Origin of the sequence: Kitasatospora sp. NPDC004723 (genome assembly GCF_040609255.1) — a bacterium.
Taxonomy (GTDB): domain Bacteria; phylum Actinomycetota; class Actinomycetes; order Streptomycetales; family Streptomycetaceae; genus Kitasatospora.
Genome location: NZ_JBEXJT010000006.1, coordinates 224,626 through 282,296, shown reverse-complemented (window position 1 = coordinate 282,296; position 57,671 = coordinate 224,626). Strand labels below are relative to the sequence as shown.

Sequence of the window (57,671 nt, the reverse complement as noted above, 5' to 3'; positions counted from 1 at the left end):
TCGACAGCTCCGTGCTCGCCCGCGAGCTGCGCCGCCGGGCCCGTGATCACCAGCCGCACGGCGAGCTGGACGTCCTGGTCGAACGCCGGCTGACCGAACGGCTGGAGCTGCTCACCGAGCACGCCCACCGCCGTCCGCTCCCGCAGGCCGCCCCGCCCACCGGCTGGACCCACGGCGACTTCCACGGGCTCAACCTGCTGCACCACGACGAGCGGATCACCGCCGTCCTGGACTGGGACAAGCTCGGGCCGCAGCCGCGCGCCGAGGAGGCCGTCCGGGCGGCCACCCTGCTCTTCAACGACCGCGTCACCGGGGTGCTCGACCTCGTCCGGGTCCGGCACTGGTCGCAGTCCTACCGGGCCACCGGCGCCGCCACCGCCGAGCACCTGGCCGCCGCGGCGCACCGGGTCTGGTGGGAGCGGCTGAACGACTTCTGGATGCTCCAGTGGCGCTACCAGCGGGCCGACCACCGGGCCGACCCGCTCTACCCCGCCTCGGCGGGCCAGTTGGCGTGGTGGTGCCAGGAGTACGAGCAGGTCCTGGACGCCTTCGCCAACTGACCCGTCGGGTCAGTTGGCGGCGGCCGGGGGCTGGGTGGTGGGCTGCACCGGCGGCTTCGGCGTGCTGCCACCGCCCGCCGGCGGCGTCGTGCCCCCGCCCCCGCCGCTGCCCCCGGTCTGCGGCGGGTTGGTCGCCGGAGACGTGGCCGGGGCCGTCGTCCCGCCGCCGCCCGTCCCCGTGGTCGGGGCGGTGGTCGGCGGGGCGGTGGCCGCCCCGGTCGGCGTCGTGGGCTCGGTCGTCGGCTTGCCGCCGGTCATGGTCGGCGTCGGCGTCGGGCTCGGCGTGTTGTGCTTGCCGCCCGACTGGGTCGGCTGCTGGTTCTGGTTGCCGCCGCCGTTGTTGTTGCCGTTGTTGTTGTTCGTATCCGCCGGCTGCTGCGGACGCTTGCTGTTCTGGCCGCCCTGGGCGGGGGGCGTGGTCGAACCGGAGCTGGGCGTGGTGGCCTCCGGCGCCGTCGAGACCACCCCGGCGGACGGGCTGGTCCCGCCCGGCGTCCCCTTCGGGGTGTCGTCGCCGCCGCTGAGCGCCAGCGCGATGCCGGCACCGGCCGCGACCACCACCGCCACGATCCCGGCCACCCAGCGCCACGGCCCGCGCCTGCCGGAGCCGTGCCCATGCCCGTGGCCGCCGCCCTCGTGCCCGTCGCCGGAATCGCCGCCGTACGGCCCGCCGGCCGCCGGGTAGGGCGAGGCCGGCGTGTGCGGGCCGCCCGGCACCTGGTAGGGCAGCACCGTCGTCGAATCACCCGGGACGCCGGCTCCGAGCACCGCCGTCTCGTCCGTGCCGACCGGCGGCAGCCCACCGCCGTGGACCGGCCCGCCGAGCGGCCCGGCACCGACGGCCCAGCCGCCGGTGCCGCCGGTCAGCTCGCGCAGCGCGTGCTCGATGTGCGCGCGGAACTCGTCGGCGTCCTGGAAGCGGTCGTCCGGGTTCTTGGCCAGCGAGCGCAGCACCAGCGGGTCCAGCCCGGCCGGCACCCGCGGGTTGGCCTGCGAGGGCGGCACCGGCTGGTCCTGCACGTGCTGGTAGACCACCGACAGCGGGGTGTCACCGGTGAACGGCGGGCGCAGCGCCAGCAGTTCGTAGAGCATGCAGCCGGCCGCGTACAGGTCGGAGCGGTGGTCGACCGGCTTGCCCAGCGCCTGCTCCGGCGAGAGGTACTGCGGGGTGCCCATGACCATGCCGGTCTGGGTCATCGTCGAGGCCGTGCCGGTGAGCGCCCGGGCGATGCCGAAGTCCATCACCTTGACCGCGCCGTTGGTCGTGATGATGACGTTGGCCGGCTTGATGTCGCGGTGCACGATGCCGTGCCGGTGGCTGTAGGACAGCGCCTCCAGCACCCCGGCGATGATGATCAGCGCCTGGTCGACCGGCGGCGCCGTCTCGTCCACCAGCAGCTCGCGGACGGTCCGGCCCTCGACCAGCTCCATCACGATGTACGGCGTCGACTCCTCGCCGACGTACTCCTCGCCGGTGTCGTACACCGAGACGATCGCGTGGTGGTTGAGCGCCGCGACGGCGTGCGCCTCCCTGGTGAAGCGCAGCCGGGCGATCTCGTCCTGCGCCAGTTCGCCGCGGAGCAGCTTCACCGCGACGGTCCGGCCGAGCCGGACGTCCTGGGCGGCCAGCACCTCGGCCATGCCGCCCCGGCCGAGCCGGTGGGTCAGCCGGTAGCGGCCGTCCCCGACCGTGCCCAGCGGGGCCGCGGTGCCCCGGCCGGGCGTCTGCGGGCCGCCGTACGGCGGAAGTGCGGTGGTGGCGGCGTCGCTACCGGGCTCGGGCCTCGCGGCCCCGCCGGCCGGACCGGTCGCCCAGGCCCCGTCGTCGTCGCCCGGATGCTGCGTCTGTGCCATCGCTCCTCGCCCCGGGCCTTCGCTCGGATCGCGGTGCCCTGTCGCTCGTATCCCCGAACGCTACCGTCTCCGACCGGCCCCTGTGGCACGCGCGATCCGGACGGAACGCGTCAGAGCAGGCCATTCCGGTCGGCCGGACCGTCGAGGCGCAGCACCGTGGCGCTCTGGCCCGAGACCCGCGAGTTGGGACCGGTCGTGGTGTCCCGCTCGGCCCGGTTGACCACGATCGCGATGATGATCACCGCCAGCACGATCACGCCGACGATGATGCCGATGATGACCAGCGCGGTCGAGCAGCCGCCGCTGCTGGACGCCGGGGCCGGCTGGAACGGCGGCGCCGGCATCGGGTGCGGCGGCGGGGTGTGCGCCTGCTGCGGGAACGGCTGCGGGGTGTGCGGGGTCTGGAAGGCCGGCGGCGGGGTCTGGAACGGCTGCGGCTGCTGCGCCGCGAACGGCTGCGGGGTCTGCGGGGTCTGGAAGGCCGGCGGCGGCGTCTGGAACGGCTGCGGCTGCGGCTGCGGGAACGGCGTCGGCGTCTGCGGGGCCTGCGGCGCCGCGTGCACCGACCGCGGACCGTCGGTGATCACCAGCGGGTTGCTGGCCGCCAGCGGGCTGCCGCCGCCCTTGGCCGCGCCGATCAGCCGCTCCGCGTCGTCGCGCATCGCCGCCGCGCTCGGGAAGCGGTGCGCCGGGTCCTTGCGCAGCGCCCTGGCCACGAACTCGTCGACCGCCGGGGTGATCCGCGGGTTGAGCGTGGACGGCGCCGGCGGCGCCTCCTGCACGTGCTTGTAGGCGATCGAGAACGCCGAGTCGCCGTCGAAGACCAGCTGGCCGGTGAGCATCTCGAAGAGCATCACGCCGACCGAGTAGAGGTCGGAGCGGGCGTCCACCGGCTTGCCGAGCGCCTGCTCGGGCGAGAGGTACTGCGGGGTGCCGACCACCATGCCGGTCTGGGTCATCGAGGTGACCCCGCTCTCCAGCGCGCGGGCGATGCCGAAGTCCATGACCTTGACGTTGCCCTTGCGGTCGAACATGACGTTGCCGGGCTTGATGTCGCGGTGCACCAGGCCCATGTCGTGCGAGGCCTCCAGCGCGTTCAGCACGCCGACGGTGACCCGCAGCGCCTCCTCGGCCGGGATCGCGCCCTGCTGGGCGACCGCCTCGTTGATGGCGTCCCGCAGGCCCTTGCCGTCGATCAGCTGCATGACGATGTACGGGGTGCTGGACCCGTCCGGGGCGATGTCCTCGCCGCTGTCGTACACCGTGACGATGTTGGGGTGCTCCAGCCGGGCCACCGCCTGCGCCTCGCGGCGGAACCGCTCCTTGAACGAGTCGTCCCGGCCCAGCTCGGCGTGCATGCTCTTGAGCGCGACCTGACGGTCCAGCACGCTGTCGTACGCGAGGTGCACCGAGGCCATGCCGCCCTCACCCAGCACCCGCTGCAGCACGTACCGCCCGTTGCCCAGGGAGTAGCCCTCGACCGCCGCGTTGCCGTGCTCGCCCATGGTCCTCTGCTCCCCCTCGGTGCGGCACTGCCGCCGCGACCGTGACGTTCGGTCTCGTCCGTGCGTGTGCGGGTCCGGCCCGCTGGCCCGCCCGACCCCTGTCGCGGCGCTCGCCCGGCCTGCGACAGGGGCCCAGGGTATCGGCTCACGACGAGGCCGACCGGCCCAGGGCCGACACTGTGTCCAGGTCGCGACCGGGTACCGGCCGGTGGTGCGTCCGGCACCGGGACGCCGTGCGGCCCCCGGTGCCCCACGGCCCCCGACTCGGGGGCCGTGGCGGTACGGGTACGGCCTACAGGTACGGACCGGAGCGGATGCCGCGGCCCTCGCCCGGCTCGTCGCCCTCCGGCTCCCCGCCGTGCAGGCCCGGCGGCAGCGCCCGGCGCATCTGCTCCAGCTGCGCCCGGGCCGCCATCTGCTGGGCGAACAGCGCGGTCTGGATGCCGTGGAACAGCCCCTCCAGCCAGCCCACCAGCTGCGCCTGCGCGATCCGCAGCTCGGCCTCGGTCGGGATCGAGTCCTCGGTGAACGGCAGCGACAGCCGCTCCAGCTCGGCGACCAGCTCGGGGGCCAGGCCGAGCTCCAGCTCCTTGATCGAGCTGGCGTGGATGTCCTTCAGCCGGGCCCGGCTGGCCTCGTCGAGAGGAGCCGCCCGGACCTCCTCCAGCAGCTGCTTGATCATGCTGCCGATCCGCATGACCTTGGCGGGCTGCTCGACCATCTCGGTCACCGGCAGCTCACGCGGGCCGTCCCCCTCGTCACCGCCCGCCATGCCGATCGCCCCCTGGCCCACCGGCAGCCCGTCCGGTCCGACGATCAGCACCTTCTGGCCGTCCTGCGACTGCCCGCCCATGGCCTGGTGGAACTCGTGGGACGAGCGCTCGTTCATCGGATTCGTCATGAACCACATTCTCCCTCACTGGGATTGCCCGGGTGGAGGGCCCCGGCCACCCGGGAACGACGCTACGCCCCGGACGCGGGGGCCGGTATCCGTACGGATACTCAGTCCGCCCGGGTACCGGGGCGGGGCGCGCGGCGGGATGCGCGGCGGGATGCGCGGCGGCGCGCGGGTCAGCCGCGCCGCAGCCGCAGGCCGATCAGGCCCAGTCCGCAGCCGATCAGGCCGAGGCCGGCGCCGAGCGGGAACTGCCGGGTGGAGGCGTCGTCCCAGCGGGTGGGCAGCACGACCGGTCCGGCCGCGACCGTCTGCGGCCCGGGCAGGCCGAGTGCCAGCGCCTCGCTCCCGGAGCCGTCGGCGGGCCCGGCCGGGGCCGGGGCATCCGCGGCGGGGTCGGCCGCGGTGGGGTCGGCCGCGGTGGCCGCGGGCTGCTCCGGCACCTGCTCGACGGGCTGGTCCGGACTCTGCTCGACGGCCTGCTCGGGCACCTGCTCGGGCACCTGCCCGGCCCGCTCGGGCGCCGATCCGGGGTGGGGCCGCTGCCGGCGCTGCTGCCATCCGGCCTGGGAGGTGCCGGAGCGCGGATGCCCGGTCCGCTGCCACCCGGGCGCACCGGCCGGCACGATCGCGGACGAGGACGCGGATGCGGCGGCCGTGCCGGCGGTGGCGGTGGCGGTCACCGACGCGTCGGCGGCCTCGGGCACCGGGGCGACGGCGGGGGAGGGCTCGGCGGAGGGCTCCTCGGCGGGCTCCGCCTCGGACCCCGCTCCGGGCTCCGTTTCGGGCTCCGCGGCGACGGCGGACGCCTCGGGCGTCACGGACGCCGCCGGGGACGGCCGGTCGCCCGGCAGGGCCACCGCCGCCGGGCCGACCGCCAGCGGCACGGCCAGACCGAGCACCGCCACCAGCAGCAGCCGCCGGGCCCGCCGCCCGGCACGGCGGGCACCCGGACGGACCCGGCCCCGGAGATACCCGGGCGACCGGCGGGAGGGGGACGACGGTGATGCTGCGGGCAGCGGCCCGAGGAACGCGGACGAAGGTGCGGGCACGGTCGAGGTCCTTCCGCGACGGCCGACCGCGCGGGGCGGGATCGGCGGCGGGACAGCTCCCGTCCAGACTCACACAGACCCGCATTCCGGGCATGTCGGACGGCCCGGACCGGCGGAGCACGGATCCCCCGGACCCGCCACCCCGCCGGCCGGGCCCGGGCTCAGACCCGCAGCACCACCTTGCCGACCTGCGCACCGGCCTCCAGCACCCGGTGCGCCTCGGCGGCCTCCGTCAGCGGCAGCACCCGGTCGACCACCGGCTTCACCACCCCGGAGGCGACCAGCGGCCAGACGTGCTCGCGCACCGCCGCCACGATCGCCGACTTCTCGGCCAGCGGCCGCCCGCGCAGATTGGTCGCGATCACCGCGCCGCGCTTGCGCAGCAGGGTGTTGAGGTTCAGCTCGCCGTTCACCCCGCCCTGCAGCCCGATGATCACCAGCCGCCCGTTGACGGCCAGCGCGTCCACGTTCCGCTGCAGGTACTTGGCGCCCATGATGTCGAGGATCACGTCCGCCCCGGCGCCGCCGGTGGCCTCCCGGAGCACCTCGACGAAGTCCTGCGTGCGGTAGTCGATCAGCACGTCGGCGCCCAGCTCCGCGCAGCGGGCCAGCTTCTCCGGGCCGCCCGCCGTCACCGCCACCCGGGCGCCGACCGCCTTGGCCAGCTGGATCGCCATCGTCCCGATGCCGCTGGCGCCGCCGTGCACCAGCAGCGTCTCGCCCGGCCGCAGGTGCGCGGTGAGGAAGACGTTGGACCACACCGTGCAGACCACCTCCGGCAGCGCGGCGGCCTGCTCCGGGGTCAGCCCGGGCGGCACCGGCAGCAGTTGGCCGACCGGTACCGCGACCCGCTCCGCGTAGCCGCCGCCGACCAGCAGCGCGCAGACCTCGTCGCCGACCGCCCAGCCGGACACCCCGGGGCCCAGCGCGGTGATCCGGCCCGCGCACTCCAGGCCGGGGTGGCGCGGGCTGCCGGGCGGCGGGTCGTAGAAGCCCTGCCGCTGGAGCAGGTCGGCGCGGTTGACGGCGGTGGCGGCCACCTCGACCAGGACCTCGCCCTCCCCGGGCACCGGGTCCGGCACCTCCGCCCAGACCAGCGCCTCGGGCCCGCCGGGTTCAGGAATCGTCATCGCATGCATGGCCCGACGCTACTGCGCGCCGGCCGCCCCGCGGGCGGGCGACCCGCGCCGTCAGCCGGCCAGGTCGGGCAGCAGCACGGCGCCGGGCAGCGCGGCCAGCGCCGGTCCGGGCAGGATCAGCTTGCCGCGCCGCCGCCCGCTGCCGACCAGGACGAAGGGGCTGGCCGCCACCGCGGCGTCGACCAGCAGCGGCCAGCCGGCCGGCAGGCCGACCGCGGTGATGCCGCCGTACTCCATGCCGGTCGCCTCGACGGCGGTGTCCATCGGCGCGAACGAGGCCTTGCGCGCCTCCAGGTGCTTGCGGACCGTGCGGTTGACGTCGACCCGGGTGGTGGCCAGCGCCAGGCAGGCCGCCAGGGTGGTCTCCCCGCCGCGCTTGGCGGCGACCACCACGCAGTTGGCCGAGGCGTCGAGCGGCACGCCGTAGGTCTCGCAGAAGACCGCGGTGTCGGCCTTCTCCGGATCGGTCTCGACGTACAGCACCGACCGGGCGGCCTCCCGGTCGTCCCAGTCCGCCAGCGCCCCGGCCACCGGGGCGACCAGCCGGTCGGCCACCTCCAGCGCGGGGGCGAAGAAGTCGAAACTGCCGAACGGGAGCTGCGGTTGACCGGTCATGGCGGCAACCCTACGCGCCGTCCGCCGACTTGATGACGATCACCCGGTCGGTGATCTGCAGCGTCCGCGCCTCCGGCTCGGTGTAGTTGATCACCCGCCGGCCGCGCACCACCGCCACCACCAGGTCGTCGAGTTCGCGCGGGCTGTGCCCGGCCTCGGCCCGGGTGACCGGGCGCTCGACCACGTCCAGGCCGTTGCCGTAGGTGAGCAGGTCCTCCATCACCGCGCCCGCGTGCGGGCTGAGCATCGACATGCCGAGCAGCCGGCCCGCCGAACTGGAGCTGGTGACCACCACGTCGGCACCGCTCTGCCGCAGCAGCGGGGCGTTCTCGTCCTCCCGCACCGCCGCGACGATGGTCGCCGAGCGGGTCAGCTGGCGGGCGGTCAGGGTGATCAGCGCGGCGGTGTCGTCCCGTTCGGGGGCGACCACCACCCGGGCGGCGGTGGGCAGTCCGGCGCGCAGCAAGGTGTCGGTCCGGGTGGCGTCGCCGACCACGCCCACCAGGCCCTGCTGGGCGGCCTGGTCGACCACCCGGCGCTGCGGGTCGACCACCACGATCTCGTCCTTGCGCGCGCCCTGCCCGAGCAGGGTGTCGATGGCGCTGCGGCCCTTGGTGCCGAAGCCGATCACGACGGTGTGCTCGCGCACGGTGGACCTCCAGCGGTTCAACCGCCACTGCTGACGGGTACGTTCGGTGAGCACTTCGAGGGTGGTGCCGACCAGGATGATCAGGAAGAGCACCCGCAGCGGAGTGATCACGAAGATGTTGGTGAGCCGGGCGCTGTCGCTGAACGGGGTGATGTCGCCGTACCCGGTCGTGGAGAGCGTCACCGTGGCGTAGTACGCCGAGTCCAGGAAGCTCAGCCCGCCGCCGGCGTTGTCGTTGTAGCCCTCGCGGTCCAGCCAGACGATCAACGTGGTGGCCACCAGGACGCCCAGCGCCAGCAGCAGCCGGGAGCCGACCTGCCGCACCGCCGGGGCGGAGCGCCGGGCGGGCAGCACGATCCCGGAGTCGGCCCAGGGCTCGGTACCGGGAGTGGTCGGTCCGGCCAGTCGCTCGCGGACGCGTCGGACACTCATGGCACCTCCAGCAGTTCGATCTCGTCACCGGCCGCCGCGCCGCCCGGCGGCACCACCGCCAGCGCCTCGGCCCGGGCCAGGCCGCGGAGCATCGCCGGGCCGTCGTGGCGGAGTTGGACCACCCCGCGGGCGGTCCGGCGGACCGGCAGCAGCCGGGTGTCCACCGGGTGGCCGGGCAGCGGGTCGACGGCGGCGGCCAGGACCGGCTCGCCGACGCTCCGCCCGGCCAGCGCGCGCAGCAGCGGCAGGGCGAGCGTCACCGTGCCCGCGACGGCGGCCAGCGGATTGCCGGGCAGGCCCACCAGGTGCCGGCCGCCGGGGAGTTCGGCCAGCACCATCGGGTGGCCGGGGCGGACGGCGACCCCGTCCACCAGCAGCCGGGCGCCGCACTCGGCGAGCGCCCGGTGCAGGAAGTCCACCGGGCCGGCCGCCGTCCCGCCGGTGGTGACCACCACATCGGCGACGGAGTGCCGCAGGGCGTCCCGGAGCAGGCCGAAGTCGTCGCGGACGGCGCGCGGTTCACCGGTCTCGGCGCCGGCCGCGCGCAGCCACGGCGGCAGCAGCGGGCCGAGCGCGTCCCGGACCAGGCCGGGCCGGGGCAGGCCGGAACCGAGCAGTTCGTCGCCGAGCACCAGCAGTTCCACCACCGGGCGGCGGTGGACGGCCAGCCGGTCGTGGCCGCAGGCGGCGGCCAGGCCGAGCACCGCCGGGCCGGCCTCGGTCCCGGCCGGCAGCAGCACCTCGCCGCGCCGGCACTCCTGGCCGCGCGGCCGCACGTCCTGGCCTGTGGTCAGCGCACCGGGGGTCCGCTCGGACAGCAGCATCCCGTCCGGCTCACCGTGCTCACGGCGGAGCACGGCGGTGGCACCGGGCGGCAGTTGGGCGCCGGTGGCGATCTCCACGGCGGCGCCGTCGGCCAGCGGACCGTCGGCGGGACGCCCGGCGAGCAGCCGGCCGGACACCTTCCAGGGGCCGGGGCCGGCGACCGCCCAGCCGTCCATCGCCGAGGTGTCGAAGGCCGGCAGGTCGCTGAGCGCGATCAGCGGCTCGGCCAGGGTGCGGCCGAGCACGCCGTCCAGCGGCAGGCTCAGCGACGGCAGCACGGGGCGGCCGGCCCGGCGGGCGGTCTCCCGGGCCGCCGCCCAGCCGGCCGGGCGGGCCGGGGCGAAGGCGGTGCGCTCCTCCATCACGCTCACGGCTGTCCCGGGTCGTCCGTCCGGGCCGCCGCCCAGCGCTCGGCGAGCACCTCGGTGCGCCGGGACGCCTCGGCGACCGCCTCCGGGCCGCCACCGCGACGCGCGGCCGCGTAGCCGATCAGAAAGGCGGTCAGCGGGGCCGCGGGCCGGTCCACCCCGTGCGCGACCACCCGGGCCAGGTCGAGCAGGCCGCGGACGTCGACCTCCAGGTCGACGTCCAGCTCGGCACGGACCTCGGCGATCCAGTCATCCAGCGTGCGCTCCATGCGAACATGCTGCCCGATCGGTGGTGCACCCGGGATGTTTGTCCGGTGAGCGGCGCGCGTCGTTTCGCTCACGTCCGGGCCCCGGCCCCGTGAGCCGGCCGGTCCGGACCGGGATCAGCCCGGGCCGCCGCCGCGTTCGCGGGCCTGCTCCAGGTCCTCCCAGGTGTCGCAGTCGTAGGTGACGTCGTCGGTGTCGGCCAGCCGCAGGGTGGGCAGGGCGCCGGTCAGCCGGCGCAGCGGGAGCCCGGCGGGGTCGCCGGCGGCGGCCAGCGCGGCGCGCAGGGCGGCGGTGCGGTAGGCGGCGGCGAGCGGCTGGTCACGGCCGCCGGCGTCGACCAGCACGGCCGCCGCGGTGTCCGGCCCGGCCCCGTCGAGAGCGGCGACCAGCCGGTGGACGGTGCGCCGGTCGAGGAACGGCAGGTCGGCGGCGAACAGCAGCACCAGATCCGCGCTCACCTCGGCGAGACCGGCCGCGACGGCGGCCACCGGCCCGCCGCCGGGCGGGCGCTCGCGGGTCCAGCGGACCCCGGGCCGGGCGGTGGGCCGGACCGGGCCGACCACCACGGTGGTCCGGGCCTCCGCGCAGGCGGCGAGCACCCGGTCCAGCAGGGTGGTCCCACCGACGGTCAGACCGGGCTTGTCCGCCCCGCCCAGCCGCCGGGCGGCGCCACCGGCCGGGACGATCACGTCGTACGGCGTCATGCCGCCAGTATCCGCCGGACGCTCAGGCGGTGGACCCGCCGTCCTCGGGCTCCCGCTCGGCGGGCGCTCCGGTGTCCGGTCCGGCCCCGGCCCCGGCCCCGGCCCCGGCGTCCGGTCCGGCCTCCGCCTCGGGCTCGCCCTCGACCTCGGGCTCGGCCTCGACCTCGGGCTCGGCCGCGGCGCCGGTCCCGGCGGCAGCCGTGTTGGCGGCGGCGCTCAGCTCCAGCACGACCGGCAGGGTCAGCTCCCCGTACCGCCGGTTCACCGCCGCGACCAGCGCCTCCGGGTCGTCCGGGTGCTCGGCCAGCAGCCGGTCGAAGTCCTGCAGGTACTCCCCGGTGAAGGCCAGCACCCGGGCCGCGTCGTCGCCCTGTTCCGGCGCCCGGTGCCCGGCGATCACCCGGTCCACGCCCAGCTCGGCGATCCGGCCCAGGTTGCGGACCCAGTCGGCGCGCTGCTCCGGCGTGGTGTCGGCGGTCCAGACGTGGGTGCCGTTGTACACGAAGTCGCCGGCCACCACGGTGCGGACGCTCGGCACGTGCACCACCGTGGAACCGTCGCAGTCGGCCTGTCCGAGCAGCAGCACCGGGATCACCTGCCGGTCGATCATCAGCGGCTGGGGCAGCAGCGGGGCCGGGACCAGCGGATGGTCCGGGATGTCGTCGCCGAACACCGGCTTCCACTGGGCGACCTTCGCCGCGGCGGTGCGCAGGATGCCGTCGACCACCGGCGGCGCGGCCAGCAGCTGCGCCTCGGGGAAGAGCCGCAGCACCTCCTCGGCGCCGAAGTAGTGGTCGGGGTGCTGGTGGGTGATCACGATGGCGAGCAGCCGCCGGCCCTTGCCCGCCACCCACTCGGCCAGCTCGCGACCGGCGCTGCGGGTGAGCTGGGCGTCGACCAGGATCGCCGTGTGCTCGCCGAGGATCAGGGTGGAGGTGGCGAAGAAGGCCGACTCGGGGCCGGTGAAGACCTCGACCTCCAGCGGCCGGACCGGCGCCCCGGCGGCGGGCGCCCCGTCGACCGGGTCCGCGCCGGCGTTCTCCTCGGACGGGGACGACGTCACTGGCTGCTCCCTCTGCTTCGGCGGTCCCGGTCCCGTTCCGGCTCGGTGTCGGTGGTGCGCACGGCCGTGACGGCGGGAGCCGCCCGGCCGGGGACCGTACCGGGCGGCCGGACCTCGCGCCCTACAGCATGGGAGCACGGCGCACGGAAAACGCGGAAGGCGCGCCCGGCGGGGGCGCGCCTTCCCGGTCGCGTGTCGGGGCGGTGACTCTTCGCCGCGGTGGTCAGCGCTGGCGGCCGGTGAGCTTGGCGACGCGGTCGGCGACGCCCCAGGAGGTGACCCGCCAGAGCGCCTCGACCACGATCTGCCGGCTCATCTTGGACGCGCCCAGCTCCCGCTCGACGAAGGTGATCGGCACCTCGGCGACCTTGAAGCCGGCCTTCACCGTGCGCCAGGCCAGGTCGACCTGGAAGCAGTAGCCGGCCGAGGCGACCTGGTCCATGCCCAGGCCGAGCAGGGTCTCCTTGCGGAACGCCCGGTAGCCGCCGGTGACGTCCCGGATCGGCACGCCCAGCATCAGCCGCGAGTAGGTCGAGCCGCCGCGCGAGAGCAGCAGCCGGGACTTCGGCCAGTTCACCACCCGGCCGCCGGGGACCCAGCGCGAACCCAGCACCAGGTCGGCGCCGCGCAGCGCGGTGAGCAGCCGGTCCAGTTCCTCGGGCCGGTGGGAGCCGTCGGCGTCCATCTCGACGAGCACGTCGTAGCCCTCGTCGATGCCCCAGCGGAACCCGGCCAGGTAGGCGGCGCCCAGCCCCTCCTTGCCCCGGCGGTGCAGGACGTGCACCTGGGGGTCCTCGGCGGCCAGCTTGTCGGCCAGCTCACCGGTGCCGTCGGGGCTGTTGTCGTCGGCGACGAGGACGTGCACCTCGGGCACCGCGGCACGCACCCGGCCGACGATGAGCTCGACGTTCTCCGCCTCGTTGTAGGTGGGGATGATCACCAGCACCCGGCCGAGATCGGCGAAGCCCTGCTGGTTGACGGTCACGTACTAACCTCTCGGCCGGTGGCGGGACGTGCCGGTCACCATTGCCCGCACTCATCGGAAGACACAGTCCCGGCCGACACCCCGCCGGCCCGGACGACACCGTGGAAAACACTGGGTCCTGGCATCCTACTACCGCGTCCTCGGGCCGACCTTCCTCCTGAGGCACTCCCGACCGGCGCCCGCCGTTTCACCGGCGGAGGTGCAGGTCGGCTAGGGTCGATGCCCGGCCTTTGCCCGGATGCCCGAACCCGTCCGCCCCCGCCCGCAGCCGCCTGACGGCGGCGAGGCCCACCAGCCACTGCAGCAAGGAGCAGGACCGCGCCCATGGACAAGCTCGTCAACACCGTCCGCCCGTACGCCTGGGGTTCGGTCACCGCGCTCCCCGAGCTGCTCGGGCAGGAGCCGACCGGCGAACCGCAGGCCGAGCTGTGGATGGGCGCCCACCCCGGGGACCCGTCGCGGGCGGACCGGGGCGAGGGGCCGCGCCGACTCGACGAGTTGATCGCCGCCGATCCTCGGGGCGAGCTGGGCGCCGCCTCGGTCGCCCGGTTCGGGCCCACCCTGCCGTTCCTGCTCAAGATCCTCGCCCCGGGCATCCCGATCTCCATCCAGGCCCACCCCTCGCTCGACCAGGCCCGCGCCGGGTACGCCGCCGAGAACGCCCTGGGGATCCCGCTGGACGCCCCGCACCGCAACTACCGGGACGCCAACCACAAGCCCGAACTCATCTGCGCGCTCGGCGACTTCGAAGGTCTCTGCGGCTTCCGCCGGCCCGCCGACGCGGCCGCGCTGCTGGCCGGCCTCGGGGTGCCCGCGCTGGCTCCGGTGATCGCCCTGCTGGGCGCCGAGGACGAGTCCGAGGCGCTCAGCACCGCGCTGGCCGCCGTGCTCACCCTGTCCGGGCCCGAGGCCGCGGAGGCGGTCCGGGACACCGCCGAGGCGCTCGGCAAGGCCGCCGCCGAGGACCCGCAGGGCCCGTACGCGCCGTACACCCGGATCGCCCGGGACTTCCCCGGGGACGTCGGGCTGATCGCCGGACTGCTGCTCAACCACGTCCTGCTGCGCGCCGGTCAGGCGCTCTACCTGGGCGCCGGCGTCCCGCACGCGTACCTGCACGGCCTGTGCGTGGAGCTCCAGGCCAACTCCGACAACGTGCTGCGGGCCGGGCTCACCCCCAAGCACATCGACGTTCCGGAGCTGCTCCGGGTGGTCGAGTTCGCCGCCTGCTCGCCGGAGCCGCTGCTGCCGGTCACCGTCGACGGGACGCCCGGCGAGGAGCTGTACCCCGTGCCGATCGACGAGTTCCGGCTCTCCCGCTTCGTGCTGGACGGCCGGGAGCGGACGGTCGGCGGCGACGCCCCGCAGATCCTGCTCTGCACCGCCGGCGCCGCCCGGCTGACCGCGGCGGACGGCGCCGTCCTGGAGCTGGCCCGGGGCGAGTCCGCCTTCCTCCCGGCCGACGGCACCGCCACCCGGCTCGACGGCGCCGGCGCCACCGTCTTCCGCGCGACCGTCACCCTCTGACCCCGGCCGCACGCGGCGGCGCCGGTCAGTCCGTCTTCGCCGGGCCCCCGGCGCCGGCGGTGCCCGCGCCCACCAGGGCCGGCTCCGCCGTTCCTACGGCCGGCACCGGGACCGCGGCCACCGCCGCGGGGGCCTCCAGGGACTGCGGGGGCCACCGCCGGTTCATCGCCTTCGTCAGCTTGCGGCCGAGGTTCTGGAAGGGCATCTCCACCAGCCGGTACACCACCCAGCAGACCACCAGCAGCACCGCCAGGTACATGGCCACCCACGCCCACCGCTCGGCGAACGGCAGCTCCTGCAGCTTGGCCCAGTAGTACTTGGGGTCCCAGCCGAACCGCCACAGCAGGAACCTCTTCACCGGCCAGTGCAGCAGGTAGAGCGAGAAGCTCACCGCGCCCAGCCAGACCATCGCGCGCGGCATCCGCCGCTTGCGCAGCAGGAAGAAGAGGCCGAACGACGCCCACGCCCCCAGGTAGGCGTAGGTCCACGCCTGCCAGGTGAAGGTCGAGGTCGCGTCGGCCATCGGGCCCCGGTTGAACATCCACCCCACCAGGGCGCCCGCCGCCGCCACGAAGCCGATGGCCAGCCAGGCCTCGATGCGCTCGATCTGCCCGTGCTGCGCCCGGTAGATCACCGTGCCCGCGAACATCGTCGCGAGGATGGTGAAGGTCTCGAACGCGGGCACCCGGCCGTTGGTGCACACCAGGTACAGGCTGAGCCCGCCCAGCAGCAGACCGCCGGTCCGGGCCAGGGACGCGTTGCCGCTGAGCATGCAGAGCACGCCCATGACCACGACGGCCAGGGCGGCGGTCACGAGGTTGTAGATCTCCTGGTTGCTGTTCTGCAGGCTGTGCGACGGGATCCAGACGCCCATCACCAGCGCGACCGCCCCCGCCCCGACCGCGATCGGCGTGCTGCGCCGGTGCCAGCCGAACGCGAAGAGGCTGCTGACGAGGAAGTAGAAGATCATCTCGTACGTGAGCGTCCAGCTCACGCCGAAACCGTTCCACACGCCCAGCATGTCCGTCAGCATCAGGCCGTTGCCCACCAGCCAGAGCTTGTCGTGGTGGTAGCTGTCGAAGGTCAGGACCTGGTAGGCGGGCGGCAGGATGAACTCGGACAGCAGCATCGCCACGATCAGCGCCGGGTAGATCCGGAAGATCCGGCCGATCCAGAACGCCCGGACGTCACCACGGCGCTCCAGCGAGGCCGGGATGATGTAGCCGCTGACGATGAAGAACACGATGACCCCGTAGAAGCCGAGGTCGAAGTGGCTGGCGATCTCGCCGCCGAACGGGACGATCCTCAGGATCTCGAAGTGATGGGCCGCGACGGCCAGCGCCGCGATGCCGCGCAGCGCGTCCAGCCAGCCGAGCCGGTTCGACGAGGGGCGTGCGGATCCGGCGCCGGTTGCTCCGGTGGCCTCTCGCCGAGAGCGGGATTTGAGTGTCATCACGCGCCGGAGGCTAGTCCATGTCCGGGTCGGGCTCCGCACCACCCCTTCGTGAACGGCCTTTGCGGGAGTTCCGCACCCCCTCCGGACCGGGCGCCGTCCCCTGCACCGGAGGTCAGTCGCGGGTCATGTCGACGAAGCGGGAGTAGTGGCCCTGGAAGGCCACGGTGATGGTGGCGGTCGGGCCGTTTCGGTGCTTGGCGACGATGAGGTCGGCCTCGCCCGCGCGCGGGGACTCCTTCTCGTAGGCGTCCTCGCGGTGCAGCAGGATGACCATGTCGGCGTCCTGCTCGATGGAGCCGGACTCACGCAGGTCGGAGACCATCGGACGCTTGTCGGTGCGCTGTTCGGGACCACGGTTCAGCTGGGAGAGCGCGATCACCGGCACCTCCAGCTCCTTGGCCAGCAGCTTCAGGTTTCGCGACATGTCGGAGACCTCCTGCTGGCGGTTCTCGGCCCGGCGGGAGCCGCCGGACTGCATCAGCTGGAGGTAGTCGATGACGATCAGCTTGATGTCGTTGCGCTGCTTGAGCCGGCGGCACTTGGCGCGGATCTCCATCATCGACAGGTTCGGGGAGTCGTCGATGAACAGCGGGGCCTCGCTGACGTCCGGCATCCGCCGGGCCACCCTGGTCCAGTCGTCGTCCGTCATGGAGCCGGAGCGCATGTGGTGCAGCGCCACCCGGGCCTCGGCGGAGAGCAGGCGCATGGCGATCTCGTTGCGGCCCATTTCGAGCGAGAAGATCACGCTCGGCAGCTTGTTGTGGATCGAGCAGGCCCGGGCGAAGTCCAGCGCCAGGGTGGACTTGCCCATCGCGGGGCGGGCCGCGATGACGATCATCTGGCCGGGGTGCAGCCCGTTGGTGAGCGCGTCGAAGTCGGCGAAGCCGGTCGGGACGCCGGACATCTGGCCGTTGCGGGAGCCGATCGACTCGATCTCGTCGAGGGCGCCCTCCATGATGTCGGCGAGCGGGGCGTAGTCCTCGTTGGTGCGCTGCTCGGTGACGGCGTAGATCTCGGCCTGCGCCGCGTTGACGATCTCGTCGACGTCGCCCTCGGCCGCGTAGCCCATGCCGGCGATCCGGGTGCCGGCCTCGACCAGCCGGCGCAGCACCGCGCGCTCGTGCACGATCTGCGCGTAGTACTCGGCGTTGGCGGCGGTCGGGACGGAGTTGACCAGGGTGTGCAGGTAGCCCGGTCCGCCGACCCGCTGGAGCTCGCCGCGCTTGGTCAGCTCGCCGGCCACGGTGATCGGGTCGGCCGGCTCGCCGCGCGCGTACAGGTCGAGGATCGCGCCGTGGATCAGCTCGTGCGCGGGCCGGTAGTAGTCGGCCGGCTTGAGCACCTCGACCACGTCGGCGATGGCGTCCTTGGAGAGCAGCATGCCGCCGAGGACGGACTGCTCGGCCGCGAGGTCCTGCGGGGGGACGCGCTCGAAGCCGTCCAGGCCGCCCTCGCCGCGCTCGTCCTCGCCGCCCTGGCGCCGCTTGCCGCCGTCCCGCTGGAAACCGCCGGACCCGCCCTTGCCGCCCTTCTGGAAGCCGCCGCCCTGGCCCTGGCCGCGGCCGCGCGAGACCGGCAGGCGGTCGCCGGGGCCGTCCGGGAAGGGGGCGTCGGCGAAGGCGCCGACCGGGAAGGGGTCGTCGGCGCCCTGCCAGTCGTCCTCCGGCGGCGGGGCGTCGTGGTCGTCGTACTGGGGGCCGGTCACGCGTGTTCCCCGTTCAGCGAGTGGTGCGAGTTGGAGCGGGCCTTGCCGGTGGCTGGGATGGTGCGGAACCCGACTCCGCGCCACCGCATTTTCTACGCCACCGCACCGACAAATCGGACGCCGGGGCGGGTGGGAGTGTCGGGCGGACGGCCCACGCTAAGGCGCCGGACGGCCTTCAGCCAAGGCGGTTATCCACAGGGGGTGTGGACGAGTGGCCGATGACTGTGGAGAAGTGCCGCAAACCTGTGGACGCCCCTGTGGAAAGCCCTGTGGATAACCAGACGATCGATCCACCGTCAACCCGCTGACCTGCGATTCCCCCGTCCCGGGCCTGTGCATGAGAAATTCTTCACACACAGCCGGGTGGCGGTGGACACACATCCGGACGACCCGGTCGCTCGCTCGTGCGAGTAAGTGTCCGGATGGCGTTTTGTCACTTACCTGTGGATGAGTAGCCTGGTTCCCATGACCCTCACCACCGACCGCCGCCGGCACGACCGCGAGATCCTCGCCCTCGCCGTCCCCGCCTTCGGCGCCCTGGTCGCCGAGCCGCTGTTCCTGATGGCCGACTCGGCGATCGTCGGCCACCTCGGCACCGCGCAGCTGGCCGGCGTCGGCGTCGCCTCGGCCGCGCTCACCACGGCCACCGGGGTGTTCGTCTTCCTCGCCTACGCCACCACCGCGGCGGTCGCCCGCCGGATCGGCGCCGGGGACCGCCGGGCCGCCGTCCAGCAGGGCATCGACGGCATCTGGCTGGCGCTGGCCCTCTCCGTGGGAGTGGTCGCGCTGACCCTGCTGCTGGCCCCGCAGCTGGCGGACGCGCTCGGCGCCTCGCCGACGGCCGCCCCGTACGCCGTGACGTACCTGCGGATCAGCGCGCTCGGCATCCCGGCGGTCCTGATGGTGATGGCCGCCACCGGCGTGCTGCGCGGCCTCCAGGACACCCGGACGCCGCTGTACGTGGCCGTCGCCGGCTTCGCCGCCAACCTCGGGCTGAACGCCGCCCTGGTGTACGGCGCCGGACTCGGGGTGGCCGGTTCGGCCTGGGGCACGGTCGTCGCCCAGACCGGCATGGCCGCCGTCTACGTCTTCGTGGTGGTCCGCGGCGCCCGCCGGGAGCGGGCCTCGCTGCGGCCGGACCCGGCCGGGATACGGGCGAGCGCCCGGGCCGGCGGCCCGCTGATGGTCCGCACCCTGAGCCTGCGCGCCGTCCTGATGATCGCCACCGCGGTGGCCGCCGGCCTCGGCGACGACGAGATCGCCGCGCACCAGATCGCCATGACGGTCTTCCTGTTCATCGCCTTCGCGCTGGACGCCATCGCGATCGCCGGCCAGGCGATCATCGGCCGCCACCTGGGCGCCGGGGACGTCCCGGGCACCAGGGCCGCCACCCGGCGGATGATCGAGTGGGGCATCGGCTCCGGCGTGCTGCTGGGCCTGCTGGTGGTGCTCGCCCGGCCGCTGTACGTCCCGCTGTTCACCCCCGACCCGGCGGTGCAGCACCAGCTGAACACCGTCCTGCTGCTGCTCGCGCTCTGCCAGCCGGTCTCCGGCCTGGTCTACGTCCTGGACGGCGTCCTGATGGGCGCCGGGGACGGCCCGTTCCTGGCCCGGGCGATGCTCGCCACGCTGGCGGTCTTCGCGCCCGCCGCGCTCGCGGTACCGGCCAGCGGCACCGGGCTCGCCGGGCTCTGGTGGGCGATGAACCTCTTCATGCTGGTCCGCGGCGGCTTCCTGGCCTGGCGGGCCCGCGGCGGCCGGTGGCTGGTCACCGGCGCGGTGCGGAGCTGAGCGGCCCCGCCCGGCGAACGACCGAGGGCCGGTCCCCCGCGAAGGGGGACCGGCCCTCGGGCCACTGCTGCGGAGCTGACGCTACCGAGGCGTGGTCGTGGCTCAGGCGGCGACGACGGCGATGTCCAGGTTGGCCTGGACGTCCGAGTGCAGCTTGACCGAGACCTTGTGGGTGCCCACGGTCTTGATCGGCGAGGCGATCGCGACGGCGCGCTTGTCGACCGACGGGCCGCCGGCGGCCTTGATGGCCTCGACGACGTCGGCCTGGGTCACCGAGCCGAACAGACGGCCGGCCTCGCCGGAACGAACGGCCAGCTTGACCTGGACGCCCTCCAGCTTGCCCTTGACCTCGTTGGCGGCCTCGAGGGTCTGGATCTCGTGGATCTTGCGGGCGCGACGGATGGCGTCGACGTCCTTCTGACCGCCCTTGGTCCAGCGGATGGCGTAGCCACGCGGAACCAGGTAGTTGCGGGCGTAGCCGTCCTTGACCTCGACGACCTCGCCGGCCGAGCCCAGGCCCGGCACCTCGTGGGTGAGGATGATCTTCATTGTTCGGTCACCCTCTCTTAGCGCGCGGTGCTGGTGTAGGGCAGCAGCGCCATCTCACGGCTGTTCTTCACGGCCGTGGCGACGTCACGCTGGTGCTGGGTGCAGTTGCCGGTGACCCGGCGGGCACGGATCTTGCCGCGGTCGGAGATGAACTTCCGCAGCAGGTTCGTGTCCTTGTAGTCAACGTAGTTGACCTTGTCCTTGCAGAAGACGCAAACCTTCTTCTTCGGCTTGCGAGCAGGCGGCTTCGCCATTGTGTGCTCCATTGGGGTTCACGGCCGCGCGGGCGTCTCGCGACGCCCGCGGCCAGGCCGCACGAAATCTGTCAGCTCTTAGAACGGGGGCTCTTCCGAGAAGCCGCCACCGGACGGGGCGCCCCAGCTGCCGCCACCCTGGTTGCCACCAGAGGGAGCGCTGGACGCCCAGGGGTCGTCGGAGGGGCCGGACTGGCCGCCGGAGTTGCCACCCCAGCCGCCGCCCTGCTGGCCGCCACCGCCGCCGCCCCAGCCGCCGCCCTGGCCGCCGCCCTGCTGGCCGCCGCCGAAGCCGCCGCCCTGCGGGCCGCCGGACCGGTTGGCCCGGGTGACCTTCGCGGTCGCCGAGCGCAGGCTCGGACCGACCTCGTCGACCTCGACCTCGAAGACCGTCCGCTTCTCGCCTTCCTTGGTCTCGTAAGACCGCTGGCGCAGCCGGCCCTGCACGATGACGCGCATGCCGCGCTGGAGCGACTCGGCCACGTTCTCCGCCGGCTGCCGCCAGACGTTGCACGTGAGGAAGAGGCTCTCGCCGTCCTTCCACTCGTTCGTCTGACGGTCGAAGGTGCGGGGGGTGGACGCGATGCGGAACTTCGCGACCGCCGCACCCGACGGGGTGAAGCGCAGCTCGGGGTCGTCGACGAGATTGCCGACGAGGGTGATGACGGTCTCGCCTGCCATGGTGGTGATGACCTCTCGGGAAGATGTCCGTTCACCGCTGTTTCACGTGAAACAGCGGTCGCGAGCTACCCGAGACCCGAAGGCCTCAGAGGTGGCTCAGTGGGTGTCCGGGCGCAGGACCTTGGTCCGCAGAACCGACTCGCTCAGGCCCAGCTGGCGGTCGAGCTCCTTGACGACCTCAGGCGTGGCCTGCAGGTCGATGACCGAGTAGATGCCCTCGGACTGCTTGTTGATCTCGTAGGCCAGACGGCGGCGACCCCAGGTGTCGATCTTCTCGACCTTGCCACCCGCGTTGCGGACGACAGCCATGAAGCTCTCGATCAGGGGGGAAACGGCGCGCTCCTCGACCGAGGGGTCGAGGATCACCATCACCTCGTAGTGACGCATGAGTAACCCACCTCCTTTGGACTCAGCGGCCACGGTCTCTCCGTGGCAGGAGGGTTGTGCAGCGTCGGCACCGGAGCAGTGACGACACGGCCACCGTAGCGGCCGGGTCGGACAGCCCGTCCCCGTTCACTCGGAAGAGGGCAGAGGAGGGCACAACTACACCAGTGCAGACGACACACCCTACCCGCACCCGGACGGACGAACAAAACGCATAGGGGTTGTGAGACCCGTCCAACCGCCGCAATCTGGACGGAACGGGTTTCCCGCCCGTTCGTCTCCACGCCAGGAGGTGGGACTCATGGCCCAGACCGTCCACCGCATGCCCGCCCTCACCCTGAACACCGACGGACACCCGCACCCGCGGGAGAACACCCTGGTCGGCCTCACCGCCGTCCTGGGCGCGATCGCCTTCATCACGTCGTTCTTCCACAACCTGCACCTGCTGACCTCGTGGACCGGCCTGTTCGGGATCGTCACCGGCCTGCTGGGGATGTACGTCTCCGTCACCACGGCCGAGCGCTTCGTCCTGATGATCACGCTCGGCGCCTCGGCGATCGGCTTCTACCTCGGCATCGCACGCGGCGGTCTGTGGGGTTAGCCCCACCACCCCGAGGAACCCCGGGCGCCCCCGCGGCGTACTTGTCTTCAGGCGGACGGGTACGCGGCGGGGGCGCCGCCGTGCCCGAAGCCGACGGGACCCCGGACGATAGGGTCACCCCGAGAAGACGGGGCCCACCGCAGCCCGACCGACGAGGAGCACCGAGCATGAGCCTGCGCCTGAGGACGATCACCCGCGAGGAGCACCTCGCCTTCATCAGGAGCCGCGCCTCGGCGAGCCACATGCAGGTGCCGTCCTGGGGCGACGTGAAGGCCGAGTGGCGCTCCGAGTCGATCGGCTGGTTCGACGGGACCAACCAGCTCGTCGGCGCCGGCCTGGTGCTCTACCGGCAGCTGCCCAAGCTCAAGCGCTACCTCGCCTACCTGCCCGAGGGCCCGGTGATCGACTGGTTCGACCGCGACCTCGACCGCTGGCTGCAGCCGATGCTGGCGCACCTGAAGTCCCAGGGCGCCTTCTCGGTGAAGATGGGCCCGCCGGTGGTCATCCGCCGCTGGAACGCCCCGACCATCAAGGAGGCCATCGCCGCCAAGCAGGCCAAGCGCCTGCGCGACGTCGAGGCCGACTGGTACGAGCCGCGCGCCTTCGAGGTCGCCGACCGGCTGCGCAAGGCCGGCTGGCTGCAGGGCGAGGACGGCGGCGCCGGCTTCGGCGACGTCCAGCCGCGCTACGTCTTCCAGGTGCCGCTGGCCAACCGCTCGCTGGACGACATCCAGAAGGGCTTCAACCAGCTCTGGCGCCGCAACATCAAGAAGGCCGAGAAGAGCGGCGTCGAGGTGGTCCAGGGAGGCTACGACGAGCTGCCGATCTTCCACCAGCTCTACCTGGTGACCGCCGAGCGCGACAAGTTCACCCCGCGCCCGCTGGCCTACTTCCAGCGCATGTGGAAGGCCCTCGTCACCGAGGACCCCAACCGGATGCGGCTGTACATCGCCTACCACGAGGGCGAGCCGCTGGCCGCGACCACGATGCTGGTCGTCGGCGAGCACGTCTGGTACTCCTACGGCGCCTCGGCCAACCACAAGCGCGAGGTCAAGCCGTCGAACGCGATCCAGTGGCGGATGATGCGCGACTCCTACGCCCTCGGCGGCGGGGTGTACGACCTGCGCGGCATCTCCGACACCCTGGACGAGAACGACCACCTGTTCGGCCTGATCCAGTTCAAGGTCGGCACCGGCGGCCAGGCCGCCGAGTACCTCGGCGAGTGGGACTTCCCGCTCAACAAGCTGCTGCACAAGGCCCTCGACCTCTACATGTCGCGCCGCTGAGCAGCGCTCGCCGAGCCACCGAGCAGCCGTGCCCAACACCCTCTGGGAGATGACCCGATGACGCTGTCGCTCTACCTCGACACCGAACGCTGGCGTACCCACCAGCGCTCCGTGCTGGCCGAGTTCCCCGGTCTGGTGCCGGTGGCGAAGGGCAACGGCTACGGCTTGGGCAACCACCGGCTGGCCGAGGAGGCGACCCTCCTCGGCACCGGCGTGCTGGCGGTCGGCACCGCCTACGAGGCCGCCGACGCGGCCGACTGGTACGGCGGCGAGCTGCTGGTGCTCACCCCCTACCGGGTGGGCGAGGAGGCGCTGCCGCTGCCGCACGCCCGGGTGATCCGGACGGTGGCGAGCGTGGACGGGCTGCGGGCGCTGCACGGCGCCCGGGTGGTGGTGGAGTGCATGACCACCATGCGCCGGCACGGCGTCTCGGCGGCCGACCTCACCACGGTCGCCGCCGAGCTGGAGGGCGTCCACTTCGAGGGCCTGGCGCTGCACCTGCCGATGGACCGGCCGGACGGCTCCAGCCCGGTCGACGAGGTCGCGTACTGGGTGGAGACCGCCCGGGCCGCCGGCGTCCCGGTGCACACCGTGTTCGTCAGCCACCTCGGCGCGGCGGGCATGGAGCAGCTGGCCCAGCGCTTCCCGGACACCGTCTTCCGGGCCCGGATCGGCACCCGGCTCTGGCTGGGCGACCACGGCGCGCTGGAGGTCCGGGCGACGGTGCTGGACGTCACCCCGGTCCAGAAGGGCGACCGCTACGGCTACCGCCAGCACCCGGCGCCCTCCGACGGCCACCTGCTGGTGGTCGCCGGCGGCACCGCGCACGGCATCGGCCTGGAGGCGCCCAAGTACGTGCAGGGCATGTCCTCCCGGGCCAAGGGCATCGCCCGGGCCGGCCTGGCGACGGTCAACAAGACGAAGTCGCCGTACCACTGGGCCGGCAAGCAGCTCTGGTTCGCCGAGCCGCCGCACATGCAGGTCTCGCTGCTCTTCCTGGACAACGAGGCCAAGCCGCCGGCGGTCGGCGACGAGCTCGGCCTGCAGGTGCGGCACACCACCACGCACTTCGACCGCGTGGTGGACCGCTGAGTCCGGCCGGTCAGTCCTTCGCGGCCGGTTCCGCGGCGGGCGGCTCCGTCGCCGCGGCCGGTTCCGCGCCGACCGCTTCCGTGCCGGGCCGCTCCACAGCGGCCGGTTCCGCGGCGGCCGGCTCGTCGAGCCACGCCTCGGGGCCGGCCGGCGCGAACCCGGCGTAGCTCTCCTCCTCGCGCAGCCGGCGGGCGGTGCCGAGCACGAAGACGTCCGGCGCCCCGTCGAGCACCCCGCCGGACGGGTCGTCACTGCCGTCCCAGCGCACCGGGTCGCGGTCCGGCAGCAGGATGTCCCGGACCACCATGCCGACCAGGTAGAGCGTGCCGAGCAGGTGCAGCACGATCGCGAAGTGGTACCAGGACTCGCCGATGCCGTGCTGCTTGGACCCGGTGACGAAGCCCAGGTGGGACCAGATGCCCAGGGTGTAGAGCACCTCGCAGGCCTGCCAGATCAGGATGTCCCGCCAGCGCGGCCGGGCCAGCACCGCGAGCGGCAGCAGCCAGAGCACGTACTGCGGCGAGTAGACCTTGTTGAACACCACGAAGGCGGCCACCACCAGGAAGGCCAGCTGGACCACCCGCGGCCGGCGGGGCGCCGCGAGGCCGAGCCACGCTATCCCCGCGCAGCTCAGCAGCATCAGGATGGCGATGAAGGTGTCGAGGTTCGCCAGCCCCACGCCCCGGTTCTGCATGAGGATCAGCCACAGCGAGCCGTAGTCCTCGGTGCGGTGCTTGCTGAAGACGTAGAAGGTCGACCAGCCCTGCCAGTTGGCCATCATGATCGGCAGGTTGACCAGCAGCCAGGTCCCGACGGCGCCGCCGAGCAGTGCCCGCAGGTCGCGGGTGCGGCCGGCCCGCCAGCAGAGCACCACCAGCGGGCCGAGCAGCAGCACCGGGTAGAGCTTGGCCGCGGTGGCCAGTCCGATGAACACCCCGGCCCAGACCGGCCGCGAGCCGGACCACCAGGCCAGCGCGACGGCGGCCAGCGCGACGGCCAGCAGGTCCCAGTTGACGGTGGCGTTGAGCAGCAGGGTCGGCGCCAGGGCGAACATCAGCGCGTCCCAGGGGCGGCGCCGGTGGGTGCGGGAGAGCGCGACCACGGCGACCACCGCGCAGGCCATCAGCAGACCGGCGTTGATCGTCCAGAACCACCGCTCCTGGTCGTGCAGGGACCCGCCGCCGGGCGTCAGCCAGGCCGCGATCTGCATGAACAGGCCGGTCAGCACCGGGTACTCCAGGAACTGGAGGTCACCGCTGGTGCCCGGGATCCGGTCCACGTACGGGTGCAGGCCGGCCGCGAAGCCGCGCCCGGAGAACAGGTGCGGGATGTCGCTGTAGCAGGCGTGCACGTACTGCGGCGAGCCGGGCTGGAACCAGGCGGCGTCGTAGCAGGGCAGCTTCTGCGCCATGCCCAGCACCGAGACCACGATCACCACCAGCGCCAGGAAGCGCGCCGGGACCCACCAGGAGACGCCGAGCAGCGCGCGCCGTCCGGGCGGGCCGCCGATCACCTCGCTGCCGGCCGCCGCGACCGGATCCTCGTCCGCCGGCACCACCACGGTGTTGGCCTGCGGACCGACCGGCGGCGCGGCCGGGGCCTCTTCGTCACGAACGCTGGACGTCATGGCGGACATCCTGCCGCACCCCGCCCGCCCGTACGAGGATGCCCCTGCCCCTTTTCCGCGGGCGGGCGGCGGTGACCGGGCCACCGGCCGCCGGGGTACCGGCACGAATCGCTCCCAATGCGGCGAAACGGCGGTGGGAGGCTCCGGAGAGCCTCCCACCGCCGTTTCCGGTCACCGTCCGACGGCGTCCTACTGTGCCGCCGCGTTGCCGTTGGGGGGTGCCGTGGCCGATCCGCTGGGCCTGGGCGGCCTGGTGGTCGGACCGCCGGTCGCCCCGCCGGCGCCGCCCGGGTCGGTGGTCGGCGGCGTGGTCGGCGAGGAGCAGCCGATGACGGGCAGGCAGCTCGGCGACGGGTTGGTGCCGCCCGTGCCACCGGTACCGCCGGTGCCCGCACCACCGGTGCCACCGTTGGTTCCGCCGGTACCTCCGGTGCCGCCACCGGTGCCGCCACCGGTCCCGGTGCCGCCGCCGGTGCCCCCGGCTCCGCCGGTGGTGCCGCTACCGTTGGTACCGCCGTTGTTGCCACCGCCGCCCGGGTTCGGGTTGGTCTTGGTCGGCACCGGCTGGGTGGGCACGGTGCCGGGGCAGTCCACACCGGGGACGCAGACCGGCTCCTGGGTGGCCGGCGGCTGGACCGGCTGGCCGGCGTTCGGGTCCGTCGGGGCGGTGGGCCCGGTCTCGGTCGTGGTCGGCGTCGGCATGGCGCTGGCGGTGCTGGGCGCACCGGAGGAGTCGACCTGCGAGCCGACCGGCTGCGGGGTCGGGAAGTCCAGCTTCTTCTCGTTGGCCAGCGCGGCCTTCATGTACCGGGTGAAGACGTCCGCCGGGACGTCACCACCGTGCACCGAGTCCTTGCCGCCGGTGCCGTTCAGCGAGAGCCGCCCGGGGTGGGCCGCGTCCTCGCGCCACATCGCCACGCTGGTGGTCAGCTGCGGGGTGTAGCCGACCCACCAGGCCGACTTGTTCTCGTCGGTGGTACCGGTCTTGCCGGCCACCGGTCGGCCCAGGGTGTTGGTCTTCTTACCGGTACCGTTCTTCGCCACGTTCACCAGCACGTCGGTGACGTTGTCGGCGACGGCCGGCTCCAGTGCCTGCTTGGTCTCGTGCTTGCCGAAGCCGGGCCGCTCCTTGCCGTCCATCAGCACCTTGGTGACCGAGTACGGGTCGGCCTGCTTTCCGCTGGCGGCGAAGGTCGCGTAGGCGTCGGCCATCCGGATCGGGCTGATGGTGGAGACACCGAGTGGGAAGGTCGTGGTCTTCGACTCCTTCTCGATGTTCTCCTTGCGGATGCCCATCGCCTCGGCGATCTGCATGACGTTCTGGCCGCCGACGTCCTGGTTCAGCTGGACGAAGGGAACGTTGTAGGAGTACTGCATGGCCATCCGCAGCGAGACGTAGCCGCGCCGGCCCTTCTCCTCGTTCTTCTGGTGGTAGGGCTTGCCGTCGTCCCCCATCACCAGCGAGCCGTCCGGCTTGCGGATCTCCGACATGTCGTCGGAGAGGTAGCGGCTGTCGGCGTTGATCCGCTTCGGCTTCCCCTTGTCGTCGGTCGCGGTCATCACGCCGGTCTGCATGGCGGTGGCCAGCACGAACGGCTTGAAGGTCGAGCCGACCTGGACGCCCTGGGCGTCGGCGTTGTTGTCGTGGTGGCCGTTCTCCACGCCGTCACCGCCGTAGAGGGCGACGATCGCACCGTCGTTGGGGACGATGCTGGCCGCGCCGAACTGGACGAAGTTGTCGTTGTCCGGGCGCTTCTGCGGGTTGAGGGTCTCACCCTTGACCTCGTCGACGGCCTTCTTCAGGGCGTCGACCTTGTCCTTCTGGAAGGTCGTGTAGATCTTGAAGCCGCCCTTGTCGATCGCCCGCTGGTCGATCGACGTGTCCTTGGCCATGACGTACTTGTTGGCGGTCTCGACCAGGTAGCTGATCTGGCCGTTCATGTTGGCCGGCGGGACCTGCTTGATCGGCTCGGGGAAGGTGGTGCACTTCGCCCGTTCCTCGGCGGTGGCGTTCTTGGTCTCCACCATCCGGTCGAGGATCCACGCCCAGCGCTCCTGCGCGCGGTCGTGGTTGCCCTTGATGGTCGGGTCGTAGAACGACGCGCCCTTGAGCAGGCCGGCCAGCATGGCGCTCTGGCACAGGTCCAGGTCCTTGGCGTTGACGCCGTAGTACGCCTGGGCGGCGGCCTGGGCGCCGGTCGCGCCGCGGCCGAACCAGCTGGTGTTCAGGTAGCCCTTGAGGATCTCGTTCTTCTCGAACTCCTGATTGACCTTCAGGGTGATGAAGAACTCCTTCAGCTTGCGGGAGAGCGTCTGCTCCTGCGTCAGGTAGGCGTTCTTCACGTACTGCTGGGTGATCGTCGAGGCGCCCTGGGTCTGTCCGCCCTTGGCCATGTTGATCACGGCGCGCATCATGCCCTTGGGGTCGATGCCGCTGTCGGTGCGGAAGGTCGCGTTCTCCGCCGAGATGACCGCGTTCTGCAGGTTGGGCGAGATGTCGGCGAGTTCGACGATCTGCCGGTTGGTCTCGCCCTTGCGGACCATCTCGGTGCCGTCGGCCCAGAAGTAGATGTTGTTCTGGTCGTCCACCAGGGCGTTGAGCTTGGGGATCTCGGTCGTCTGGTAGACGTAGAAGACCCCGCCCACGCAGGCCCCGACGAAGAGCAGGACGCCGCTCAGCCACTGCCGCCAGGACGGCAGCCAGCGGCGGAAGCCCTGCTTGCCGAAGCGCGGGTAGTCGATGAACCGCTTCTTGCCGGGATCTCCGCCCCGTCCGGCCGCGGCCGCGGCAGCGCCGCCGGCCTCCGCGCCGCCGCGCCGGCCGCCCTTCTGAGCCGCCTTGCGCATCTCGGCGCGGGTCATCCGGGGCTGCTGGGCGGTGTCCCGCCCGCCCTGGGGTCTGCGCCGGCCGAGGCCCTCCGAACCGAGCTCGTCGGGCCCGGCGCCCGCCGCTCGCCCGTTGTCTCCGCCCGGGGGACGACCGTCGCCACCTGGCGACCTGCGCCGTCGTTCGCTCATGTTCCAGCTACTCCTCGCCAGGCCGGTCGAGCCTGAAGGCAGGGTCCACGTCCGATGCCCGCAACCGACCTAACCCCGGAGGTGGTCCTCGTGCACACGCGACAGCGTACGCAGCCTGGAATCCGAACCAATCGGGCATCAATCGCCAATAGCCGCAAAACGGCAGCAGATCATTACACGCCCGTTGCCAAGCACACCCGCGCGTCGCCTTGTGATCACATTCACGCGCGTCCCCCTTGCCGGTTCGGAGGGCCAGGTTTACTGTTCTCGATATATCGAGCCGATACATCGGAGCGACATACCGCCGAGCCAGGCGGGTCGCGGACCGGCCGGGGAAGGGAGGACGACAGCAGTGGGCAGGCGCTCAGGAGTGCTGGAGTTCGCCGTTCTCGGACTGCTCCACGACGCTCCGATGCACGGGTACGAGCTGCGCAAGCGGCTCAACGTCCTGCTCGGCTCGTTCCGCGCGTTCTCCTACGGGACGCTCTATCCCTGTCTGAAGAGCCTGGTGGCCCAGGGTTTCCTGGCCGAGGACAACCCGGACGTCGAGTACGTTCCGGCCACCGCGCTCAACGGCAAGCGGTCCAAGATCGTCTACCGGCTCTCCGCCGAGGGCAAGCAGCGGTTCGAGGAACTGCTCGCCGACTCCGGCCCCGACGCCTGGGAGGACGAGCACTTCGGCGTGCACTTCGCCTTCTTCGGCCAGACCGACCGGGCCGTACGGATGCGCGTGCTGGAGGGCCGCCGCAGCCGGCTGGAGGAGCGCCTGGAGCGGATGCGCAACTCGCTCGCCCGCGCCCGCGAGCGGTTCGACGACTACACCGTCGAACTGCAGCGGCACGGACTGGAGTCGGTGGAACGCGAGGTCCGCTGGCTCAACGAGCTGATCGAGACCGAGCGGGCCAACCGCACCGGCCGCACCGGCCCGTCGGCCGGCACGACCGGCCCCTCAGTACCCAGGACTTCGGACGGCCGAGGCGAGGAGGACGGGTCCGTGGACCCGCCCGGGCCACCGTACGACCGCCCGGGGCGCTCCGACCAGGAGCGCTGACACCGCGCCAGCCCTGTGCCGCGCGGCAGGAGCGGGCGCGTCACGCGCCCGTCAGCAGTCATCGAAGAAGCAGGACGAGTCCCGCCGACCCCCGGCGGCGCTCATGAGATCACAGGGAGCAACCGGAATGGGTTCGGTTCGCGTAGCCATCGTGGGTGTGGGCAACTGCGCCACGTCGCTGGTGCAGGGTGTCGAGTACTACAAGGACGCCGACCCGGCCGGCAAGGTCCCCGGGCTGATGCACGTCCAGTTCGGTGACTACCACGTCCGTGACGTGGAGTTCGTCGCCGCCTTCGACGTCGACGCCAAGAAGGTCGGCCAGGACCTCGCGCACGCCATCACGGCGTCCGAGAACAACACCATCAAGATCTGCGACGTGCCGCCGACCGGCATCACCGTCCAGCGCGGCCACACCCTCGACGGCCTGGGTAAGTACTACCGGGAGACCATCGAGGAGTCGGACGAGGCCCCGGTCGACGTCGTCCAGGCCCTGAAGGACGCCCAGGTCGACGTCCTGGTCTGCTACCTGCCGGTCGGTTCCGAGCAGGCCGCCAAGTTCTACGCCCAGTGCGCCATCGACGCCAAGGTCGCCTTCGTGAACGCCCTCCCGGTGTTCATCGCCGGCACCAAGGAGTGGGCGGACAAGTTCACCGAGGCCGGCGTGCCGATCGTCGGTGACGACATCAAGTCCCAGGTCGGCGCCACCATCACGCACCGCGTGATGGCCAAGCTGTTCGAGGACCGCGGTGTCATCCTCGAGCGCACCATGCAGCTGAACGTCGGCGGCAACATGGACTTCAAGAACATGCTCGAGCGCGAGCGCCTGGAGTCCAAGAAGATCTCCAAGACCCAGGCCGTCACCTCGCAGATCCGCGACCGCGAGCTGGGCGCCAACAACGTCCACATCGGCCCCTCGGACTACGTGGCCTGGCTGGACGACCGCAAGTGGGCCTACGTCCGCCTGGAGGGCCGCGCGTTCGGCGACGTCCCGCTGAACCTGGAGTACAAGCTCGAGGTCTGGGACTCCCCGAACTCCGCCGGTGTCATCATCGACGCCGTGCGCGCCGCGAAGATCGCCAAGGACCGCGGCATCGGCGGCCCGATCCTCTCCGCCTCCTCGTACTTCATGAAGTCCCCGCCGGTCCAGTACTTCGACGACGAGGCCCGCGAGAACGTGGAGAAGTTCATCCGCGGCGAGGTCGAGCGCTGAATCTGAGCCCCTCCGGGCACTGAGCCCGGTCCGCTCGGACACCGAACGGGCCCACGGTCGACAGCCGTGGGCCCGTTCATCTTTTCCCGGCGAATGTTTCACGTGAAACACCGGCCCCTTCCATGGCACTCTGGGCACGTGGCGATCACCGAGAACGGCAGTACCCACCGGGCCGCGCACCGCGCCACGCTCCTCGACCTGCTGCGCGGCCGTGACTTCCGCCGGCTGCTGACGGCCCGGGTGCTGTCCCAGCTCTCCGACGGCGTCTTCCAGGTCTCCCTCGCCGCCTATGTGGTCTTCTCCCCGGAGAAGCAGTCCTCGCCGGCCGACATCGCCTCGGTGCTGGCCGTGATGCTGCTGCCGTTCTCCGTGATCGGCCCCTTCGCCGGTGTGCTGCTGGACCGCTGGCGCCGCCGCCAGGTGCTCTACCTGGGCAACCTGGCCCGCTTCGGGCTCGGCCTGGTCACCGGCGGACTGCTCCTGGTCCAGGCCCCGACCTGGCTCTTCTTCGCCTCCGCGCTGCTGGTCACCGCGCTCAACCGGTTCATCCTGGCCGGCCTGTCGGCGGCGCTGCCCCGGGTGGTGCGCGGCGAGCAGCTGGTCACCGCCAACGCCCTCTCCCCCACCCTGGGCACCGTCGCGGCGGCCTGCGGCGGCGGGCTGGGTTTCCTGCTGCACCAGGTGATGCCCCCCGGGCCGAAGGCCGACGCCGCCCTGGTCTGCCTCGCCGCCGTCCTCTACCTGACCGCCGCGCTGGCGGCGCTGCGGATGGACCGCGACCTGCTCGGTCCCGCCCACCACCCGGACCGCCCCGCGCTCGGCCAGGCGCTGGCCCAGGCCGCCCGGGAGCTGCAGGCCGCCGTCACCCACCTGGTGCGCGACCGCCGTCCGGCGGCGCACGCGCTGGCCGCCGTCACCGCGGCGCGGTTCTGCTACGGCGTGCTGATCGTGGTGGTGGTGATGCTCGCCCGCTACACCTTCAACGACCCCACCGACAGCGCGGCCGGCCTGGCCACCCTGGGCCAGGCGGTCGGGCTCTCCGCGGCCGGCTTCTTCGTCGCCGCGGTGATCAGCCCCTGGTGCAGCCGGCGGCTCGGGCTGGCCGGCTGGATGACGCTCTGCCTGGCCGCGCCGGTGCTCTTCGTGCCCGTGCTCGGGCTGGGCTTCCGCCTGGTGCCCTGCCTGATCGCGGCGCTGCTGCTCGGCGTGGTCACCCAGGGCACCAAGATCTGTGCCGACACCGTGGTGCAGGAGTCGGTCGAGGACGACTACCGGGGCCGGGTCTTCGCCATCTATGACGTGCTCTTCAACGTCGCCTTCGTGGCCGCCGCCCTGGTGACCGCCCTGGTGCTGCCGCTCTCCGGCCGTTCGGTGCCGGTCGTGCTGGGCGTGGCCCTGGTCTACGCGGTCGCGGCCGTGCTCTACCTGCGCGCCGCCCGTCGCACCGGCCCGCTCCCCGGGGACGTCGGCGCGAGTCGCTAAGGTACGTCAGATCTGTCGGAGCGACAGCAGTCTGTCTCGGGGGACAATCTGATGAGCACACCGCCACATCCGTACGGGCCACCACAGCCGTACGGCCCCGCGCCGGTCCCGCAGCCCTACGGCGCACCCGTGCCCCAGCCGTACGGACCGCCCCAGGCGGCTCCCCCGTACCCGGCCCAGCCCCAGTCGTACCCGCCCCAGCCGTACCCGGCCCCGTACCCGGCCCAGCCGTACCCCCAGGCCCCCGCCCCCTACGGCCACCCCTCCCCGCACGGCTACCCGCCGGCCGCCCCGCTCCCGGCCGGCGCACCGGCCGCGAAGGGCCACGGCAAGGCCCGGCTGAAGGCGGCCGGCCTGGTCCTGGGCGTGATCACCCTGATCGTCGGCTACTTCGTCAGCGGTCCGAGCGTCAGCGGTGCCAAGGCCGGCGACTGCGTCCGGGCCGCCGGCTCGCGCGACGTCTCGGTGGTCAAGTGCACCGACAGCAAGGCGAACTACAGGGTGCTGGCCGCGTTCGAGTCCACCACCGACACCACCAAGTGCCGGAGCACCGCCGGCACCACCAGCACCGTCTCGGGCAAGAGCGGCCGCCGGTGGAACAAGAAGCGGTACGTGCTCTGCCTCGGCCCGCTCACCGGCGTCCCGCCGCTCAAGAAGTCCTGACCGCCCGCCACCCGACCTTCCTTCCGGGGGATCCCCTTGTCCGTTCCGCCGCCGCCCCAGATGCCGTACGGCTCGACGCCGCCCGCCGACGGCGCCAACCCGTACGCCACCGGGAACCCGTACGCCGGCGCCCCGGCCCCGCAGCCGCCGCCCGCCCCCGCGCCGGCCGGCTACGGCTACCCCGCCGCCCCGCCGCCGGCCGCGCCGCCCGGGTACGGCGTGCCCCACCAGGCCCCGCCCGGCGGCTACGCCTATCCGCCGCAGGCCGCGGGCTACCCCCCTCAGGCCGGGGGCTATCCGGCACCGGCCGGCTACGCCCACCCGGGCGGACCGGTCTGCCGGTTCTGCGGCGGCTTCCCGGCCGTCGACACCACCGTCCGGGGGCACCAGGGCATCATCATCATCATGCGGTTCCTGAAGCAGCCGGGACCGTACTGCCGCACCTGCGGCACCGCGATGGTCCGCGACATGTCGGCCCGCACCCTGGTCCAGGGCTGGTGGGGCTACCTCTCCGGGATCTTCACCGTGGTCACCCTGCTGCGGAACCTCGCCGCCCACAACCGGATCAAGGAGCTGCCGCCGCCCGCGCCCGGCACCCACGGACCGCAGCTCGACCCGGGCGTGCCGCTCACCCGGCGCCCGCACATCTTCATGCTGCTGCTGCCGGTGCTCGGAATCGGCTCGATGATCATCCTGATCGCGACCGGCGCGCTCCTCGGCGCCCGGCACGACGACGACCCGTACCGCCCGCTGGTGCTGCCCACGCCGACCACGGTGACCATCCCGGCGCCGACCTTCTCGCCGACCCACTCGCCGAGCCTCTCGCTGCCGCCGGTACCGGTGCCGACGATCACCCTGCCGACCCCGTCGGTCGGCTCCAAGGTGCCCAGCGACATCGACGTCGCCAAGGCCGGCGACTGCCTGCGCAACGAGAACGGCACCGCGGCCACCCACGACGCCAACCCGCGGATCACCATGCTGCCGTGCTCCGACAGCCGGGCCCAGTACAAGGTGCTCAAGAAGGTCTACGCGACCAGCGACAACGAGAAGGCCTGCGACGACGTCACCGGCACCGAGAGCACCTACACCCGTGAGTCCAGCACCGAGGCACTCAGCTTCGTCCTCTGCCTGAAGAAGCTCTGAGCCCCTCGCAAGCGGCGGGGGCGGCCCCGGGAGGAACCCGGAACCGCCCCCGTCGACCGCTCCGCGGCCCGGGACAGGGCCTACTGCTGGGCGTCCCACCAGGAGCGCAGCGCGGCCACCGCGGCGTCGTGCTCCAGCGGGCCGTGCTCCAGCCGCAGCTCCAGCATGTGCTTGTACGCCTTGCCGACCATCGGGCCGGGCTTGAGGCCGAGCAGCTCCATGATCTGGTTGCCGTCCAGCGCCGGGCGGACGGCGTCCAGCTCCTCCTGCGCCTTGAGCTCGCCGATCCGCACCTCCAGTCCGTCGTAGGTGCGGGAGAGCGCGGCGGCCTTCTTCTTGTTCCGGGTGGTGCAGTCCGAGCGGGTCAGCTTGTGCAGCCGCTCCAGCAGCGGTCCGGCGTCGGTGACGTAGCGGCGCACCGCCGAGTCGGTCCACTCGCCGCCGCCGTAGCCGTGGAAGCGCAGGTGCAGCTCCACCAGGCGCGAGACGTCCTCGGTGAGCTCCTTCGAGTACTTCAGCTCACGCATCCGCTTGCGGGTCATCTTGGCGCCGACCACCTCGTGGTGGTGGAAGGAGACCCGGCCGTCCGACTCGAAGCGGCGGGTGCGCGGCTTGCCGATGTCGTGCAGCAGCGCGGCCAGCCGCAGGGTGAGGTCCGGGCCGTCCTGCTCCAGGTCGACGGCCTGCTCCAGGACGGTCAGCGAGTGCTCGTAGACGTCCTTGTGCCGGTGGTGCTCGTCGCGCTCCAGCTGCAGCGCGGGCAGCTCGGGCAGCACGTGGCCGGCCAGGCCGGTGTCGACCAGCAGCCGCAGGCCCTTGACCGGGTGCTTGGCCAGCAGCAGCTTGTTGAGCTCGGCCTGGACCCGCTCGGCGGAGACGATGGCGATCCGGTCGGCCATCGCGGTCATCGCCGCGACCACGTCGGGGGCCGGATCGAAGTCCAGCTGGGCGGCGAACCGGGCGGCCCGCATCATCCGCAGCGGGTCGTCGGAGAAGGACTCCTCGGGCGTGGCGGGGGTGCGCAGCACCCGGGCCTCCAGGTCGTCCAGGCCGTGGTGCGGGTCGACGAAGCCGCGGCCGGGCAGGTCGACGGCCATCGCGTTGACCGTGAAGTCGCGGCGGACCAGGTCCTCCCCGATGGTGTCGCCGTAGGTCACCTCGGGCTTGCGGGAGGTGCGGTCGTACGCCTCGGAGCGGTAGGTGGTGATCTCGATCAGGAAGGAGCCCTGCGGGGTGTCCTTGCGCGCGCCGACCGTGCCGAAGGCGATGCCGACGTCCCAGACCGCGTCGGCCCAGCCACGGACGAGCTTGAGCACCTGCTCCGGGCGGGCGTCGGTGGTGAAGTCCAGGTCGTTGCCGAGCCGGCCCAGCAGGGCGTCCCGGACCGAGCCGCCGACCAGCGCGAGCCGGTGACCGGCCGCCTGGAACCGGCGGGCGATCTCGTCGGCGACCGGGGACACCCGCAGCAGTTCCTGCAGGCCCAGGGTCTGGGCCTCGCTCAGGCCGGGGACGACCTGGACGGCGGAACTGGAATGATGGGCGTCGGTCGGGTGGGCGGTGGGCTCATTGGCAGTGGACACGGCTCACAAGGGTACGTGGCCCGGCGGCCCGGCCGCCCGCGCGTTTCCACCCGCTCACTCCCCGGCCCGCAACACCGCCCCCCTCACCACATCGTTACCATGCCGGTGGAACGAGTCCGGGGCACCGACGGCGGGCCGCGGTGCCGTGCGCCGTCATGGCCGCCCGGGCGACGGGCGACCACATGTTCTTCACGGCTGATCCTCACGGCATCCACCACCGCCGGCGGAACATCCGCAGCAGCACGGCACCAGCAGCAGCGATCGAGAACGGCGAGGGCGAACCCGTGAGCGAGGGCGGACCGCGTGAGTGAGCCGGCACGGCACCCGGGACAGCGGGTGGACGACCGCCCCCGGCGGATCCTGCGACGGGCCGCCCGGCGGCTGGCCGGTGCGTTCGGCGCCGCGCTGGTGCTCGGCACGGCGCTGCCCGGCCTCCCGGCCGCCACGGCGGCCCCGGTCGCCGCGGCCGGCGGATCGGCCCAGGTGTCCGAGTCGACGGTCAGCGCCGAGTACCCGGTGACGATGACCATCGAGTCGGTGAACAAGCCGGTGGCCGTCCCGAACGGCATCGTGACCATCTCCGGGCACGTCACCAACGGCGGGAAGTCCGTCCTCAAGTCCGCGCACGCGACGGTCCGCAAGCCCTGGGCGGGCAAGCCGCTCACCACCCGCAGCGAGCTCGCCGGGGTGGTGAGCCGGACCACCCCGCAGGGATCGGACGGCATCTCACTGGACAGCCCGCAGTACGCGCTGAACGAGCTCGGCCCCGGCCAAAGCCAGCCGTACACGCTGAGCGTGGCCGTCGCCGACCTGCAGCTCACCACCGAGGGCGTGTACGAGCTGGCGGTGGACGTCTGGGGCTCGACCACCGACAACCCGCGCGACCGCCCGCTGGGCATCAGCCGCACCTTCCTGCCCTACAACCCGACCCCGGGCGAGGCGCAGCCGTCCAAGGTCACCACCATCTGGCCGCTGGTGCACGCCCCCGTGCTGGCCGCGCAGACCCTCTCCGACAACGACCAGACCGTCCCGGTCCTGCGGGACGACAGCCTGGCCGCCGAGTTCGCGCCCGGCGGCCGGCTGAACGCGCTGGTCGAGACGGGCTCCACGATGACCGGGCTGACCTGGGTGGTCGACCCGGACCTGCTGGACACCGCGTTCGCGATGACCAGGGACTACCGGGTGCAGAAGCCCGGTACCGAGGGCAACGCGGCCAAGGACGACAACACCGTCCGCGGCACCGGCACCGCCGCCGCCACGGCCTGGCTGGAGAAGCTGCGGGCCGCCGTCGCCAAGCCCGGCAGCCAGGTGGTGGCGCTGCCCTACGCCGATCCGGACCTCGCCTCGATCGCGCACAACGCCGCCGAGCTGGAGGGCATCGACGCCGCGCTCGGCAAGGCCGCCACCGCCGGTCGGCTGACCGTCGAGGGCCGGCTCTCGGTGGACACCCGGGCCGACGTCGCCTGGCCCTACCGGGGCTACCTGGACCAGCGGATCGCCTCGGTCGCCCAGCGCGCCGGCGCCGGCCTGGTGCTGGTGAACGGTGCGAGCATGCCCGAGTCGGACGCGCTGAAGTACACCCCCTCGGCCACCCGGCCGATCGGCAACGGGCAGACCGCGGTGGTCGCCGACCAGCTGGTCTCCTCGCTGTTCGAGGAGGACCTGGCGACCCCGCAGAACCAGACCCTGGCGACGCAGCGGTTCCTCGCCGAGACCTTCGTGATCTCCCGGCAGGAGCCGCAGAACCCGCGCGGCCTGCTCGTCATGCCGCCGCGCGAGCTCACCGCCGGCACCGCCAAGGTGCTGGCCAACGCCCTCCAGGCGGCCCAGGACGGCAAGTGGCTGGAGCCGACGAAGCTGGACGCGCTCGCCCAGGCGACGCCCGACTCCAAGGCCAACACCAACGTCCCGACGCCCGCCGACTACCCGGCCCGGGTCCGCGACTCCGAGCTGTCCGCCGCCGACCTGACCACCACCACCGGGATCCAGTCGGACCTGGACACGCTGATGCGGGTGCTGACCCTGCCGCAGCGGGTGCGCGGGCCGTTCAGCGCGGCCATGGTCCGCTCGCTGTCGACCGAGTGGCGCGCCGACGCCCCGGCCGGCACCGTCTACCGCGCCGGCGTGAAGCACTACCTCAAGGAACTCACCGAAGCGGTGAAGGTGCCGCCGAAGCGGGTCATCACCTTCGCCGGGGACACCGGTGTGCTCCAGGTCAGCGTCCGCAACGACCTCACCCAGACGGTCACCAACCTCAAGCTGGTGCTGACCCCGGGCCAGCCCAACCGGCTCCGGGTCGAGATGCCGGCGGAGGAACTGGTGCTGCCCGCCTCGCAGAGCGTCACCCTGCGGTTCCCGGCCGAGGCGAAGAACAACGGGCCGGTGAGCATGACCGCCCAGCTGTACACCACCGGGCCCGACCCGAAGCCGTACGGCGAGCCGGTGGTCTTCCGGGTCGACGTCACCTCGGTCACCAACGGCGTGCTGTACGTCTTCGGCGGCGGCGCGGTGCTGCTCCTGCTCGCGGCCGTGCGGTTCCTGCGCCAGCGCAAGCGCCGGGTGGCGCACGACGACGAGGGCGACGCGCCGCTCGCCCCGGCGGACGGACCGGACGGCGGATCGGGCGAAGGACCGGCCGAAGCACCGGGCGACGGCCCCGGGAACGGACCGGACGAGGACCCGGCGGACGGGCCGGAGGGCGGACCGGAGCGCGACGACGGCACCGGCGCCGCCACGGGCCGGGCCGGCCCGGCCGCCCGGACACCGCACCACGGCAGCGCGGATGGCCGGGATCGGGCCACCAGTGATGAGAAGGTTGGTCCTTGACACCGCCGATACCGCCCGACCCCGGGGCGGCCTCCCCCACGACAGCGAAGAGGTGACATGACCGGGCGCAGCGAGGAGCGGCCTCCGGGCCGCGGAGAGGTCCGTCCGGGCGCCGAGTCGCCGTCCGGCGACTGGTACGTGGCCGACACCTACGCCCAGGACCCGTACGCGGCCGACGCGTACCAGGGCGGTCCTGGCGAGCAGGACCCGTACGGCCTGCGGGCCGCCCGGCCCGCGGCGCCGCAGCAGCCGGCGGCGGCGTACGACGTGCCGCCGCAGCTGCCGCCGCACGGCGGTGACTACCCGGCGCCGGTGCCGCCAACGCCGTTCTCCCCGCCGGTGCCGCCGGTGCAGCCCGGCTGGGACACCCCGGCGCCGGTCGGCCGGCACGACGGGCGTCCGCAGGACGCCGCCCCGGCGGCTCCGGCCGCTCCCCCGGATCCGGGTGCTCCGGCCGCCGGCTGGGGCGGTCAGCCGCAGTGGCAGCCCGGACCGGCGCACTCCGCCTGGGACTCCGAGTCGACCGAGTACGTCGGCGTGGACGCGCTGTTCGGCGGGAACCAGGTGACCGCCGAGGTGCCCCGCCCGCCGGCCCAGCAGTCCCCCGCCCAGCAGCCGGCGGCCCCCCGGCCGCCCGCCGCGCCGGTCCCGCCCGCCCCGCCCGCGCCGTTCCCCCCGACCGGCGCGTACCCGGGGCAGCACGGACCGCAGGCCCCGTACGGGCCCGGCCCCGGCGGCCACCCCGGCGGCCACGGTCCGGACGGGCACCGCCCCTTCGTCCCGCCGATCGAGTTCGACCCGCCGCTCGCCGAGGACGAGGCCACCATGCAGGTGGCCGCGGTGCAGCTGCCGCCCGCGGTGGAGCCGCTCGCCGACCTCGCGGCCGAGCAGCAGTCCGCCCCCGCAGCCCCCCTGGACGACGCCGGGCAGACCTCCGGCGGCGGCAAGGTCGCCTCGCTGCTGAACTCCAGTGCGATCATGGCGGCCGGCACCCTGGTCTCCCGGGGCACCGGCTTCCTGCGCACCATGGTGATCGCCGGCGCGATCGGCATCGCCGTGATGGGTGACTCCTACAACGCGGCCAACACCCTGCCGACCCTGCTCTACATCCTGATCGGCGGCGGCGCGCTGAACGCCGTCTTCGTGCCGCAGCTGGTCCGCAGCATGAAGAACGACGCGGACGGCGGCACCGCCTACGCCAACCGGCTGCTCACCCTGGTGATGGTCGGCCTGGCCGGCGTGGTCTTCCTGGCCGTGCTCGGGGCACCGGTGCTCGTCCAGCTGATCGCCCACTCGATGATGGAGGACCCGGCCCGCGCGGACACCACCGTGGCCCTGGCCCGGTACTGCCTGCCGACCATCTTCTTCATGGGCATCCATGTGGTGATGGGCCAGATCCTCAACGCCCGCGGCCGGTTCGGCGCGATGATGTGGACGCCGGTCCTCAACAACATCGTGGTGATCTTCACCTTCAGTGCCTACATCTGGGTCTACGGCGGCTTCGACGGCACCCACGTCACCCCGGAGACCATCACCCCCGAGGGGGTCCGGCTGCTCGGCATCGGCACCCTGGTGGGCCTCGCGGTGCAGTCGCTGGCGATGATCCCCTACCTGCGGGCGGCCGGCTTCTCCTTCCGGCCGCGCTTCGACTGGCGCGGCCACGGCCTGGGCAAGGCGGCCCGGCTGGCCAAGTGGACGTTCTTCTTCGTGCTCGCCAACCAGGCCGGCTTCCTGGTCATCACCCAGCTGGCCACCGCCGCCGGCAGTGACGCCGAGGCGGGCGGCCACGGCGGCGTCGGCCTCGCGGCCTTCTCCAACGCCCTGCTGATCTGGCAGCTCCCGCAGGCCGTCATCACCGTCTCGATCATGAGCGCGGTGCTGCCCCGGCTGTCCCGCGCGGCCGCCGACGAGGACGCCGGCGCCGTGCGCGACGACCTCTCCTACGGGCTGCGCACCACGGCCGTCGCGGTCGTCCCGGCGGCGTTCCTCTTCCTCTCGCTCGGCCCGGCCATCGGCCAGGCCATCTACGCGGTGGGCGGCGGCGACACCGCCCTGGACAACGCCCGCAACGTGGGCCTGATGCTCTCCGCCTTCGCCCTGGGCCTGATCCCCTACTCGGCGCAGTACGTGATGCTCCGCGGCTTCTACGCCTACGAGGACACCCGCACGCCGTTCTCCAACACCGTCTGGGTGGCGGCCTGCCAGGCCGGCTTCTCGCTGCTCTGCTGGGTGCTGCTGCCCGCCGAGTGGACGGTCACCGGAATGGCGCTCGGCTACGGCCTCGCCTACGCCGTCGGGGTGACGGTCGCGGTGCCCAAGCTGAAGAAGAAGATCGGCGGCCTGGACACCAAGCGGATCGGCAAGACCTACTCCCGGCTCGCCACGGCCTCCGTCCCGGCGGCCCTGGTGGGCCTGGGCGCCGGCCTCGCGATCACCCGGGTGGTCGGTGGCTGGGCCGGGGCCGTGCTGACCGTCGTGCTGGCCGGCGGCCTCCAGCTCGCCGTCTTCGTACTCATCGCCAAGCGGCTGCGGATCGAGGAGCTGAACGCCATGCTGGGTATGGTGCGCGGCCGACTGGGCCGCTGACCCGGCATCGGGCCGCCGCGCTCCCCGGACCGTTCCCGGGCCGGGGCCGGCGGCCCGATGCCGATCTGCATCACATCTCTCCACCAACAGGCAACCGCGCAGACCTTTCGGCGGTCGTACCCGGTGGAGAACAGTGGGCACAATTGTCCTGGAGCACCGGGGCCACCGGCCGAAGCGCTCCGCACGACTCTCTCTCAGGCCCGGGGCGACACAAGGGGAGGCTGGACCACGGTGGCTGATGGCACCAAGGCGGTCGTCGACACGTCAGCAGCTGACGGCGCGGCGGACGAGGCCGCGCTGGCCGCGGCGATCGACGAACTCGCCGACGGCACGGCCCGGGCCACCGCGGCCGGCTCCTCGACCGACGAGCGCTCCGCCAAGGGCGCCGGGAAGGCCTCCACGGGCGCCGGGAAGGCAGCGTCCACCGGGAAGGCACCGGCCTCCGGGAAGGGCGTGTCCGAGGACGAACCCACCGGCGAGGACGACACGGGCGCCGACACCGGTACCGCCACCGACGAGGAGCCCGACGAGGACGGCGGACCGTCCTCCGACGCCCCGGCCGTCGCCGAGGAGACCTCGGAGATCACCGCCCCGCTCTCGGCCACCGAGATCGCCGCCGAACTGGCCGCCGGCGACGCCGCCCGCCGGGCCGCCGCCGCGTCCGCCGACCGCCCCGCCGCCAAGCGCCCGCCCCGGGACCCGCAGCCCACCCACGACCCCCGGGACACCGCCACCCTCCCGCAGACCCTGCCCGCCCCGCTGCGGCACAGCGGCGACCTCATCGGCCACCGCTACCGGCTGGAGGAGTGCATCTCCTCCACCGAGACCTTCAGCAGCTGGCGCGCGGTCGACGAGAAGCTGCGCCGCGCCGTCGGCGTCCACCTGATGGCCGCCGGCCACCAGCGCGCCCGCAAGGTGCTGGCCGCCGCCAAGTCCGCCGCCCTGCTCGGCGACCCGCGCTTCGTCCAGGTCCTGGACGCCGTCCAGGAGGGCGAGCTGGTCTACGTCGTGCGCGAGTGGCTGCCGCACGCCTCCGACCTCGCCAAGCTGCTCGCCGACGGCCCGATGGAGCCGCACGAGGCCTACCAGATGGTCCGCCAGGTCACCGACGCGGTGGCCGCCGCCCACCGGCGCGGCCAGGCCCACCTGCGGCTCACCCCGCGCTGCGTGCTGCGCACCGACAGCGGCCAGTACCGGATCAACGGCATCGCGGTGGACGCCGCCCTGCGCGGCCTGCCCGCCGAGGACGCCGAGCGCTCCGACACCCGGGCCATCGGCGCCCTGCTGTTCGCCGCGCTCACCCACCGCTGGCCCTACCCCGAGGACCGCCACGACCTCCAGGGCCTGCCCAGGAACATCGGCGAGGTCGCGCCCGACCAGGTCCGGGCCGGGGTCCACAAGGGCCTGTCCGAGCTGTCCGCCCGGGCCCTGTTCGACCACCCGCCGCACCACGCCGAGCCGATCACCACCCCCGAGGCCCTCGCCCGGGCGATCGCGCTGATGCCGCGCATCCGGCAGCCCGAGCCCGAGCTGCCGGTCTTCACCAACCCGCCGCGGCACAACACCCACGCCCTGCCGACCGCGCCCAACCCGACCCGGGTGGTCGCCGCCCCCGGCACCGCGCCCGCCCCGGTGGCGGCCCCGGTGCGGCGCGCCGGACGGCGGCTGCGCCGGGTGGTCAAGGTGACCGCCTGGACGGTCGCCCTCGGTGCCATCGGCGTGGCCTCCTGGCAGCTGGTGGACAGCCTGCGCCCGGGGAGCACCGCCGCCGCGGTCCCCCAGCCCAGCAGCACCACGACCACCCCCAGCGCCCACGCGGCGACCCACGACCCGGTGCCGATCGCGGTCAAGGAGGCGATCTCCTTCAACCCGCTGGGCGACGGCCCGGAAGGCTCCTCCAGCCTGCCCAAGGCGATCGACGGGGACCCCAGCACCGAGTGGATCACCAACTGGTACAACGACCCCTTCCCGAGGACGAAGGAAGGCACCGGGCTGCTGCTCGACCTCGGCTCGGCGCAGCCGGTCTCCAAGGTGGCCCTCAAGTTCGGCACCCCCACCACGGCCGAGCTCCGGATCCCGGGCAAGGGCGTCGCCAACCCGCCGACGGCCCGGCCGGGCGACTTCACGGTCCTCGGCAAGCAGGCCGGCACCACCGTCGAGTACGAGCTGGACGAGCCGGTCACCACCCGCTACGTCCTGATCTGGCTGACCAGCCTGTCCCAGAACCCGTCCGGCACCAAGGACGCGGGCAAGTACCAGGCCCACGTCCTGGACGCGAAGGTCTTCGGCTGACCCGCGGACCGGAACGGCGGCGCGGCACGAACGGCGAGGGGTGGACGTGGCGGAGGACGGACCGGATCGCGACGACGACACGACGCTCCTCTCCCGGCACGTCGCGGGCGACCAGGAGGCCTTCGGCCTCCTGGTGAACCGCCACCGCGACCGGCTCTGGGCCATCGCGCTGCGCACCCTCGGCGACCGCGAGGAGGCCGCCGACGCCCTGCAGGACGCCCTGGTCTCGGCCTTCCGCTCCGCCCACACCTTCCAGGGCCGCTCGGCCGTCACCACCTGGCTGCACCGGATCGTGGTCAACGCCTGCCTCGACCGCGCCCGGCGCACCGCCACCCGCCGGACCAAGCCGCTCGACGACGACCCGCGGCGGCTGGACGCCCTGATCGGCTCCGCCGAGCCGGCCGACTCCCCGGTGGTCCGCGCCGAGGTGCACCGCGAGGTGTCCGCCGCGCTCGCCGAGCTGCCCGCCGAGCAGCGGGCCGCGCTCGTCCTGGTCGACATGCAGGGCTACCCCGTCGCCGAGGCCGCCGCACTGCTGGGAGTACCGGTCGGCACGGTGAAGAGCCGCTGCGCCCGGGGCCGCGCCCGGCTGCTGCCACTCGTCCGGCACCTGCGCGAGGAGCACCCCGAGGAGCGCTTCGAGGACCGCGCCGAGTCGGGCGCCGCGGCCCGAGCCGCCGGTGTTTCACGTGAAACGACGTCCGCCCCCGGCGCCGGCCGCCCACCCGGGAACCCACCCGGGCCCCGTACCGTCACAGGGAAAATCCCGGATCCAGCCCGGCCGATTCTGGAAGGAGACGCGAGCACGCGATGACGGCGCCACCCTCCTCCCCCGACCCCGCCGCGGACGCGCACCCCTCCGTCGACGAGCTGGCCGACCTCGCCGAGGACCTGCTCCCGCCCGCCGACACCGACGCGCTGCGCGGGCACCTGACCGGCTGCGCCGACTGCCGGGAGACCGTCGACGCGCTCGCCGAGGTGCGGCTGCTGCTCGCCGAGGACGAACCCCCGGCCATGCCGGCCGACGTCGTCTCCCGGATCGACGCCGCCCTCGTGGCCGCGGCGGCCCAGGACGCCGCTGTGCCCTCCCCGTCCTCCTCCGTGCCGCCCGCGCCGCCGGCCCCGCCGACCGCCCCGCCGGCGCGGCCCGCCGCCGCCACCGGACCGGGCCGGACCGCCCGCCCCCGGCGCCGCCGGACCCTGCTGCTCGGCTCGGCCGCCGCACTGCTCGTCCTCGGCCTCGGCGGCGCCTTCCTGTCGCTCTCCACCCCCTCCCCGAAGCAGGACTCCACCGTCGCCGCCAACGCCGCCGCCCCGAGCGGCTCGGCCGCCGCCAAGGCCGACCCGGCCCCCGACGGCACCGTCTACCGGGAGGAGCAGCTCACCGCACAGGTCCGGGAGCTGCTCGCCGAGACCGCCGGCCGGCCCGTCCTGCCCACCAAGCCCTCCGGCGGCGCCGGCGCCGATACCGGTTCCGCCCCCGCGGACGGCTCCGACGTGAGCGCCGCACCGCCCGCCGAGGGCGGCCAGGGCCTGTCCGGCGGCGGTCGCTCCGCCCCGGCCTGCCCACCGCCCAGCACCGCCGCCCTGCTGGCCACCGGCCGCGGCAGCTACGCCGGCACCCCCGCCGAGCTCCTCGTCTACGCCCTGCCCGGCCGCTCCGACCAGCTCGACGTCTACCTCCGCTCCGCCGACTGCGGGCTCCTGCTGCACCGCACCGTCCCGGCCGGCTGACCGATGGTTCCCGTGCGATCCATGCCGTCGGCCGCACGACACTCCCAGAGTGCGGGCACCTGGTACTGATCCTCCTGGGAATGCGAGACACTGGTCAGTCGTTGTCCCGGGCGGCGGAGCAGGACCGCCCTCCCCGCAGCAAACGCGGGTGGCGATGCGAACCAGGAGATGCAGTGAGCGACGTCCGTAACGTGATCATCATCGGTTCCGGCCCGGCCGGCTACACGGCTGCGCTCTACACGGCCCGTGCCTCCCTCAATCCGCTGGTCTTCGAGGGCGCCGTCACCGCCGGTGGTGCGCTGATGAACACCACCGAGGTCGAGAACTTCCCGGGCTTCCGGGACGGCATCATGGGCCCGGAGCTGATGGACAACATGCGGGCGCAGGCCGAGCGCTTCGGTGCCGAGCTGATCCCCGACGACATCGTCGCCGTGGACCTCACCGGTGACGTCAAGACCGTCACCGACTCCGAGGGCAACGTCCACAAGGCCCGCGCCGTGATCGTCACCACCGGCTCCCAGCACCGCAAGCTGGGCCTGCCCAACGAGGACACGCTCTCCGGCCGCGGCGTCTCCTGGTGCGCCACCTGCGACGGCTTCTTCTTCCGCGACCAGGACATCGCGGTGGTCGGCGGCGGCGACACCGCCCTGGAGGAGGCGACCTTCCTCTCCCGCTTCGCCCGCAGCGTCAAGGTCATCCACCGCCGGGACACCCTGCGCGCCTCCAAGGCGATGCAGGAGCGCGCCTTCGCCGACGAGAAGATCAGCTTCGAGTGGGACAGCGCGGTCGAGGCCATCCACGGCGACCCCAAGCTGTCCGGTGTCACCCTGCGCGACACCACCACCGGCGAGACCCGCGAGCTCCCGGTCACCGGCCTGTTCATCGCCATCGGCCACGACCCGCGCACCGAGCTCTTCAAGGGCCAGCTGGACCTCGACGCCGAGGGCTACCTCAAGGTCGAGTCCCCCTCCACCCGTACCAACATCCCGGGTGTCTTCGCCGCCGGCGACGTCGTCGACCACACCTACCGCCAGGCCATCACCGCCTCCGGCACCGGCTGCTCCGCCGCCCTGGACGCCGAGCGCTACCTGGCCTCGCTGGCCGACCTGGAGGCCCAGGCCGCCACCGTCGCGGTCTGACCCCACCGACCCCACCGTCCGGGTGGGTGTGTTCCACGTGAAACACGCCCACCCCGCCGGGCCGAAACAGAACCGCCCCGCGCGGTGTTGTAGACCTGGCAGAGCCCCCCTCCCGTTTGACCCTTAGGAGTGACCGTGGCCGGCGCCACCACCACCGTGACCGACGCGACGTTCGATGCCGACGTCCTCAAGAGCGACAAGCCCGTCCTCGTCGACTTCTGGGCCGAATGGTGCGGCCCGTGCCGCCAGGTGGCCCCGGTCCTGGAGGAGATCGCGGCCGACGAGCAGGACAAGCTGACGATCGCCAAGCTGGACGTCGACGCCAACCAGCAGACCGCCGCGGCGTACAACGTCATCTCCATCCCGACCCTGATCCTCTTCAAGAACGGCGAGCCGGTGAAGCAGATCACCGGTGCCCGTCCGAAGGCCGCGCTGCTGCGCGAGCTGGACGGCCTGATCTGAGGCCGCTCCCCCAGGACGCCGCGAGGGCGGGACTCCCCACCGGGAGTCCCGCCCTCGTCCGTTTGCCGGCCCTCGTCCGTTTGCCGGCCCTCGTCCGTTTGCCGGCCCTCGCCCGGAGAACGGTGCTCAGAACGGCCGCAGCGCCGGTTCCTTCCGCCCGCCGCCCAGCAGCCGCTCCAGCGCCCCCTCGACGTCCCCCCGCCAGGAGAGCGTGGTCCGCGCCTCCAGCCGAAGCCGTGGGTAGCGGTGGTGCGGGCGGACCGTCTTGAAACCCACCGCCAGCAGGTGCTCGGCCGGCAGCACACAGCTGACCGGCTGCCTCCCCACCGCGCCGAAGGCCTCGATCGCCCGGAACCCCCGGCCCAGCAGGTCCTTGGCCACCGTCTGCACCAGCACCCGCCCGATCCCCTGCCGCTGGAAGCCCGGCAGCACCCGGCTGACCATCAGCTGAACGGCGTCCGAGGAGACCGGGCTGGTCGGGAAGGACTGCGCCCGCGGCACGTACGCCGGCGGGGCGTAGAGCACGAAGCCGGCCGGCTGGTCGTCCACGTAGACCACCCGGCCACAGGAGCCCCACTCCAGCAGGACGGCGGAGATCCACCCCTCCTTCTCCAGCTCGGGCTTGCCGGACTCGACCGCCGCCCGGCCACTGACCGGGTCCAGCTCCCAGAACACACAGGAGCGGCAGGTCGACGGCAGATCCGCGAGGTTGTCCAGCGTCAGCGGAACGATCCGGCGTCCCATGCCCCGCACCTCCTCGTCCACTCCACAGTCGAGCATTCCCCCGAACGGCGATGGGTGCATGTTCCACGTGAAACAGCGCTCACGCGGAACATGCACCCATCATCGCCACCGCGATGCCGACCCGGCTCAGCCCTGCGACAACCGCAGCCCGTCGTCGCCGGGCGCCATGCTGTCCAGGATCCGGTTGAGGTCCTCCACCGAGCCGAACTCCAGGACGACCTTGCCCTTGCCGAGCTTGCCGCCCCGCTGCGAGACCTCGACCTTCACCCGGGTGTCGAAGCGGTCGGAGAGCCGGCTCGCCAGGTCGTTGAAGGCCGGCGAGAGGATCCTGCCCGCCTTGGGTGCGGCCGAGCGCCTGGGCGTCGGCTCCTCACTCTTCATCAGCAGGACCAGTTCCTCGGTCATCCGGACGGTGAGCCCCTCCGCGATCACCCGGGTGGCGAGTTCCTCCTGCTGCTCGGGGACCGCGAGCCCGACGATCGCCCGGGCGTGCCCGGCCGTGATCGTCCCGGCGACCAGCCGGCGCTGCACCTTCGGCGAGAGCTTCAGCATCCGCAGGGTGTTGGACACGTGCGAACGCGAGCGGCCGATCCGGTCGGCCAGCTCCTCATGGGTGCAGGAGAAGTCCCGCAGCAGCTGATCGTAGGCGGCCGCCTCCTCCAGCGCGTTCAGCTCGGCCCGGTGCAGGTTCTCCAGCAGGGCGTCCAGCAGCAGCTTGTCGTCCTCAGTGGCCCGGACGATCGCCGGGATCAGCTCCAGCCCGGCCTCCCGGGAGGCCCGCCAGCGCCGCTCGCCCATGATGAGCTCGAAGCGCCCGGGCGCCACCTGGCGCACCACCACCGGCTGGAGCAGACCCACCTCCTTGATCGAGGTGACCAGCTCGCTCAGCTTGTCCTCGTCGAACACCTCGCGCGGCTGGCGCGGGTTCGGGGTGATCGCGTCCAGCGGCAGCTCGGCGAAGTAGGCGCCGGCCGGCGCCGCCGGTTCCGCCCCGGCGGCCTGCTCCCGCAGGCTCTCCGCGGCCGCCTTGGCCGCCAGCGTTCCCCGGCCGGACGGCAGCACCGGCACCGCGGCCGGCGAGACCGCCCCGGGCGAGGCCGCCGGGGCCGCCGCCGGCTGCGCCGCGGTGCCGGTCCCGGCTCCACCGCCCGCCGGGGCGGCGGGGCCGATCAGCGCCCCCAGCCCTCGTCCCAGACCCCTGCGACCACCACTCACCGATTGCCCTCCGTCGTACCGTGCTGTGCCCCCGGGGCACCCTGCCCCGAACCGTCCCGCTGCTGCCCCACCAACGAGCCGCCGGCCCCTGCGGACACCGCCCGCAGCGCCAGCTCCCGGGCGGCCTCCAGGTAGGAGAGCGCGCCGGTGGAGCCCGGGTCGTAGGTGAGCACCGTCTGACCGTAGCTGGGCGCCTCCGAGATGCGGACCGAGCGCGGGATCGCGGTGTGCAGGACCTCCTGCTGGAAGTGCGTCCGGACCTCCTCCGCCACCTGGGCGGCCAGCCTGGTCCTGGCGTCGTACATGGTGAGCAGGATGGTGGAGACGTGCAGCGCCTGGTTGAGGTGTGCCCGGACCAGCTCCACGTTGCGCAGCAGCTGGCCGAGACCCTCCAGCGCGTAGTACTCGCACTGGATCGGGATCAGCACCTCCTGGCCGGCGACCAGGGCGTTGACCGTCAACAGGCCCAGCGAGGGCGGACAGTCGATCAGGATGTAGTCCAGCGGCTGCTCGTAGGCGGCGATGGCGCGCTGCAGCCGGCTCTCCCGGGCGACCAGCGACACCAGCTCGATCTCGGCGCCGGCCAGGTCGATGGTGGCGGGGACGCAGAACAGTCCCTCGACCTCGACCACCGGCTGCACCACGTCGGCCAGCGGCTTGCCCTCCACCAGGACGTCGTAGATCGAGGGCACCTCGGCGTGGTGGTCGATGCCGAGCGCGGTCGAGGCGTTGCCCTGCGGGTCGAGGTCGATCACCAGGACGCGCAGGCCGTGCATGGCCAGCGAGGCGGCGAGGTTGACGGTGGTGGTGGTCTTGCCCACCCCGCCCTTCTGGTTGGCCACCACCATCACCCGGGTGGCCGCGGGGCGGGGCAGTCCCTCACCCGCTCGGCCGATGGCGCGGACCGCAGCCTGGGCAGCACGCGCGATGGGCGTGTCATCGATCTGGTCGATGGTCTCCGAGTCCTGCATGGGGCTCAGTGTTTCACGTGAAACCGGAGCGGCAACAGTCGCCGCCCGGCTGCGCGCGAGGATTCCCGAGAGGAGAGAGCGACGTTTCACGTGAAACACCATGCCCGCAATGTCGGAATTCTGACGATGCGACACTCCGGTGGTCCGATGTCGTCCTGCCGTCCGCCCGCCCGTCACCCGGATGCCGTCGATCCCCGGGAACGCCACGGGCGGGGAGGTCGGAGGACCTCCCCGCCCGTGTCAGGCCTCACGTCCGGCTCAGCGGCCGCGCCGCCGGGGCATCCGGCCGCGGTCCGCGCCGCGCACCGGGCTGCCGGAGCGGCCGGCCCTGGCCGCCGCCTTGGCCCGGCGGGTCGCCGCCTTCACGCCGCCCGGGCTCTCCCCCACCTTGACCTGGACCACCCGGGTCGAGGTCTCCAGGGTGCCCTCGCCGACCGCGATCACCGCCCACTCGACCGCACCGAGCTTCGCCAGGCCGGCCCGGGAGTCGGCCAGCTCCTGCTCGGCGCTGTCGCCCTTGAGCGCCAGCATCTGGCCGTACGGCCGCAGCAGCGGAAGCCCCCAGCCGGCCAGCCGCTCCATCGGCGCCACCGCGCGCGCGGTCACCACGTCCACCGCCAGCTTGCCGACCATCTCCTCGGCCCGGCCGCGCAGCACGGTGACGTTCTCCAGCCCCAGCTCGCGGACCACCTCCTCCAGGAAGGTGGTGCGCCGCAGCAGCGGCTCCAGCAGGGTCACCGAGACGTCCGGCCGCGCCAGCGCCACCGGGATGCCGGGCAGACCGGCGCCGGAGCCGACGTCGCAGAGCGTGGTTCCGGCCGGCAGCAGCTCGGCGAGGACGGCGCAGTTCAGCACATGGCGGTCCCAGAGCCGGGGCACCTCGCGCGGCCCGATCAGCCCCCGGGTCACCCCCGCGGTGGCCAGCAGCTCGGTGTAACGGACCGCGGCGTCGTACCGCTCGCCGAAGACCTCCCGTGCGACGGCCGGCGGCGCGGGCGGCGGCTCGACCGCCGGACGCCCGCCGACGGCCGCGCCCTCGGCACCCGGACCGCCGTCGCCCGTCCCCGGCCCGCCGGCAGGCGCGCTCTCCGTATCCATCTCGCACTCTCCGCTCCCCGGATCCACCGACCCGCTCCTGCACCGTTTCACGTGAAACATCTCTCGCCGGGCCACGGCCCGCGAGGGGACGACGCGAAGGGACGACGACCCCGCCCGCGCGTGGCGGACGGGGTCGGGTCCTCGTGTCGCATGCCGGCCGCCGAAGCCGCCGACGGTCACCCTGCCGTCAGGCCGGCAGCACGACCACGCACCGCTGGGGCTCCTCGCCCTCCGACTCGCTGCGCAGACCGGCCGCGGCCACCGCGTCGTGGACGACCTTGCGCTCGAACGGGGTCATCGGACGCAGCTTGACCTGCTCCCCCGAGCTCTTCACCTGGTCGGCCGTCTGCGACCCGAGGGTCGCCAGCTCCGAGCGCTTGCGGGCCCGGAAGCCGGCGATGTCCAGCATGAGGCGGCTGCGCTCGCCGGTCTCCCGGTGGACGGCCAACCGGGTCAGCTCCTGCAGCGCCTCCAGCACCTCGCCGTCCTGGCCGACCAGCCGCTGCAGGGACTGGTCGTTGCCGTCGCTGACGATGGAGACCAGGGCGCGGTCGCCCTCGACGTCCATGTCGATGTCACCGTCGAGATCGGCGATGTCGAGCAGACCCTCCAGGTAGTCCGCCGCGATGTCGCCCTCCTGCTCCAGGCGGGTGATGAGGCTCTCGTCGGCGCTGGCGGCGGCCTCGGCCTCGACGGCGGAGGTGATGCCTTCCGTCACTGATGGACTCCTTCGGAGATGGGCCCGGGTGGTGGGCCGGTAACGAGGTTCAGGGGGCCGCGGGGCCGGTCCGGAGCGGACCGGTCACTTCTTCTTCGGCCGCTGACCGCCGCGCTTGGGCTGCTGCCGGCCGCCCTGCGGACGAGCCGGACCCGACTTGGCGCCCGCCGGACGCGCCGCGGTCTGCTTGGCCGCAGCGCTGCCGCCGGACGCACCGCTGCCACCGGACGTGCCGGTGCTCGCGGAGTCGGCCGGGGCGGCGTCGGCGGGCTGCTCGGCCGGGGCGTCCTTGGTCAGGCTCGCCGGCTGGCCGCCGGTGTGCTGGCGCTGCGACTTGCTCTGCTTCCGCGGCTGCTGCCGGCGCACCTGCACCGACTCCTCGACCACGGCCTCGGCGCTGACAGCCGACTTCTTCGCGGGGAGCAGGCCGAACAGCGGGCCCTTGATGACCGAGCCGTCCGGGTTCAGCCGGCCGGCCTTCTTCAGACGGACCTGACGCTCGTCCCAGGCCTTGCTGCCCGGCGTCGGGTTGTTGCGGATGACGATCAGCTGCTGGCCCATCGACCAGACGTTGGTGGTCAGCCAGTAGACCAGGACACCGACCGGGAAGTTGATGCCCATCACGGCGAACATGATCGGGAAGACGTACATCAGCATCTTCTGCTGCTGCATGAACGGCGTCTTCACGGTGAGGTCGACGTTCTTCGTCATCAGCTGGCGCTGGGTGATGAACTGCGACGCCGACATCATGATGATCATCACGGCAACGACGATCTTGACGCTGACCTCGCTGCTGCTCACGAAGGTGGCCGACAGCGGAGCACCGAAGATGTGCGCCTTGCCGGCGCTCACCAGCAGGTCGCCGTTGATCACGCCGATCTCGTGGCCCTTGGCGACCGAGGCCAGCACGCCGTAGAGCGCGGTGAAGAACGGCGCCTGCACGAGGATGGGAAGGCAGCTGGAGAACGGGTTGGTACCCGCCTCCTTGTACAGCTTCATCATCTCTTCGGACTGGCGCTGGCGGTCGTTCTTGTACCGCTCCTGGATGGCCTTCATCTTCGGCTGGATCGCCTGCATGGCCCGGGTCGCCTTGATCTGCTTCACGAAGAGCGGGATCAGGCAGATCCGGATGACGACCACCATCGAGGCGATGGCCAGACCCCAGGCCCAGCCACCATCCGGATTGAAGACGTGGCTGTACAGCGAGTGGAACTGGACGATGATCCAGGACACCGCTGTGTACAGGGGGTTGAGGAAGGAGAAGGTCACCGGTCAGGCTCCTTGGACATTGGGATTGGCCCCATGGGGCCAATGGTCGCCGGGCCCTCTGGGTCCGGACCGGCGGGGGGCATGATCACCGGCTGGTCGGCGGCGGACCGGCCCTTCAGCCGGTCCGCCAGCCGGCGGTGCCACACCGGATGCTTGCGCGGCGGGACATGATCGACCCCGCCGGGAGTCCACGGATTGCAGCGCAGGATGCGCCACGCGGTCAGGGCGCCGCCCTTCACCGCCCCGTGCGTCTTCACGGCCTCGAAGCCGTAGTGCGAACAGGACGGGTAGTAACGGCACACCGGACCGAGCAGTGGGCTGATGGTCCACTGGTAGACCCTGATCAGACCCATTAGCAGGTACTTCATCGCCCTGCTCCCGTCGGCGCCGAGGCGGCGTGCTCGGCCTTGAGCAACCGCTTGAGCGCCGCGTCCAGGTCGCGTTCGAGTTCCTGGTACGAGGCGGACGCGGCCGGGGGCAGCGCACGCACCACTATCAGGCTACCGGCGGGCAGCCGGGACAGACGATCACGTACGAGATGGCGCAACCGGCGCTTGACCAGGTTGCGTGTGACCGCCGGGCCGACGGCCTTGCTCACGACGAAACCCGCACGCGCCGAAGGAGTCCCCTCGGCGACGTGCGGGCGGGTGTCGCTGGTCCGGTCGGTGCGGTCCCCGGGGGCGTCCTCTCTGGCGAGATGGACGACCAGCAGGGGCCTGCCGGCCCGGCGACCGCGTTTCACCGCGGTCGCGAAGTCCTGGCGCCGCCGCAGCCGATTCTCGGAGGGCAGCACAACAGACTCTGGTGCGGATCAGGCGGACAGGCTGGCGCGGCCCTTGCCACGGCGGGCAGCCAGGATGGCGCGGCCGGCGCGGGTACGCATCCGCAGCCGGAAGCCGTGGGTCTTCGCGCGGCGACGGTTGTTCGGCTGGAAGGTGCGCTTGCTCACTCGGGGGCTCCTGAGGTGAATCGTAGGATGACGGGGAGTCGCTTGGCCGTCACCGTGCGTCCGCGTGATCTCCCCTGTATCGGAAATCCGGCCCATCGCCCCAGTTCGGCTGGGGTTTGAGGCAATCCACGGCGCCCGTGCTGCGCGCCTTATGGAGCGGGTGGACCCGCGGACATGCGGCAGCGGCCATCGACAACTCGACCTGGTTACGGTACGCGGGACGGGGCACGAGGGTCAAACCAGCTGCCCGGGAGCCGCTTACCCACAGCCTGTGGACAACGACTTGATCCGGCCCTGTTCGCTGACTACCGTTGCAGGACTTGTCTGGTTTGTTCATCGGAAAGCGTGTACCAGTGGCTGATGTCAACAGCGACCTCGTCCCGGTCTGGGCGAGGGTCGTCGAGCGGCTGGTCGCCGACCCGGATGTCGGGGAGATGGACAAGCAGTGGGTGCAGCGCACCCAGCCCATGTGGATGATGCACGACACCGCCCTGCTGGCGGCCCCCAACGAGCGGGCCAAGCAGGTGCTGGAGGGCCGGCTGCTGCCGCAGCTGACCGAGGCGCTCTCCCGCGAGCTGGCCCGCCCGGTGCGGATCGCCGTGATGGTCGACGCCAACGCCGTGCCGACCACCCCCGCCCCGCAGGCCCCCGCCGAGCCGTACCCGAACCCGTCCGAGCCGGACGCCGGCGGCTACGGCGACCAGGGCTACCCGCAGACCTACGAAGCGGACTACGAGCAGGGTTACGAGCAGAGCTACGAGCGGCCGCACTACGAGAGCGGCGGCTACGAGCAGCACCCCGCGCCGTACGGCGGCCCGGCGGGCGGCAACCAGGCCTGGCCCGGCTACCAGGAGCAGCCGCCGGCCTACCGCGAGCCCGAGGAGCCGGCGCCCCGGCCCGTGCCGCGGCACGTGCCCGCACCGCCCTCCACCACCCAGGGCGACCTCTTCGGCGGCGCCTACGGCCCCGGTCCGGGCGAGCACCCGCGGACCGCCTCCGGCCGCCGCCCCGCGGCCCGCCCGGCCGCCGGCCGCGGCGCGGACAAGGCCCCCGCCGAGCGCGCCACCGACCGCCCGGCGGTCCCCGGTGTGCCCGCCCCGCCCGGCGCGCCCCCGGCCGGCGGCTCCCGCAAGGACGAGCCGGCCGCCCGGCTGAACCCCAAGTACCTGTTCGACACCTTCGTCATCGGCGCCAGCAACCGCTTCGCGCACGCCGCGGCGGTGGCGGTCGCCGAGGCCCCGGCCAAGGCGTACAACCCGCTCTTCATCTACGGCGAGTCCGGGCTGGGCAAGACCCACCTGCTGCACGCCATCGGGCACTACTCGCGCAGCCTCTTCCCGGGCACCCGGGTGCGCTACGTGTCCTCCGAGGAGTTCACCAACGAGTTCATCAACTCCATCCGGGACGGCAAGGCGGACACCTTCCGCAAGCGCTACCGGGACATGGACATCCTGCTCGTGGACGACGTGCAGTTCCTGGCGAGCAAGGAGTCCACGCAGGAGGAGTTCTTCCACACCTTCAACACCCTGCACAACGCCAACAAGCAGATCGTGCTCTCCTCCGACCGGCCGCCCAAGCTGCTGACCACGCTGGAGGACCGGCTGCGCAACCGCTTCGAGTGGGGACTCATCACCGACGTCACCCCGCCGGAGCTGGAGACCCGGATCGCGATCCTGCGCAAGAAGGCGATCCAGGAGCAACTCAACGCTCCCGCCGACGTGTTGGAGTTCATCGCGTCCCGGATCACCCGGAACATCCGGGAGTTGGAGGGGGCCCTCATCCGGGTCACCGCCTTCGCCAACCTCAACCGGGCGCCGGTCGACCTGGAGCTGGCCGGGATCGTCCTCAAGGACCTCATCCCGGGCGGCGACGAGGACGCCGGACCGGAGATCACCGCCCAGGTGATCATGCAGCAGACCGCCGCCTACTTCGGGCTCGGGGTGGACGACCTCTGCGGATCCTCGCGCAGTCGCGTGCTGGTGACCGCGCGTCAGATCGCCATGTACCTCTGCCGGGAGCTCACCGACCTCTCGCTGCCGAAGATCGGCGCGCAGTTCGGCGGCCGCGACCACACCACGGTGATGCACGCCGACCGCAAGATCCGGTCACTCATGGCCGAGCGGCGCTCGATCTACAACCAGGTCACCGAGCTGACCAACCGCATCAAGAGCTAGCCGGCGGGCCTGCGGACGGGGCGGGCCCCGGGTGGCCGGAAAAGGGCGTCAGGAGCGATCCTGGCGCCCTTTCGGCATATCCACAGGTGTGCACCGCGCATCGGCGGGGCAGGCATGCCGGTAACGGACGCTCCGCCAGTCCACAGCCCGCGCCGAACATCTGACCGGGGATTCGAACGCCACCGGTGCGCGAGGCGGAAATCCACAGGCCGGGCGGGTTCTCCGCCGTCCACAGGCCGGGGCGCCGTGAGTTATCCAGAATTCCTCCACAGGGCGGCCGCCGCTACGCTCTTCCGCGCAGGTCAGGTGCCTGTGGACTTGTGCACAACCGTTATCCACAGGGTGTGGACAAGTGGCGGCCCGTCAGTGGGCCATCCGCGTTGTCCACCGGTTGTCCCCAGGCCGGGCGAGGTTATCCCCAGGTTGTCCACAGCCGTGTCCACAGTTCGACAAGCTTCTGCCCTCGTTCATGCCCAGGTGTGAAAGCCGTCACGAAAAGTTGACCGGCGCCCGTGGATAACCGGGCCCGGATCTGGGGACAGCGCTGGGGATAACCTGTGGATACTCAGCGTGCCCTGTGGGTAACGCTCCGCCGTCCACAGCGGGCCGTGTTCGTCCACAGGCCGCATCCACATGTCCTGTGGACAAAAAACCGGGCCTGACCTGCGCAAACAGGGTTATCCACGGTTTCCACAGGCCCTACTACTACCACTACACCTATAGACCGTTCGACTGGTTCAAAAGCGGGTGGGGCCGAAATCTGTGGACAACCGCAGCCCGACATCCGTTCGAGTTGCTTCCGCCCGTCTGCCCCGTCTGTCGGTGGAGTACGTCAGACTGTCCTCGGCGACTGGAAGCGGAGCGGCGGAGCTCGGCGGACAGCCGCACCGAAGACCAAGATCAGAAGAACCAGACGTGCGAGCGGGAGCGCTCGATCCAGGAGGCGGTTACCGGTGAAGTTCCGGGTGGAGCGTGACGTCCTCGCGGAGGCGGTGGCCTGGGCTGCCCGCAGCCTCCCGGCACGGCCGCCGGTGCCGGTGCTGGCCGGCCTGCTGCTGACGGCGCAGGACGGCAGCCTGGCGCTGTCCGGCTTCGACTACGAGGTCTCGGCCCGGGTCGAGCTGGAGGCCGACATCGAGGAGGCCGGCACCGTGCTGGTCTCCGGCCGGCTGCTCAACGACATCTCGCGCAACCTTCCCAACAGGCCTGTGGAGATCTCCACCGACGGCCAGCGGGTCAGCGTGGTCTGCGGCAGCTCCCGGTTCACCCTGCCCACCCTTCCGGTGGACGAGTACCCGGCGCTGCCCCAGATGCCGACCGCGACCGGCACCGTCCCGGGTGACGTCTTCGCCTCCGCGGTCAGCCAGGCCGCCGTGGCCGCGGGCCGCGACGACACCCTGCCGGTGCTCACCGGTGTCCGGGTCGAGATCGAGGGCGACCGGATCACCCTGGCCGCCACCGACCGCTACCGCTTCGCGGTGCGC

Annotated in this window: 48 protein-coding genes and 1 pseudogene (2 of these 49 only partly in view); 20 read left to right on the top strand and 29 right to left on the bottom strand. The window is 72.9% G+C overall.

What is annotated here, in order from left to right:
• Positions 1 to 560: the 3' portion of a phosphotransferase gene (locus ABZW10_RS10775; RefSeq protein WP_355362571.1), read on the top strand. 529 nt of this gene lie to the left of the window's left edge; only the last 560 of its 1,089 coding nucleotides appear in the window; its start codon lies off the left edge, out of view; its stop codon occupies positions 558 to 560.
• Between the two features lie 9 nt (positions 561 to 569).
• Here ABZW10_RS10775 and ABZW10_RS10770 read toward each other — a convergent pair whose 3' ends face one another.
• From ABZW10_RS10770 to ABZW10_RS10720, 11 genes and pseudogenes are all read right to left on the bottom strand, one after another.
• Positions 570 to 2,414: a protein kinase gene (locus ABZW10_RS10770; protein WP_355362569.1), complete on the bottom strand. Its 1,845-nt coding sequence runs from the start codon at positions 2,412 to 2,414 to the stop codon at positions 570 to 572.
• 110 nt (positions 2,415 to 2,524) lie between these two features.
• Complete coding sequence (locus ABZW10_RS10765; RefSeq protein ID WP_355362567.1) at positions 2,525 to 3,919, bottom strand: protein kinase; 1,395 nt, start codon at positions 3,917 to 3,919, stop codon at positions 2,525 to 2,527.
• Between the two features lie 292 nt (positions 3,920 to 4,211).
• A complete protein-coding gene (locus ABZW10_RS10760; RefSeq protein ID WP_355362666.1) occupies positions 4,212 to 4,772 on the bottom strand; it encodes a bacterial proteasome activator family protein in 561 nt (186 codons plus the stop codon).
• 218 nt (positions 4,773 to 4,990) lie between these two features.
• On the bottom strand, positions 4,991 to 5,866 hold the full coding sequence (locus ABZW10_RS10755; RefSeq protein ID WP_355362565.1) for a hypothetical protein: 876 nt from the start codon (positions 5,864 to 5,866) through the stop codon (positions 4,991 to 4,993).
• A gap of 161 nt (positions 5,867 to 6,027) precedes the next feature.
• Positions 6,028 to 7,005 carry an NAD(P)H-quinone oxidoreductase gene (locus tag ABZW10_RS10750; RefSeq protein WP_355362563.1) on the bottom strand — a complete coding sequence of 326 codons (978 nt, stop codon included), beginning with the start codon at positions 7,003 to 7,005 and terminating at the stop codon, positions 6,028 to 6,030.
• A 51-nt stretch (positions 7,006 to 7,056) separates the two neighbouring features.
• A complete protein-coding gene (locus ABZW10_RS10745) occupies positions 7,057 to 7,620 on the bottom strand; it encodes a YbaK/EbsC family protein (protein WP_355362561.1) in 564 nt (187 codons plus the stop codon).
• 10 nt (positions 7,621 to 7,630) lie between these two features.
• Complete coding sequence (locus tag ABZW10_RS10740) at positions 7,631 to 8,701, bottom strand: potassium channel family protein (protein ID WP_355362559.1); 1,071 nt, start codon at positions 8,699 to 8,701, stop codon at positions 7,631 to 7,633.
• Complete coding sequence (locus tag ABZW10_RS10735) at positions 8,698 to 9,888, bottom strand: molybdopterin molybdotransferase MoeA (RefSeq protein WP_355362664.1); 1,191 nt, start codon at positions 9,886 to 9,888, stop codon at positions 8,698 to 8,700. Before ABZW10_RS10735 ends, ABZW10_RS10740 begins: the two co-directional genes overlap by 4 nt.
• Positions 9,889 to 9,893: 5 nt before the next feature.
• A pseudogene (locus ABZW10_RS10730) lies at positions 9,894 to 10,865 on the bottom strand (NTP transferase domain-containing protein).
• A 22-nt stretch (positions 10,866 to 10,887) separates the two neighbouring features.
• Positions 10,888 to 11,928 carry an MBL fold metallo-hydrolase gene (locus tag ABZW10_RS10725; protein WP_355362557.1) on the bottom strand — a complete coding sequence of 347 codons (1,041 nt, stop codon included), beginning with the start codon at positions 11,926 to 11,928 and terminating at the stop codon, positions 10,888 to 10,890.
• Positions 11,929 to 12,151: 223 nt separating this feature from the next.
• A complete protein-coding gene (locus ABZW10_RS10720; RefSeq protein ID WP_355362555.1) occupies positions 12,152 to 12,913 on the bottom strand; it encodes a polyprenol monophosphomannose synthase in 762 nt (253 codons plus the stop codon).
• 324 nt (positions 12,914 to 13,237) lie between these two features.
• Between ABZW10_RS10720 and manA the strand changes: the two genes are divergently transcribed.
• Complete coding sequence (gene manA, locus ABZW10_RS10715; RefSeq protein ID WP_355362553.1) at positions 13,238 to 14,437, top strand: mannose-6-phosphate isomerase, class I; 1,200 nt, start codon at positions 13,238 to 13,240, stop codon at positions 14,435 to 14,437.
• Positions 14,438 to 14,462: 25 nt separating this feature from the next.
• On the opposite strand, the gene ABZW10_RS10710 is transcribed toward manA, so the two are convergent.
• Together ABZW10_RS10710 and dnaB are read right to left on the bottom strand one after the other, a co-directional pair.
• The gene (locus ABZW10_RS10710) at positions 14,463 to 15,890 is read right to left on the bottom strand and encodes an acyltransferase (protein ID WP_355362551.1); all 1,428 of its coding nucleotides are present in this window, start codon (positions 15,888 to 15,890) and stop codon (positions 14,463 to 14,465) included.
• 115 nt (positions 15,891 to 16,005) lie between these two features.
• Positions 16,006 to 17,472 carry a replicative DNA helicase gene (gene dnaB / locus ABZW10_RS10705; protein ID WP_355362662.1) on the bottom strand — a complete coding sequence of 489 codons (1,467 nt, stop codon included), beginning with the start codon at positions 17,470 to 17,472 and terminating at the stop codon, positions 16,006 to 16,008.
• Between the two features lie 591 nt (positions 17,473 to 18,063).
• On the opposite strand from dnaB, the gene ABZW10_RS10700 reads away from it, so the two are divergent.
• Complete coding sequence (locus ABZW10_RS10700; RefSeq protein WP_355362549.1) at positions 18,064 to 19,389, top strand: MATE family efflux transporter; 1,326 nt, start codon at positions 18,064 to 18,066, stop codon at positions 19,387 to 19,389.
• A gap of 102 nt (positions 19,390 to 19,491) precedes the next feature.
• Here ABZW10_RS10700 and rplI read toward each other — a convergent pair whose 3' ends face one another.
• From rplI to rpsF, 4 genes are all read right to left on the bottom strand, one after another.
• The gene (gene rplI, locus ABZW10_RS10695) at positions 19,492 to 19,938 is read right to left on the bottom strand and encodes a 50S ribosomal protein L9 (RefSeq protein ID WP_355362547.1); all 447 of its coding nucleotides are present in this window, start codon (positions 19,936 to 19,938) and stop codon (positions 19,492 to 19,494) included.
• A 17-nt stretch (positions 19,939 to 19,955) separates the two neighbouring features.
• The gene (gene rpsR / locus ABZW10_RS10690) at positions 19,956 to 20,192 is read right to left on the bottom strand and encodes a 30S ribosomal protein S18 (protein WP_030304537.1); all 237 of its coding nucleotides are present in this window, start codon (positions 20,190 to 20,192) and stop codon (positions 19,956 to 19,958) included.
• A gap of 78 nt (positions 20,193 to 20,270) precedes the next feature.
• Positions 20,271 to 20,873 carry a single-stranded DNA-binding protein gene (locus ABZW10_RS10685; protein ID WP_355362545.1) on the bottom strand — a complete coding sequence of 201 codons (603 nt, stop codon included), beginning with the start codon at positions 20,871 to 20,873 and terminating at the stop codon, positions 20,271 to 20,273.
• Positions 20,874 to 20,969: 96 nt separating this feature from the next.
• Positions 20,970 to 21,260, bottom strand: coding sequence for a 30S ribosomal protein S6 (gene rpsF / locus ABZW10_RS10680; RefSeq protein ID WP_350570360.1), 291 nt, complete (start codon positions 21,258 to 21,260; stop codon positions 20,970 to 20,972).
• A gap of 298 nt (positions 21,261 to 21,558) precedes the next feature.
• Between rpsF and ABZW10_RS10675 the strand changes: the two genes are divergently transcribed.
• From ABZW10_RS10675 to ABZW10_RS10665, 3 genes are all read left to right on the top strand, one after another.
• A complete protein-coding gene (locus ABZW10_RS10675) occupies positions 21,559 to 21,858 on the top strand; it encodes a hypothetical protein (protein ID WP_030304540.1) in 300 nt (99 codons plus the stop codon).
• Between the two features lie 167 nt (positions 21,859 to 22,025).
• A complete protein-coding gene (locus ABZW10_RS10670) occupies positions 22,026 to 23,144 on the top strand; it encodes a peptidoglycan bridge formation glycyltransferase FemA/FemB family protein (RefSeq protein WP_355362542.1) in 1,119 nt (372 codons plus the stop codon).
• A 57-nt stretch (positions 23,145 to 23,201) separates the two neighbouring features.
• Complete coding sequence (locus ABZW10_RS10665; protein WP_355362541.1) at positions 23,202 to 24,236, top strand: alanine racemase; 1,035 nt, start codon at positions 23,202 to 23,204, stop codon at positions 24,234 to 24,236.
• 10 nt (positions 24,237 to 24,246) lie between these two features.
• On the opposite strand, the gene ABZW10_RS10660 is transcribed toward ABZW10_RS10665, so the two are convergent.
• Both ABZW10_RS10660 and ABZW10_RS10655 read right to left on the bottom strand, forming a co-directional pair.
• A complete protein-coding gene (locus ABZW10_RS10660; RefSeq protein ID WP_355362539.1) occupies positions 24,247 to 25,863 on the bottom strand; it encodes a glycosyltransferase 87 family protein in 1,617 nt (538 codons plus the stop codon).
• A gap of 189 nt (positions 25,864 to 26,052) precedes the next feature.
• Positions 26,053 to 28,725 (bottom strand): transglycosylase domain-containing protein, encoded by a 2,673-nt coding sequence (locus ABZW10_RS10655; protein ID WP_355362537.1) that lies wholly within the window; start codon positions 28,723 to 28,725, stop codon positions 26,053 to 26,055.
• Positions 28,726 to 29,233: 508 nt separating this feature from the next.
• Between ABZW10_RS10655 and ABZW10_RS10650 the strand changes: the two genes are divergently transcribed.
• From ABZW10_RS10650 to ABZW10_RS10630, 5 genes are all read left to right on the top strand, one after another.
• A complete protein-coding gene (locus ABZW10_RS10650; RefSeq protein ID WP_355362535.1) occupies positions 29,234 to 29,932 on the top strand; it encodes a helix-turn-helix transcriptional regulator in 699 nt (232 codons plus the stop codon).
• A gap of 127 nt (positions 29,933 to 30,059) precedes the next feature.
• Positions 30,060 to 31,142, top strand: coding sequence for an inositol-3-phosphate synthase (locus ABZW10_RS10645; RefSeq protein WP_355362533.1), 1,083 nt, complete (start codon positions 30,060 to 30,062; stop codon positions 31,140 to 31,142).
• Between the two features lie 138 nt (positions 31,143 to 31,280).
• Positions 31,281 to 32,624 (top strand): MFS transporter, encoded by a 1,344-nt coding sequence (locus ABZW10_RS10640; protein WP_355362531.1) that lies wholly within the window; start codon positions 31,281 to 31,283, stop codon positions 32,622 to 32,624.
• 51 nt (positions 32,625 to 32,675) lie between these two features.
• On the top strand, positions 32,676 to 33,287 hold the full coding sequence (locus ABZW10_RS10635; RefSeq protein ID WP_355362529.1) for a hypothetical protein: 612 nt from the start codon (positions 32,676 to 32,678) through the stop codon (positions 33,285 to 33,287).
• A gap of 36 nt (positions 33,288 to 33,323) precedes the next feature.
• On the top strand, positions 33,324 to 34,430 hold the full coding sequence (locus ABZW10_RS10630) for a hypothetical protein (protein WP_355362527.1): 1,107 nt from the start codon (positions 33,324 to 33,326) through the stop codon (positions 34,428 to 34,430).
• Positions 34,431 to 34,510: 80 nt separating this feature from the next.
• Here ABZW10_RS10630 and ABZW10_RS10625 read toward each other — a convergent pair whose 3' ends face one another.
• On the bottom strand, positions 34,511 to 35,932 hold the full coding sequence (locus ABZW10_RS10625; protein ID WP_355362659.1) for a CCA tRNA nucleotidyltransferase: 1,422 nt from the start codon (positions 35,930 to 35,932) through the stop codon (positions 34,511 to 34,513).
• A gap of 381 nt (positions 35,933 to 36,313) precedes the next feature.
• Here ABZW10_RS10625 and ABZW10_RS10620 point away from each other — a divergent pair, with 381 nt between their 5' ends.
• The 7 genes from ABZW10_RS10620 to trxA all read left to right on the top strand — a co-directional run bounded on the left by ABZW10_RS10620 (position 36,314) and on the right by trxA (position 47,049).
• Complete coding sequence (locus tag ABZW10_RS10620; protein WP_355362525.1) at positions 36,314 to 38,836, top strand: DUF6049 family protein; 2,523 nt, start codon at positions 36,314 to 36,316, stop codon at positions 38,834 to 38,836.
• 57 nt (positions 38,837 to 38,893) lie between these two features.
• On the top strand, positions 38,894 to 41,422 hold the full coding sequence (murJ, locus tag ABZW10_RS10615; protein WP_355362523.1) for a murein biosynthesis integral membrane protein MurJ: 2,529 nt from the start codon (positions 38,894 to 38,896) through the stop codon (positions 41,420 to 41,422).
• Positions 41,423 to 41,653: 231 nt separating this feature from the next.
• On the top strand, positions 41,654 to 43,714 hold the full coding sequence (locus tag ABZW10_RS10610) for a serine/threonine protein kinase (RefSeq protein WP_355362521.1): 2,061 nt from the start codon (positions 41,654 to 41,656) through the stop codon (positions 43,712 to 43,714).
• Positions 43,715 to 43,760: 46 nt separating this feature from the next.
• Complete coding sequence (gene sigM, locus ABZW10_RS10605) at positions 43,761 to 44,528, top strand: RNA polymerase sigma factor SigM (protein WP_355362519.1); 768 nt, start codon at positions 43,761 to 43,763, stop codon at positions 44,526 to 44,528.
• Positions 44,525 to 45,448, top strand: a complete 924-nt coding sequence (locus ABZW10_RS10600; RefSeq protein WP_355362517.1) for a hypothetical protein — start codon at positions 44,525 to 44,527, stop codon at positions 45,446 to 45,448. Before sigM ends, ABZW10_RS10600 begins: the two co-directional genes overlap by 4 nt.
• Positions 45,449 to 45,621: 173 nt before the next feature.
• Complete coding sequence (gene trxB, locus ABZW10_RS10595) at positions 45,622 to 46,587, top strand: thioredoxin-disulfide reductase (protein ID WP_355362515.1); 966 nt, start codon at positions 45,622 to 45,624, stop codon at positions 46,585 to 46,587.
• 135 nt (positions 46,588 to 46,722) lie between these two features.
• Positions 46,723 to 47,049 carry a thioredoxin gene (trxA, locus tag ABZW10_RS10590; protein ID WP_355362513.1) on the top strand — a complete coding sequence of 109 codons (327 nt, stop codon included), beginning with the start codon at positions 46,723 to 46,725 and terminating at the stop codon, positions 47,047 to 47,049.
• 126 nt (positions 47,050 to 47,175) lie between these two features.
• Here trxA and ABZW10_RS10585 read toward each other — a convergent pair whose 3' ends face one another.
• The 9 genes from ABZW10_RS10585 to rpmH all read right to left on the bottom strand — a co-directional run bounded on the left by ABZW10_RS10585 (position 47,176) and on the right by rpmH (position 54,013).
• Complete coding sequence (locus tag ABZW10_RS10585; protein WP_355362511.1) at positions 47,176 to 47,793, bottom strand: GNAT family N-acetyltransferase; 618 nt, start codon at positions 47,791 to 47,793, stop codon at positions 47,176 to 47,178.
• Positions 47,794 to 47,919: 126 nt separating this feature from the next.
• The gene (locus ABZW10_RS10580) at positions 47,920 to 49,008 is read right to left on the bottom strand and encodes a ParB/RepB/Spo0J family partition protein (RefSeq protein ID WP_355362509.1); all 1,089 of its coding nucleotides are present in this window, start codon (positions 49,006 to 49,008) and stop codon (positions 47,920 to 47,922) included.
• Positions 49,005 to 49,979, bottom strand: a complete 975-nt coding sequence (locus ABZW10_RS10575; RefSeq protein WP_355362508.1) for a ParA family protein — start codon at positions 49,977 to 49,979, stop codon at positions 49,005 to 49,007. Before ABZW10_RS10575 ends, ABZW10_RS10580 begins: the two co-directional genes overlap by 4 nt.
• 258 nt (positions 49,980 to 50,237) lie before the next feature.
• Complete coding sequence (gene rsmG / locus ABZW10_RS10570; protein ID WP_355362506.1) at positions 50,238 to 51,077, bottom strand: 16S rRNA (guanine(527)-N(7))-methyltransferase RsmG; 840 nt, start codon at positions 51,075 to 51,077, stop codon at positions 50,238 to 50,240.
• 187 nt (positions 51,078 to 51,264) lie between these two features.
• A complete protein-coding gene (locus ABZW10_RS10565) occupies positions 51,265 to 51,795 on the bottom strand; it encodes a R3H domain-containing nucleic acid-binding protein (protein WP_355362504.1) in 531 nt (176 codons plus the stop codon).
• 84 nt (positions 51,796 to 51,879) lie between these two features.
• On the bottom strand, positions 51,880 to 53,064 hold the full coding sequence (gene yidC, locus ABZW10_RS10560; RefSeq protein WP_355362502.1) for a membrane protein insertase YidC: 1,185 nt from the start codon (positions 53,062 to 53,064) through the stop codon (positions 51,880 to 51,882).
• The gene (gene yidD / locus ABZW10_RS10555) at positions 53,061 to 53,432 is read right to left on the bottom strand and encodes a membrane protein insertion efficiency factor YidD (RefSeq protein ID WP_355362500.1); all 372 of its coding nucleotides are present in this window, start codon (positions 53,430 to 53,432) and stop codon (positions 53,061 to 53,063) included. Before yidD ends, yidC begins: the two co-directional genes overlap by 4 nt.
• A complete protein-coding gene (gene rnpA, locus ABZW10_RS10550; protein ID WP_355362498.1) occupies positions 53,429 to 53,857 on the bottom strand; it encodes a ribonuclease P protein component in 429 nt (142 codons plus the stop codon). The genes yidD and rnpA overlap by 4 nt, the downstream gene beginning before the upstream one ends.
• A gap of 18 nt (positions 53,858 to 53,875) precedes the next feature.
• Positions 53,876 to 54,013, bottom strand: a complete 138-nt coding sequence (gene rpmH, locus ABZW10_RS10545; protein ID WP_030059672.1) for a 50S ribosomal protein L34 — start codon at positions 54,011 to 54,013, stop codon at positions 53,876 to 53,878.
• 353 nt (positions 54,014 to 54,366) lie between these two features.
• Here rpmH and dnaA point away from each other — a divergent pair, with 353 nt between their 5' ends.
• Together dnaA and dnaN are read left to right on the top strand one after the other, a co-directional pair.
• Positions 54,367 to 56,187, top strand: a complete 1,821-nt coding sequence (gene dnaA / locus ABZW10_RS10540) for a chromosomal replication initiator protein DnaA (RefSeq protein WP_355362496.1) — start codon at positions 54,367 to 54,369, stop codon at positions 56,185 to 56,187.
• A gap of 953 nt (positions 56,188 to 57,140) precedes the next feature.
• Positions 57,141 to 57,671, top strand: the start of a protein-coding gene (dnaN, locus tag ABZW10_RS10535) for a DNA polymerase III subunit beta (protein WP_355362494.1). The gene runs 600 nt beyond the window's last position; the window shows 531 of its 1,131 coding nt (coding positions 1-531); it begins with the start codon at positions 57,141 to 57,143; its stop codon lies off the right edge, out of view.

Bases quoted from the DNA above. Each gene is read 5' to 3' on its own strand.
- ABZW10_RS10770 (WP_355362569.1), bottom strand. From the start codon at position 2,414: ATGGCACAGACGCAGCATCCGGGCGACGACGACGGGGCCTGGGCGACC.
- ABZW10_RS10765 (WP_355362567.1), bottom strand. From the start codon at position 3,919: ATGGGCGAGCACGGCAACGCGGCGGTCGAGGGCTACTCCCTGGGCAAC.
- ABZW10_RS10760 (WP_355362666.1), bottom strand. From the start codon at position 4,772: ATGGGCGGGCAGTCGCAGGACGGCCAGAAGGTGCTGATCGTCGGACCG.
- ABZW10_RS10750 (WP_355362563.1), bottom strand. From the start codon at position 7,005: ATGCATGCGATGACGATTCCTGAACCCGGCGGGCCCGAGGCGCTGGTC.
- ABZW10_RS10745 (WP_355362561.1), bottom strand. From the start codon at position 7,620: ATGACCGGTCAACCGCAGCTCCCGTTCGGCAGTTTCGACTTCTTCGCC.
- ABZW10_RS10740 (WP_355362559.1), bottom strand. From the start codon at position 8,701: ATGAGTGTCCGACGCGTCCGCGAGCGACTGGCCGGACCGACCACTCCC.
- ABZW10_RS10735 (WP_355362664.1), bottom strand. From the start codon at position 9,888: ATGGAGGAGCGCACCGCCTTCGCCCCGGCCCGCCCGGCCGGCTGGGCG.
- manA (WP_355362553.1), top strand. From the start codon at position 13,238: ATGGACAAGCTCGTCAACACCGTCCGCCCGTACGCCTGGGGTTCGGTC.
- ABZW10_RS10710 (WP_355362551.1), bottom strand. From the start codon at position 15,890: ATGACACTCAAATCCCGCTCTCGGCGAGAGGCCACCGGAGCAACCGGC.
- ABZW10_RS10700 (WP_355362549.1), top strand. From the start codon at position 18,064: ATGACCCTCACCACCGACCGCCGCCGGCACGACCGCGAGATCCTCGCC.
- rplI (WP_355362547.1), bottom strand. From the start codon at position 19,938: ATGAAGATCATCCTCACCCACGAGGTGCCGGGCCTGGGCTCGGCCGGC.
- rpsR (WP_030304537.1), bottom strand. From the start codon at position 20,192: ATGGCGAAGCCGCCTGCTCGCAAGCCGAAGAAGAAGGTTTGCGTCTTC.
- ABZW10_RS10685 (WP_355362545.1), bottom strand. From the start codon at position 20,873: ATGGCAGGCGAGACCGTCATCACCCTCGTCGGCAATCTCGTCGACGAC.
- rpsF (WP_350570360.1), bottom strand. From the start codon at position 21,260: ATGCGTCACTACGAGGTGATGGTGATCCTCGACCCCTCGGTCGAGGAG.
- ABZW10_RS10675 (WP_030304540.1), top strand. From the start codon at position 21,559: ATGGCCCAGACCGTCCACCGCATGCCCGCCCTCACCCTGAACACCGAC.
- ABZW10_RS10670 (WP_355362542.1), top strand. From the start codon at position 22,026: ATGAGCCTGCGCCTGAGGACGATCACCCGCGAGGAGCACCTCGCCTTC.
- ABZW10_RS10665 (WP_355362541.1), top strand. From the start codon at position 23,202: ATGACGCTGTCGCTCTACCTCGACACCGAACGCTGGCGTACCCACCAG.
- ABZW10_RS10660 (WP_355362539.1), bottom strand. From the start codon at position 25,863: ATGACGTCCAGCGTTCGTGACGAAGAGGCCCCGGCCGCGCCGCCGGTC.
- ABZW10_RS10655 (WP_355362537.1), bottom strand. From the start codon at position 28,725: ATGACCCGCGCCGAGATGCGCAAGGCGGCTCAGAAGGGCGGCCGGCGC.
- ABZW10_RS10645 (WP_355362533.1), top strand. From the start codon at position 30,060: ATGGGTTCGGTTCGCGTAGCCATCGTGGGTGTGGGCAACTGCGCCACG.
- ABZW10_RS10635 (WP_355362529.1), top strand. From the start codon at position 32,676: ATGAGCACACCGCCACATCCGTACGGGCCACCACAGCCGTACGGCCCC.
- murJ (WP_355362523.1), top strand. From the start codon at position 38,894: ATGACCGGGCGCAGCGAGGAGCGGCCTCCGGGCCGCGGAGAGGTCCGT.
- ABZW10_RS10600 (WP_355362517.1), top strand. From the start codon at position 44,525: ATGACGGCGCCACCCTCCTCCCCCGACCCCGCCGCGGACGCGCACCCC.
- ABZW10_RS10585 (WP_355362511.1), bottom strand. From the start codon at position 47,793: ATGGGACGCCGGATCGTTCCGCTGACGCTGGACAACCTCGCGGATCTG.
- ABZW10_RS10575 (WP_355362508.1), bottom strand. From the start codon at position 49,979: ATGCAGGACTCGGAGACCATCGACCAGATCGATGACACGCCCATCGCG.
- rsmG (WP_355362506.1), bottom strand. From the start codon at position 51,077: ATGGATACGGAGAGCGCGCCTGCCGGCGGGCCGGGGACGGGCGACGGC.
- yidD (WP_355362500.1), bottom strand. From the start codon at position 53,432: ATGAAGTACCTGCTAATGGGTCTGATCAGGGTCTACCAGTGGACCATC.